Raw genomic sequence first — 56,779 nt, 5'->3', positions numbered from 1 at the left:
ACTTCGGTTCGTTCCTCGCCCGCATGCACCGCCACGCGAACCACATCGCCTGCCGCGGTGTCGGGACCGAACGATTGCACCGAGATCCGTGTCTGCTCGGTACCGGCGGGGGTACGGGTGAATTCGATGCCGAGCTCCTGGTCGATCTGTTTCTGGACGACCCGGCTCGATGGTGCTCCGTCCCGGGAGGAGGCGGCCAGCGGCCTCACCGTCCACCCGGGCACCCGCATCACGGCGCGTCGGGCGGCCAAGGAAGGTGGTTCCGGTGTCGCGTTGTCTGCCGCCAAGAGGCGGTCCGCGATGCGGGTGCCCGCGGCGGCTGCCTCGGCATCGGGTTCGGAGTCGTCGGCGAGCGCGAGCAGCATGTCGATGTCGACGGGCAGGTCCAGCCGTGCGGGTCGATGATCGCGCGTCGTCACGATGCCTCCTCGGAGTCCTGGTCGCGGGCGTCGAGCTGGGCGCGCAGGGCTTCGCGCAGCATCTTCGTTCCCGCCGCGCGCAGCCGTTTGACCTTCTCCTGGCTGAAGTTCAGGTCCTCGGCGACCTCTTTGGTCGTCTGCACGTCGGTGTAGGTGCCGTCGGGTGCGAGTACGAAGGTCGCGCGCAGCACGGCGGCGGTCTCGGAGTGCGGGATCGCGTCGAGCGCGTCGCGCAGGACGGCGCGGTCGGCCAGCCGGTCCTCACCGCCGACGAGTGTGTGGTCTTCGACGACGAGCGCGGTGGATTCGTAGTCGACCCGGCGTCCCGGATGACGTTTCTCCGCTGTGCGGCGCCTTCTGTTCTGCAGCACCTGCCACTGGAGTTGCTGCAGGACATGGGTCTTCCAGTGCCGGATACGCTCGGTGGGCAAGGTCGCCGTCAACGCGACCATGGTGTCCTGGGCGACGTCCTCGAAGTCCGAACGCATGTCGGGGTCGACCCGCTCGACGACATACCGCGCCTTGGCCGCCGCATAGGTCGACATGGTGACCAGATCGGCGCCGAAGATGTGTTCCACCACCGTGAGGCGCAGCGGTGCGGGGACCGCGCTCCAGGTGGCGCCGAGCCAGGTGTCCAAGGAGTCAGAAGTCAACCCGTGCCCCCACTTCGTCGGCGACAGTGCCGAATGCCGCAGTGCCCGACGAGAATTCGCGTAGCGGACGGTCTGGACCGGGCAGCTCGATGCCGAACCGGACTGGTGTCGTATCCGCGCGCCGGTCGGCGGACCAGGAAACGACCGGACGACACGGGTCACAGCGGGAGCCTCCTGCTGAGGGGAAACGGGCTCCTACACAGATGCCGTTGCCCGCCCGACCGGTTCGCACGACGAATGTGAGCTAGGACGAGCAGGTGGGGGAGGACACCATCATCGAGAAGGCGATCTGGCAATACCAGGCCTTCTCGATCTTCCACTTCCCGTCCTCGGCGACGAACGGCACGATCAACGGGCTGGTCGCGGTATTCATCGTCCCGGTGCCCTCGGCCAGCATGCCCGGCGCACCTAGTCTGGTTCCGGCGATGGTGACGGTGACGGTCGCGTTGTTCCGGCCCGGTGCTTCGGCGATGCGGTTGGGCAGACCCGGATCGTCGGCGATGCCCTGTACGTGACCGAGCTTCTCGGAGTTCGGGACCCGTGGGTCGAGCATGCGCGCGAACAGCTGCTCGACGTCGTCGGCCGACAGCAGTGGTGGCGGCGGTGTCGATGTGGGAGTGTTGGCACCGGCCACGGGCATGGCCGAACTGTCCCCGGTGGAGCAACCGGTGCCGAGCAGGGCGGTGATCGCCGCACCGGACAGCGCAGCACCGACAAGGAGTGTTCTCGACAAGATGGTTCCCCCGGGAAGGTCGTTGATGCGCATCGCTGTCGAGCTTATCCGGCCGTGGTGAACGCGACCCGCCCCGCTGCGGTCGAGGGCCGACGATGACCGGACAGTCGGAGTTCCAGCGCGACGACGCGCTGTTGTCCGAGCTCACCGGAGCGCCGCAGCGGTGGTTGGCACTGTGCAGGGAAGCGGTCGCCGAGGGCCCCGAGGCGGCTTTGGCGCTGCTCGACCTGCGCCGCGAAACCGGTGTGCTGGCACGGCATTCGCTGGCGCGGTGGAAACACCTCGAGGCAGGCGACGACCCGCTGGAAGAGGAATCGGAGAACTCCGATCTCGAGGGTGATCGGGTCACCGCCGATGTGTCGGCGGCCCACGCGGTCGCCGCCCTCGCCCAGGCCCTGACCGGCGCACGCGACATCGCCGAGGCGTGTGCGGTCTTCCTGCGGCACACCGAACGGGCCGGATTGCATTCGGCCGGTACCCAATTGCTCCCCGCCGGCCCGATCACCGGTGGCGACGACCCGCTGGCCGAGGTGGTGCTGCACCTGCTCGGCCAGGGTGGCAGGCCCTCACGCGGCTACGGCATCGTCACCGCGCTGGAACTGGCCGGTCGGCGCCCACCGACGGTGCGGACCACACGGGTCAGTGTGCTGTTCGTCGACATCGGGGGAGCCGGACGAGTCGGCGTGCTGCGATTGGAGCAGGTGCGCGAAGGGCCGAGCGGGTTGCACCCGGATCCGGCCGCCATGTCGTTCCTGCAGGCGGATCGCGAGTTCACCGACAGTCTCACGCGGGCGTGGGAGGTGAGCCGACCGGCCGCGACCGGCGCCTGCGTGCTGTGGTCGGTGACCGGGGCGGGCCGCGCGCCCGAGAACGACATCAACGGTGCGTCGATGGCCGCGGCGATGGCTGTCGCGCTCGACGACCTGGCCCCACGTCACCAGCTGGTCCGGTGGCTGCGGGTGCGCCGGCTCGACCCGGCCTGCGCGGTGACGGCGGGCCTGTCGGAAACGGAACTGACCCCGGTCGGCGGATATACGGGCAAACTCGCTGCCGCGCAGCGCGCTTCGCTTCGGGTGGTGGTCGCCGCCACCGGGTACGAAGAGGCGCGGCGGCAGGCGCCGGAGAATTTCCTCGACCGGATCGCGGCGGCCGCGACGGTCACCGAAGCTGTGTCGCGCACGCGCAGCAGACCGAATATGGCGCTGTGGCTGGTCTCTGTCGCCGGTGTGCTCGCCGTCCTGCTCGCGGTGCTCTCGGTGACCGGTCTGGCCCGGGCCCGGGCCGAGAATGCCGCTGCCAGAGCCGAATCGAATTCCCGGCTGTTCGCGGGCGTGGCCCGGGGTGGTGCCGAGTTCGACCCCGCGCTGTCGCAACTCGTCGCCCTCGCGGCGGTGCGTACGAGCGCCACGACAGATGCCCGATCGGCCCTGCTGGAGTTCTCGGCTCTCGGCACGCCGATCCGGATCCTGCCCGGGGTAACCGGTGACGGAGCCTCGGCCGGTATCGACCCGCCACGGCTGGCGACCAGCATCGGTGGCGACATGATCGCGATCGGCAACGGCGACGGCACCGTGCAGCTCGTACGGGTCGATCATTCCGGGGTGACCCGAATGCCGCCGTTCGCGGCGGTGGCCGGCCCGGTGCGGGCACTGGCCATCAGCGCGGACCAGCGTTGGCTTGCGGTGGCTGGTGAACGCTCGGCGGTCTTGTGGAGCATTGCGGAGAATCCCCGGCGGACAACCGAATTCGCGTTGGCGGACCATCTGCCCTGGTCGCTGGCCTTCGGCCCCGGCAACGATCTGCTGGCGATCGGCACCCACGGTGGAACGGTGCTGTCCTGGCGATTCGGTGCCGATCCCGCGCACCCTGTGCCGCAACCCGCGCTGACTGTTCCCGGTAACCACGCGTTCGTCGCGGCCGACGACCGGGTCCTCGTCGCGGCCGGTTCCCGGATCGTCAACACAACGTGGACAACGACCGTACGGGGCTGGGACGCAACAGCTCTGGATCCAACCCGTCCCGCTTTCGAGATGTCGGCCGACCGACCGCACGGCGCCGAGATCAGGTCGGTCGATGTCGACGGTGACGTGCTCGCGGTGGGGCTCAACCCCGGCGAGATCGCCAGGTGGCGTCTGGGCGCCGACATCACCCGGCCCGAACCGCTGCGCGCGATGTCGCGAGGCGCCAACGAGTACTTCGACGTGGCGCCGACCGGGGACGGCCGCACGGCAGTGGTGGTCGGCGGTGATTCCCGTGCTCGCCTCCTCGATCTCGACACCGGTGCGGTGCTCGCCCGGTTCCCCGGAGGATCCGTGGCGCGGGCTGAGGTGTTCCGCGGCGGGCGCGCACTGGTGACCTCCGGATTCGACCGCGCCGTCCACGTTTTCGACCTCGCGGGCCAGGCCGCCGAACTCGGACCGCGGACGCTGTTCAGGCTTCCCCAAGACGTATCCGCGCCGTCTCCCGGTGTGCTGCCAAACGCGTTGCTGCCGCGCTTGCGCGCACTGTCGAGAACCCCCGCGGCCACGGGGCGAGACTCCGTGGACGGCGACCCCTCGGGCCTTTTCGACACCGTGGTGCTCAGCCCCGATGGGACACGAGCCGCCACCCTGAACGAACGCGCCATCCAGGTCTGGGACATCACCGAGCCCACCCCGAAGCCGTTCGGACGGCCGATCGACAACGGCCTGGTCGACACGCGAGGTGTCGTCTTCGGCCCGGACGGCACCCTGGCCGTCGGGCGGGGTCTGACGTCATCGGTGGAACAGTGGGACCTGACCCGGCCCGGCGGTCCCGAGCTCCGGTCCACACTGCGATTCGGGCACGGCTATCCGACCGCACTCACCGTGAGTCCCGACGGATCGAGGCTGGCCGTCGGCAGTCACCGCACCGGGCATGTCACGGTCTACGACCTGAGCGGCGGGCCCGACGCCCGACCCGTGGCGGAACTGTCCGGCCTGCCAACGGCTGGTCAGGACATGTCGCTGGCCGTCACAACAGACAACATCCTCGCCGTCGGCACCCGCGCCGGAGCCTTCGTCTACCGCCTCGGCGAACCAGGCGGCCCCCGGCCCCTGCCGATTCCCGTCGCCGCACGTGGCTCCGTCGGTTCGGTCGCCTTCGACCACACCGGTACCCGCCTCGCCGTCGACGATCTCGCCCGGGACCGCATCGAAATCTGGGACTACACCGACCCCGCCGCGCCCACCGTCTACGCCGCCCTGCACCACGACGAAAGGCACTGGCAGAAAACAATGCTCGCGTTCGCGGCCGGTGGAACCGTCCTGGTCGAATCCGCCACCGACGGCACCCTGCGCCGTTGGCGCACCGACGCCACCACCGAAGCGGCCCGCATCTGCGCCACCGGCACCGCACCCATCACCCCACAGGAGTGGTCGAACACCCTCCCCGGCCGCGTTTTCGTAAACCCCTGTCCCACAGGGTGACAACGGGTTGGCACTCCATGTCAGGGCCTTGGCACCGACTGACTGTGGACAGGTCCTGTTGCGGCGCGACACTGAGTTCTCCCGCTCGTGCGATTCTCCGCCCGGCTCGGTAAGGAGCGCACCCATGCTCGGACTTTCGACAGATGCCGTCGGTCCCCCAGGCCCGTCGCACATCACGCCCGGATCCACCGGCGCGGCGGACGACCTGAGCCACCTCCCCGACCATGTCGTGCTCGACATGCTGGTCGGAGCGCAACAGCGCTGGTTGCGATGCTGTCGAGCCGCCGTCCTCGCGGGTGGTACGACCGCCCGGGAGCTGCTGGCACCCCGGCGGGAAACCGAGGTGCTGGCGCGTGCATCGCTGGCACGCTGGAAAGGCCTCGACGAGGACGAGTTGCTTGCCGAGGAAGCGGAGTCGCTCGGCGACCACGGCAGGCGCGACACCGCCGAACTCTCGGCCGCGCGGGCACTAGGTGCGCTGGCACGCGCACTGGCCGGTGTATCCGACACCGGTAGCGCCGTCGAGTGTCTTCTCACGCATGCCGAACGCGCGAACTTGTGCTCGACACCTTCCTCCACCACTGCTGACGTCCCGATCGGCGCCGGGCAGAACGAGCTCGCGTCGGTGCTCGGTCATCTCACCGAACACCGTGACCATCCCGCGCACGGATTCGCGACGCTCGCCGCCCTCGAACTGGCAGGCCGCAGGCCGGTCACCCTGCACACCAGCGCGATACGCGTCCTGTTCGTCGACGCCTACGGTCAGGGACACGTCGCCGTCCTGGAATTGGCGCAGGTCGACGGTGGTCCGAGCGGTTTGCATCCGGACCCGGCCCGCATGAGCTTCCTGCAGGCCGACGCGGAGTTCCACGACGCGCTGGTCGACGCCTGGCAGGTCAGCAGGATCGCGGGCACCGAGGCGAGCGTGTTGTGGTCGCTCACGCTCGAAGGTGGCGCCCCGGTCAACGACATCAGCGGTGCGTCCTCGGGTGCGGCGTTCGCCGTCGCCCTCGACTATCTGATGTCACGAGGGCGTGTGGTGCGCCGCCGGATCGACCCGTCCTGCGCGATCACCGCCGGGTTGGCGGGTGACCAATTGACCGAGGTCGGCGGCTATCGCGGCAAACTACTTGCCGCGCAGAGGCGTTCGCTGCGCGTGATCGTCGCCGCCGACGGCTTCGACGAGGCGCTCGAGGTGGCACCACTGGGTTTCACCGGCCGACTCACAGCAGCCCACACCATCGACGATGCCATCCGGAACTCACGGACCCACCTCGGCTACCTCCTCTGGACAGCCGTCGCAGCATTCCTGATCGCCTGCCTCTTCGTCTGACGGAACTGTGGGGCGGATTCCGGAAAGTGTTGTGGCCGCGAACCTGCGCTACATCATCCAGGAACTGGGCCGCCGATCGGTAGCGGGACCATCACGTTTCGGGGATGCCGAGGAGGGTGGCGCGGCATTCGCGGACGGTGGTGCGCAGGGCGTCGACGACGGCGGCGACTTCGGGGCGGCGCAGGGTCTCGGGTCGGGTGACCAGCCAATAGGTGAGCTGGACCCGGACTTCGTCGGCCAGGACCCGGACGAGGTCGGGGTGGCGGTCGGCCATGAAGCAGGGGAGCAGGCCGATGCCGGCGGCCGCGCGGGTGGCTTCCACGTGAACGAAAACGTTGGTGGAGGAGACGGATTGGCGCATGGTCGGCGCGAAGCTGGTGGCCACGTCGAGGTCGTCGACCTGCAGGATCGACTCGATGAAATAGACCAGCGGATAGCCGGCGAGGTCGTCGATGGTCGTGGGGGCGCCATGGGCGTCGAGGTAGTCCCGGGCGGCGTAGAGGCCGAGACAGTAGTCGCCGAGTTCGATGGCCTCGGCCCGGTGTACCTGGGGTCTGCCGACGACCACCTCGAGATCGAGGCCGGTTCGCTGGGTGGATGCGCGCCGGGTGGCGGCGACGATCTCCACCGCGATACCGGGGTGGCGGCGCTGCACCCGCGCCGCCGAGGGCGCGGCCAGATAGGCGCTGAACCCGTCGGTCGCCGAGAGCCGCACCACGCCTTCGAGAGTGCGTTCCCCGCCCGGGGAACCGAGTGAGCGCACCGCGGCTTCGACCGTCTCGGCAGCTACGAGAGCTTCGCGACCGAGATCGGTGAGTTCCCAACCACCTGCCACTTTCGTGAGTACCCGCCCGCCCATCGCCGCCTCGAGTGCGGCGATGCGCCGGGAAATGGTGGTGTGGTTGATTCCGAGTTCGGCTGCGGCCGTGACGAACCGCCCCGACCGGCCGACGGCGAGCAGTACGAGCAAATCATCGGCACTCGGCCTGCGCCCGGACGACGCGACGGAACGGCTCATACCTGCATATTCGCAGATAGCCGCTGCGAAACTGGGCATTGCGACCGAAAGACTTCTGCACGAATACTCCTCGCATGGAATGTGAGTCAGCTCACAGCGCGTGAAGGAGTAGTGCGATGAGCGTCAGCAGCGCGACCCGGCCCACCGGTGACACACCGGAGGAGACACCGTCCGGGCTACGGCGGGTGGTGACCGCCTCGATGGCGGGCACCGTCGTCGAGTGGTATGAATTCTTCCTCTACGGCACCGCCGCAACCCTGGTGTTCAGCAAGGTGTTCTTCGCGAAGGGGACCAGCGACCTGGACGCGATCCTCGCCGCGTTCGTCACCTATGCCGTCGGTTTCGCGGCGCGCCCGCTCGGCGGCATCGTCTTCGGCTATTTCGGTGACCGCTACGGGCGCAAGAAGCTGCTGCAGACGAGTCTCGTGCTCGTCGGCGCGGCGACGTTCCTGATGGGTTGTCTGCCCACCTTCGCCCAGATCGGTTACTGGGCACCGGCGCTGCTCGTGACACTGCGCTTCGTTCAGGGCTTCGCGGTCGGTGGTGAATGGGGTGGTGCGGTGCTGCTGGTCGCCGAGCACAGCCCCAGCCGCAGCCGCGCCTTCTGGTCGAGCTGGCCGCAGGCGGGAGTGCCCGCGGGCAATCTGCTCGCCACCATCGTGCTGCTGGTGCTCACCTCGACGCTGTCGGACGCGGCGTTCCTGAGCTGGGGCTGGCGGGTCGCGTTCTGGTTGTCGGCGGTGGTGGTGCTCGTCGGCTACTACGTGCGGACGAAGGTGACCGACGCGCCGATCTTCCTGGCCGCCCAGCAGGCGCTCGAGCACACCAAGGCCACCTCGTTCAGCCCGTTCGAGGTGTTGCGCCGTTACCCGCGTGGGGTTTTCACCGCCATGGGGCTGCGCTTCGGCGAGAACATCATGTACTACCTGGTGGTCACTTTCTCGATCACCTACCTGAAGGTGCAGGTAAACGCCGATACGACCACGATCCTGTGGTGGTTGCTCATCGCCCACGCCGTGCACATCGCGGTGATCCCGCTCGCCGGATACCTCGGTGACCGGGTCGGGCGTCGGCCGGTGTACCTGGCCGGTGCCGTCGCAGGCGGAACCTGGGGGTTCTTCGCGTTCCCGATGATGGACAGCGGGCACAGCGTGGTGATTCTGTCCGCGATCATCGTCGGCCTCGTCTTCCACGGGTTCATGTACGCCGGCCAGCCCGCCATGATGGCCGAGATGTTCCCCACCAGAATGCGGTATTCCGGTGTGTCGCTGGGATATCAGGTGACCTCGATCGTGGCCGGTTCGCTGGCGCCGATCATCGCGGTGCGCCTGCTCGACTCCTATGGTTCGTCGGTGCCGATCGCGGTCTACCTCGCGGTGGCGGCGTCGGTCACGGTGATCGCGGTGCTGTGTGCGCGGGAGACGCGCGGGATCGACCTCGAGACCGTCGATCTGGCGGACACCAACGCGCCGAAACGGCTTGCGGCATGAGTGACCTCACCGGCCGCACCGCGCTGGTCACCGGTGCCGCGAGCGGGATCGGCGCCGCGTGCGCGCGGGTACTCGCCGCGCGCGGCGCCGAGGTCACCGTAGCCGATCTCGACGGTGACGGCGCGAAGGCCGTCGCCCACGAGATCGGCGGCCACGCCTGGTGTGTCGACCTGCGTGATGTCGACGCACTCGCCGAGCTGCGCCTGGACACCGACATCCTCGTCAACAACGCGGGTATCCAAACCGTCAGCCCGATCGAGGATTTCGAGCCCGAACGGTTCCGGACCATGCAAACGCTGATGGTGGAGGCACCGTTCCTGCTGATCCGCGCAGCACTGCCGCACATGTACTGCAACGGGTTCGGCCGCATCGTCAACATCTCCTCGGTGCACGGGCTGCGTGCCTCCCGGTTCAAGGTCGCCTACGTCACGGCCAAGCACGGGCTGGAGGGCCTGTCGAAGGTGACGGCGCTCGAGGCCGGCCCGCACGGCGTCACCTGCAACTGCGTGAATCCCGGATATGTGCGAACACCGTTGGTGGACAAGCAGATCGCCGATCAGGCCCTCGTCCACGGCATCCCCGAACAACAGGTGGTCGAACAGGTGCTGCTCACCGAGAGCGCGATCAAACGCCTGATCGAGCCCGAGGAGGTGGCCCAGCTGGTGGCCTGGCTGTCCTCGGACGCGGCGGGCATGGTGACCGGGTCGTCGTATGTGATGGACGGCGGGTGGAGTGCCCGCTAGACCCGCCGCCCCCACGATCAGCCGGAAAAGCGCTCGGCGACCATGTCCTCGGTGAGCCCGTAGTCGGCGAGCGAGTAGTGGTGGGTGGGTTTGCGTGCGCCCGTGCGGCTTTCGGCGTCCAGGTCGAGGACGGCCGCGCGGGCCTGCGGGGTGAGGTCGGTGCCGATGGACCGGTAGATCGTCTCGACGGTGCCGACCGGGTCGGAGCGCAGGTCGGCGAAGTCGATATCGATGAAGTGGGCCTCGGGGTGGCGGGCGCGCGCGGCGGTGAACTCGCGCAACCCGCGCGACCACAGGTCGAGTTGCGTGCGGCCGATGACCTCCGGGGTGAAGACGGTCGACCAGCCACGGGTGGCGTGCTCGTTGAGGCTGCAGACCGAGGGGATCACGGTCGCGGGGTCGCGATGGGTCTGGATGACGACGGCGTCGGGGTAGACGGCGAGCAGGGCGTCCAGACAGAACAGGTGACTGGGATTCTTGAGCACCCAGCGGCGGGCGTCGTTCATCCCGATGAGCTGCAGGTTGCGCCGGTGCCGGGCGTAGGCGGGCGTCCAGTCCTGGGTGGTGAGCCATTGCGAATAGCTCGGCAGGTATGCCAGACACTCGTAGGAGTGCGACATCACCGACTGGCGGAGCAATTGCCAGCACTCCTCGACATCGGCAGCACTCATGTAGTGCAGGCCCATGAACTCCGGGTTCTGCACTTGATGCTGGCGCAGCCCGGCGTCTATCTGCTGATAGGCGGGATTGTCCGCCCAGCTCTCCCGCGGCGGCCGGGGCTGCGGGAAGTCCGTCAGCCACATCTCCAGTCCCTGGTTGGCGGGGTCGGCCGCGAGCAGGCGATGCAGTGCGGTGGTGCCGGTGCGTGGCAGCCCGGTGACGAAAATCGGCCGGGTGACCGGTGTTTCGGCAAACCCCGGGTTTGCTGCCCACGCGGCCTCGCTCAGGGCGCGAGCGATCAAGGTGCCGCGCAGGAAGAACCGCGACATCTTGGACCCGAGTTCGGTGAGCCCGGCCTCGTCGCGATAGGAACAGAGCAGCACGCCGAGGGCTTCGGTGTAGTCGTCGGAGCCGAAATCGGTGAGGCCGGTGAGTTTGGTTGCCGAGGCGTGCAGGTCGGCTACGGTGCCGACATCGGTGCGCACAGTCATCGAGGGAAACTCCTGATCAGTTGTGGTATTCGCCGCAGTTGACGTCGAGGGTCTGGCCGGTGATCGCGTTCGCCCAGTCCGAGGCGAGGAACACCACGGCACGGGCGATCTCGGCCGGCTCGGGCAGCCGCTTCAGATCGGACCGGGCAGCCGTCTGTTCGTAGACCTGCTCGACGGTGATGCCGTACTTCTCGGCGATCTGGCCGAAGTACCACTTCAACTGGTCGCTCCAGATGTAGCCGGGCAGCACACTGTTCACGCGGATGCCCTTGCCACCCAGCTCGGTGGCGAGGGTCTGCGACATCGCCAGCAGCGCGGCTTTGGTGAGCTTGTAGCTGCCGTAGCGGGGTTCGCTGTGGCGCACCACCGCCGAATTGATCATCACCACGGCGCCGTTGGACTCCGACAGGGCGGGCGTGAACGCCTGCGTCATCCGCAGACCGCCCAGCACGGTGAGATCGAGGCTGTCGCGGATCTGGTCGTAATCGGTGCGTTCGAGCGGTTTCATCGATGGCACGGAGAACGCGTTGTTCACCAGCGCGTCGACGCGGCCGAACTTCTCGACCGTGCGCGACACGAGGTGCTGCACCGCGGCGTCGTCGGTGATATCGGTAGGCACACAGAGCGTTTCGCCGTCGATCTCGGCGGCCACCTCCTGCAGCCGCGATTCGGTGCGAGCCGCGAGGACTACCTTCGCACCCGCCGCCGCGGCTTCCGTGCAGATCGACCGGCCGAGCCCCGGCCCCACACCGGAGACGACGACAACCTTCCCGTCCAGCAGGCTCATCCCAGCATCCTCTCGGCGAAAGCCCGCTGCCGGGCGGCGATCCGGTCACGCCACGCGGCAGCGTCGATCCGGTTGTTGTTGTAGTACGGCAGGTGCGCGGCGACATCGGCGACGTCGACGAGTTCCACACCCGGGCCGTCGGCTTCGGTCATCGGCCGGTCGGTGCGCTGCCACCGGAACTGCAGGATGCCTCGCGTGCGGCCGGTGGTCTCGATCCAGTTCGTGATGCCGGGATCGCGGTTGCTCACCACCATGCGGATCATGCCGTCCGGATCCACCTGTGCCTGGGCATGATTGAGGCTCGTCTGATGGTTCACGGAGTCCAGTGAGATGTACCAGAGGCTGCCCAGCTGGAACCCCTGATAGGGCGCGTCGGATTTCGGCACCGTGATCACCAGGGCCTGATCGTCGGCGAGGTCGAAATGTCCCACCGAGGAGTACTGGGTGCTGAGACCGCCCGGGGTGAGCCGCGGTGCGGTGAGGGTGTTCACCGGCAGGTCGAGATAGAACCACTTGGGGAAGTTGAACCAGGTGTGCACCCTGGTGAGCAGCATGTTCCCGGCGGCCCGGTAGCGCTTGCGCAACCGGGCCAGATCCGGTTCGTCCGGTGCGGTGCCGACGGTGTCGACCCGTTCGATGCGGATGGAGCCCTTGCGTTCGGTCCAGTCGCTGTAGACCTCGCGGACCGCGAGCATCGAGGCGCCCTCGCCGAGCGGGAAATAGTCCTCGCCCGCATCGGCTTTCGCCGGACCGAAGCGGATCGAGAAGCTGCCGTCCGCGGCGATCGGGATCCGCCGGTCGTCGAAGGCATCGGCCCCGCCGGGCACCTCGGTGGCCGTGTAGTCACCTTTGAGGACCTGGAAACTCAGGTCGACGGTGCTTCCACGCACCCCGCTCACCACATACTCGGCGGTCGGCTCGATATTCGCGTGGTAGTAGAGGGTGTCCGGGTTGTCCAGGCCCATCTTGGCGTACGGGCCGGTGGAAGACACGAAGTAGGGGTGCGAGGTGCCGTGGGCACCCGAGAGCCGCAGGCAGGCGGCGATACTGGCGGCGAGGTAGTCGTAGCCTTCGGCGCGGTCGGTGTCGCTGCGCACGAATTCCGCACCGGCGATGAGTGTTTCGGCCTGGGCGACGGCGGCGAGAAACGGGGCGGTGAGCGAATCAGGCGGTGCGCCCGCGTCGGCAGTGGTGGTACTCGGTTGGTTCAACGGATTGTGATCCCTAGCTCTCGGAGGATATGGGCGGCGCTCTCGGCGGGGGAGCCGAGGTCGGGGGTGATGACCAGGTCGGGTTGTGCGGGCCGCTCGTAGGGGGAGCCGATGCCGGTGAAACCGGGCAGTTCACCCGCACGGGCCTTGGCGTAGAGGCCCTTCGGGTCGCGGCGTTCGCATTCAGCCAGCGGGGTGTCGACGAACACCTCGTGGAAGGGCAGATCCCGGTCGGAGTGCACGGTGCGGGCGTGGTCGCGTTGCGCGGCGAACGGGCTGATGACCGACACGACGGCGACGGTTCCGGCGTCGGCGAACAGGGCAGCGACCTCGGCGACCCGGCGCACGTTCTCGTCCCGGTCGGCGGGGGAGAAGCCGAGTCCTGCGTTGAGGCCGTGGCGCAGATTGTCGCCGTCGAGCAGGTAGGCGGGGCGACCGGCCTCGACGAGCAGGCGCTCGAGTTCCACGGCGACGGTCGACTTCCCCGAACCCGACAGGCCGGTCAGCCAGATTGTCGCCCCGAGGTGTGTGCGCTCGGCACGCGTCACCGCCGAGCGATGCCACGTCACCGGACCGGTGCGTGTGCTCGACACCTCGACCGTTTCGCGACCGGTGACCATCCCCGCCGCGACCGTCTCGTCGGTACGCGGATCGATGAGGATGAAGCTGCCGGTGCGCCGGTTCTCCCGGTAGGGATCCGACAGCAGCGGCCGACGGGCGCGCAGCCGGACCCTGGCGATGTCGTTGAGCGACAACGCCTCCACCTCCGAGACCCGATGCAGGGTGTTCACGTCGAGCCGGTAGTCGATGGCGACGACCTCGGCCTGTGTGGTCTGCGCGGCCGTGCGGACGAGCAGGCTGTCGCCGGCGCGTAGCCGGGCGGTCTCGGAGAACCAGCACAGCATGGCGTCGAGTTCGGTGCTCTGGTGTGGGGAGTTGCCCGGGCGAGCCAGCAGGTCGCCCCGGCCGATATCGATGTCGTCGTCGAGGGTCAGTGAGATCGCCATCCCCGTGAACGCCTCCTCGACTTTCGTGCCGCCCGGACCCCAGATCTCCCGCACATGCGAGGCGTGACCGGCGGGCAGAACCACCACCTCGTCGCCCGGTTTGAAGATGCCGCCCGCCACGGTGCCTGCGTAACTGCGCTGCGCCGACCCCTGTTCGGCGCGGATCACGTACTGGATCGGGAGCCGTGCGTCGATGAGGTTGCGGTCCGAGGCGATGTGCACGTCCTCGAGGTGGCGCAACAGCGGCGGACCCGGATACCAGGCCAGCTGCGGTGAGCTGTCGACCACGTTGTCGCCGTGCAGGGCCGAGACGGGCACGAAACTGAGGTCCCCGACGGTCAATTTCGCGGCGAACGCGGAGAATTCCTCCCTGATCTCGGTGAAACGCTCCTCCGACCAGTCGACCAGGTCCATCTTGTTCACGCACACCACCAGGTGCGGGACGCCGAGCAGAGTGGCGAGGAAGGCATGACGGCGGGTCTGCTCGCTGACGCCGGTGCGGGCGTCGACCAGGATCAGGGCGAGATCGGCGGTGGACGCGCCGGTCACCATATTGCGGGTGTACTGCACATGACCCGGCGTGTCGGCGATGACGAACTTGCGGCGCGGGGTGGTCACATAGCGGTAGGCGACATCGATGGTGATGCCCTGCTCGCGTTCGGCCCGCAAACCGTCGGTGAGCAGCGCGAGATCGGTAGTGGCACTGCCCCTTTCGGTGCTGAGGCGCTCGATGTTGGCGAGCTGGTCGTCGAAGAGGGATTTCGAGTCGTAGAGGAGGCGACCGATGAGGGTGGACTTCCCGTCGTCCACGCTGCCGGCGGTGGCCAGGCGTAACAGATTGCGGCGCATCAGAAATAGCCCTCTCGCTTGCGGTCTTCCATCCCGGTCTCGGAGATCCGGTCGTCGGCGCGGGTGGCGCCGCGCTCGGTGAGCCGGGTGGCCGCGATCTCGGCGATCACCTGTGCCGGGGTGGCGGCGGTGCTCTCGACGCATCCGGTACAAGTGGCATCGCCGACGGTGCGGAAACGCACAGTGGCCTCGAAGGCGCGCTCGCCGGGTGCCTCGGTGACGAAACGGGTCGCGGACAGCAGCATTCCGTCGCGCTCGATCACCCGCCTGCGGTGCGCGTAGTACAGCGAGGGCAACTCGACGGCCGCCTGGTCGATGTATTCCCACACGTCGAGCTCGGTCCAGTTCGACAGCGGGAACACCCGGATGTGCTCGCCCGGCTGATGCCTGCCGTTGTAGAGGTTCCACACCTCGGGACGCTGGGCGCGCGGCTCCCATTCGCCGAAACGATTGCGGAAGCTGAACACCCGTTCCTTGGCGCGTGCCTTCTCCTCGTCGCGGCGTGCGCCACCGAACACGGCGTCGAAACGGTGCTCACCGATCGCGCGCAGCAGGGTGGTGGTCTGCAAGGGGTTGCGGGTGCCGCTGGGGCGTTCGACCGCGCGGCCCGCGTCGATGTCGTCCTGGACCTTCGCGACGAGGAGGCGGGCGCCGGTGCGGTCGGCGGTGCGGTCGCGGAAGGCGAGCACCTCGTCGAAATTGTGGCCGGTGTCCACGTGCAGCAGCGGGAACGGCAGTGGCGCGGGCCAGAACGCGCGCCGCGCCAGATGTAGCAGCACCGCCGAATCCTTCCCGCCGGAGAACAGCAGCACCGGTCGTTCGAAGGTGGCCGCCACCTCGCGCAGGATGTGCACCGCCTCGGCCTCCAGGGCCGCCAGGTGCGTCAACTCGTATCCCGTCTGCACTGTCCACCTTCCCGGCGGGCTCACGCCCGGGGTTGCGTTGTCGAATAATCGACGCTATTGTTCGGTATTGTGACACCGACGATAAGCCGGGCCGAGAGCGCCGGTCAAGAGGTGACGTCGGATCCGGCGTCGGCCGAGCCGGATCCGAGCGTCGTCTCGGCCCCGACCCAGCGGGTGGTTAAGGTGCTCGAGCTGCTCTCGCGCCACGCCACCGAGCGGCTCACGCTGGCCCGCATCGTGCGCGAAGCCGGGATCTCCCGCGCCACCGCCCACGCCGTGCTCACCCAGCTCACCGCCGACGGGTGGACCGTGCGCGACGGCGACGGCTGTTACGGCATCGGTCTGCGGCTGCTCACCGTCGCCCGTCGCGCCGAAGCCGCGTTCCCGCTGCGCCGCACCGCCGCCCCTGTCCTGCGCGCGCTGTCGGACCAGGTGTCGGCACCTGTTTTCCTCGCCGAACGCGACGGGGCGAACATCGTGGTCACCGAGCTCGTCGGCGACCCGTCGGCGACCTGGATCCGACCCGGTCGGCGGCTGCCGCTCGCCCCACCTGTCTGCCGCGAATTCGTCGCCTGGGCACCGGAATCCGAACAACGCGCCTGGCTCACCGGCGCCGACCCCACACACCGTGAGCGCCTCGCGCACGTCCTCACCGAGATCCGCGCCCGCGGCTACTCCGTCGAGCGACTGGTCGACGATTCGACGCCGATGCTGGAAGCCCTTGCGGCCCTGCGTGACACGCCGATCACCGCCGCTCTGCGCGCCCAACTCGGCTCTGTCATCACCGAACTCATCACCATCGACTACCTGCCCGGCGAACTCGGCCCCGACAACGCCGTCCTCACCGTCGCCGCCCCCATCCGCGACACCACCGGCGCCGTCGTCGCCTCGGTGGTAACCTGCCCCGACTCCCGCCTCACCGCCGCCCAGGTCACCGCCCTCGGAGCCGCCACCGCCGCCGCGGCCGACCAGATCACGTCGTCCACGCGCTAGTCGCCCGATCGGCCCCACCTGCCTCCCGCACGGCGGGACGGGCATGCGCCTAGACCAAGATCACCACGCTCTCATGGCGGGATTTCGGCCGATTTAGCGCCATAGGAGCGTGGTGATCGGCTGTCCAGGAATGGGATGGCTGGTGCCTGCAGAGGCACGCGCGGCTCTCGTTTGCGGGGTTGCGCCGTTACGCTGAGCGGGACGCCTGCTCGAGGGAGATCGGCGAGGCGGGTGTGAGGAAGGACTGGGACGTGGCAGACAACGTCGATCGCTGGTGGGAGTCGGCAGGGGCGCCGGGCGAGGATCCGGCGTCGTCCGGGTCTACTTCTCAGCCCGCGATTCCGCAACCACCGCACGGGGATCCGACGATCCTCGCTCCACAGGGGCCTGTGCCGTTTCAGCAACCGCATGGCCTGGGTGTCTTCCCTCAATCGAGTGTGCCGCAGGGGTCGGGTGCGTTTCCACAGCCCGGTACGCCGCAGGGATCGGAGGCCTCCCCGCAGGCATCCGGACAGCAGGGGTCCGGGGCATTCCAGCAGCCTGTGCTCTACCGGGCAATGCCGGGCCCGCAGCCGGGAATGCTGCCGGGGTCGGAGGGGTACCCTGGGGCGCCGCAGGGTTATGGGCAGCCGGGTGGGTACGGAATACCCAACTCGCAGCAAGGAATTCCGCAGCAGGGGCTCGGGCCCAGCATGTCCTTGCCGTTTCCGCAGCACGGGCAGACGTATGGGTACGCGCAGCCGCCGCGAAAGGGTAATGCCGGTCTGCTGATCGGGATCGGGGCGGTTGTCGTGGTGCTCGCGGTGGTGCTCGTGACCGCCGTGGTCATCGGAACCGGCGGCAACGACGAGCAGGCGGTTGCCGCACCGACGACGACCACGCAGACGGTCCCGCCCACCGGTACCAGCACCGCACCGGTGACGCCGGGTTGGAAGGGTGTGCTGCTCGCTGACGAGCGCATCGCTTACGACGTCCCGCCGAGTTGGCAGATCGCCTCGGAGTCGGACTCGGTGGTGATCCTCGGTCTGAGCGGAATGTTCGCGGGTACCGGAAAGGCCTACGAAGGCGAGAACTACTGCCCCGGTTCGGCCTATCGAGGACTCGCGGGGATCGCCCTCAGTACGGAGAACACACTGCCTGAGGCCGCGACCACCGCGGCCAGGATCGCGGCCGAGGGCGGCTACTCCGATTCGACAGGTGGCAAGATCACCGCCCCCACTTCGCTCACCACCAAGAGCGGCTTGGCCGGACAGTTCGTCGAGAGCTCGGGTTCGTGGACACCGGCGCGACCGGGCTGCACCACGACCACGTACTCGGTGTACACCTTTGCCTTCGAGAAGGCGGCGGGTCTGCCGATGGTCATGGCGATCCTGGTCGACCGGGGCACCACCGGCGAACTGTCCGCCGACGACGCCAAGAAGATGATCGCGAGCATCCGCCTGATCTGACGGCCCTCCAACACGTGGGCTGCCGCAGCTAACCCGCCACCGAACGGCCTGCTGTTCAGCCGGTTCCGCTCGGATCTCCTTGGCACCTGCCCGCCTCGGCGGGCCTGTCGATCCGGGTGCGTCGCACAGCGGATCGGGGCGGGAGGTGGTGGAATCGCAGGATGCGTATCGGGAGTGGAATAGTCGCGGCTGTCGCGGTCGGGATCATGGCTCTGCCCGGGTTGGTCGCGGGACCGGCCGGCGCGGTGACCGACACCGCGTGCGGATCAACCCTCTCGCCGGCCGATATCGGCGAGATCGCCCGGCTCTCGGACACTTCCGAGATCGCAGGCGGCGATACCCTGGCCCGGCTGGAGGACGCCGTCGACCGGCACCACCGAATCACCGAGATCCTTGTCGAGCACCGGGATCTGCGTGGGCTGTTCGCGATCGGCCTCGACGGCGTGGAATCCACCGCCGTGATGCCGATGCAACGTGATCCGGCGGCCTTCCTCGACCGCGAATACGCGCACTCGATCAGTCTCGAGCTGCTGCGTCGTTTCCTCGACAATCTGCACGCCGAATTCTCCGGCGGCGTCGTCGAACCGCAGTGGGCCCACTATTTCGCCCTCGCCAAGGACTGCGGCGCCTCGCGGGCACGCACGGCGATGGCCGGATACAACGCGCACCTGACCGTCGACCTGACGTATTCGGTGGCCGCCGTCGGGAGTCGTCCCGAGCACGCACCGGACTATTTCAAGATCGTCGCAGGCATCGCCTCGGTCGGCGACGTGATCGTCGACCGGACCAAAGCCGTCTACGGTGCCGACCTCGGGCCGCTGTGGCGGTTCTATTTCGTGGGGGAGGGCCTCGATCAGCTGTTCGGCGCGGGCGTGGCCACCGAGCAGATGCTGATCGCCGCCGACCTCGGCGCGAACGTGGTGATCTTCAGCAACGGACTCGCACTCCAGGACCCCGCGCTGGCGCCCACGATCCGGGCCGAGGTCGCCGCGCTGTGGCAGGCGGCCGATCTGGCGTTCGAGGCGCTGGCGCGCATCAACGCCCTCTGAAACGAACAAAGGCCCCGGACCTTCGGTGCGAACCGATTGTCCGGGGCTTTGTTTCGGTCGTCAGCCCGCAGTCTTCTCCGGGTTGCGGATCTCGACGATCGGCAAGATCAGCGCGGCGGGCGCACCTGCGGGGACCACCGGCTGCTTCGGTGCGACCGGTTCGATCCGCCGGTATCCCGCGTCCTGCTCGGGCCGGGTGTCGACCTCACCCTTGTTGGGCCAGTAGGCGGCCGCGCGCTCGGCCTGCGCGGTAATCGTCAGCGACGGGTTCACCCCGAGATTGGCCGAGACGGCCGCACCGTCGACAACGCTGAGCGTCGGGTAGCCGAATACGCGGTGGTAGGCGTCGATCACGCCGTGCTGCGGGTCGGCGCCGATCGCCGCACCACCCAGGAAGTGCGCCGTCATCGGCACATTGAACACATCGCCCCAGGTGCCGCCGGCGACGCCGCCGATCTTGTCCGCCACGCGGCGGGTCACCTCGTTGCCCGCCGGGATCCACGTCGGATTCGGTTGCCCGTGGCCCTGTTTGGACGTGAGCTTGCGCCCGAACAGCCCGCGCTTGGTGTAGGTGGTGATGGAGTTGTCCAGGTGCTGCATGACCAGCGAGATGATGGTGCGCTCGCTCCAGTTCCGCACGCTCATGAACCCGAAGAAGGTGAGCGGATGGGTGATCACCAGCCACAGGAACCGCAGCCACCTCGGCACGCGCCCGCCGCCGTCGACCATCAGCGTCTGCAGCATGCCCATCGAGTTGGAGCCCTTGCCGTAGCGGACCGGTTCGACATGGGTGTCAGGGGTGGGGTGGATCGAGGACGTGATCGCGACACCCTTGGTGAAGTCCTGGCCGGGCGCGAGCGTCTTGGTCGCCGCGCCGACGATGGACTCGGAGTTGGTGCGGGTGAGCAGGCCGAGCCGATCGGAGATCTTGGGCAGCGCGCCCTCGTCGCGCATCGCGTGCAGCAGCTTCTGGGTGCCGAGCGTGCCCGCGGCGAGCACCACCTGCTTGGCGGTGTAGGTCTTGGGGTTCTTGCGTACCCAGGCGCCGGTGCGCTCGGTGGCCACGTCCCACGTGCCGTCGGGCAGCGGACGCAGTGCCGACACGGTGGTCATCGGGATGACCTGCGCGCCCGCCTTTTCCGCGAGATAGAGGTAGTTCTTCACCAGCGTGTTCTTGGCGCCGAACTTGCAGCCGACCATGCAGTCACCGCATTCGATGCAGCCGGTGCGCTCGGGGCCTGCCCCGCCGAAGTACGGATCGGCGACGGTCTTGCCCGGCTCACCGAAGAAGACACCGACCGGCGTCTGGACGAAGGTGTCACCCACGCCCATGTCCTCGGCGACGGCCTTGAAGATCTCGTCGGCGGGCGTCATGTGCGGGTTCTGCACCACGCCGAGCATCTTCTTGGCGCGCTCGTAGTACGGAGTGAGCTCGGCTCGCCAGTCGGTGATGTCGCGCCACTGCGCGTCCTGGAAGAACGGCTCCGGCGGAACGTAGAGGGTGTTGGCGTAGTTCAGCGAACCCCCGCCGACACCGGCGCCGCCGAGGATGAGCACGTCGCGCAGCGGGTGGATGCGCTGGATGCCGTAGCAGCCGAGCTTGGGTGCCCACACGAATTTACGCAGGTCCCAGCTGGTTTTCGGCAGTTCGTCGTCGGCGAAGCGGCGGCCCGCCTCCAGCACGCCGACCTTGTAGCCCTTCTCCACCAGTCGCAGCGCGGTGACACTGCCGCCGAATCCGGAACCGACGATCAAGACGTCGAAGTCGGTGGTTCGCTCGGACATAGAAGAGCTCCTCGATGGTGTCGACAGTGACGCCGGTAACGCTAACGCCGACAGCCAGCACTGTCAAAGTCCGCCCGAGGCTCGGCCCCTATGCTGGTCGCGTGCCTCGATACACCCGCGCGGAACTCGCCGACGCCAGCGGCGTCGCGGCGCGCACGATCCGCTATTACCACTCGCTAGGCGTCCTACCCAAGCCCGGGCGCGCAGGCAAGGAAGTGGTGTATTCCGACGAGCATCTGGACCGATTGCGCGACATCGTCGCCATGCAGGGCCGCGGATTGCGGCTCGACGCCATCCGTGAGGTCTTCGACGCCGAACCGACCAGCGGCGACTGGCGCACGCTGTTCGACCCGCGTTCGGCCCAGGCCGCGCAACGCAGCGCGGAGATCGACGACGCCGAACTCGCCGCCCTCCTCGGCGACCGCGGCTCGGACGTGCTGACCGAACTGATCGCCGTCGGTTATCTGGAGCGCCGCGGCGAACGGTGGTACGTACCGGATCGCCCGATGCTCAAGGGCGCCCTCGTGCTCTACGACGTCGGTATCGACATTCCGCTCAGCGGCGAACTGCGCACCATGATCCGCTCGCGGATGGGCGCGCTGGCCGACGAGGTGGTCCGCGCGGTCCGCGACGCGTCGGGCGGCTACGCCGGCGAAGACCTCGGCGTCGACCTGACCCGCTTCCGGGAACGCCTGCTCGCCATGGCCTGGGAGGTCGGTGGCGCCACGCTGGCCGCCGAGGTGAACCGGGCCGCCGAGGAGGCGGCCGAGGCGCGCCGCGAGACGGCGGGCTCACCCCCGGTCGGCTGATCGGCATGACTTTCCCCACGTGGCGCCGTCGCTACTCCAGAGGGACCGGTCGGTACGGTAGCGAAGGAGGTGATTCCTGCGGTATGTGGGGTGAGAGATGTGTGAACGGCGGGCCCACCGGTACCGCCGCCGAACGGGGAGTGCCCGAGTGAATTCTCGCGAGGAGATCTTGCGCCGCGTCCGCGACGGGCTGCTGGACCTACCCGACGACGCGCGACGGGTGACGGTTCGTCGCTCGGCGGGTCGCCCGGCCGACGACGACCCGGCCGAACGCGCCGCCGTACTCGCCCGCTTCGTCGAACGGCTGCGCGAGCAGGGTTCGCTGGTGCGGCTGGTCGACACCACGGGCCTGCCCGCCGCCGTGGCCGATGTGCTCTACGGAATGAGTGTGCGCACCGTACTCGCCGCCGTCGAGCCAGGTCCGGCGTGGCTCGACCATTGGGCCGGTGCGCCGGGTCATGCCGTGGTGCACGGCTCCGGCGCGGCGAGCAGCGGCGACGCGGTGGTCCGCGATGCTGTCGCCGGAGATGCCTCGACCGGTTCGATCGCCTTGGAGGTGGACGGCGGACCCGCCGTGTCGGAGGACATGCCCCAGGTGTGCGTCGTCCGCGCCGAGCGCGTGTTCAGCTCCCTGCCCGATGCGCTGGACCGCCTCGATCCCCGTCGCCCGCTGATCTGGCGCGGCGGCCCCGCAGATGCGGAACTGGCCCGTCAACTGGTTGTTCTGCTGGTCGAATAGATCATCGCTCTCGATTCGGACGCGCCGCACACGGGGGACCTGACGCTGGTGGACGCGCCGCACGAACGACGTACTCAGACACGTCGCGGGTGATGCCCGATTTGAGCAGCGCACGTTCCTTCGCCAGCTGCTCGAGGCCCTTGTCGTCCGGACCCCACCGGCCATGTACTCGGTAGCGGCGATGACAACTTCGCGCCCTGCCTGGTCCACATCTTTCGCGCTGTCGTGCTGTCGGTCACGATGCCCGGGGACCTGTTGCCGGTACTCCTGCCGCCATCCCTGTTCCGGCGTGCGGCTGTGGATGCGTGGTGACCGTCGGCCAGCATGTCGGGCGACATCTTCGCATCGCCCCACAACTCGACTGCACGCTCCCACGACTCGGGGGAGCGGATATGCGCGAGCTGCTGCGCGGTGAGTGATACCTGAGTGGCCGCTCCCGCGATCTTGGCCATCACGTACGCCTGGTGTCCGCGGTCGCCGGCTTCGGTGAGTCCCCGGTCGGTGCGGGGACGACGTCGCGGGGCGGCTCGGGGATGGGATTAGTCATCGCCCACCCCGATAGGGCTACTGATAGGCGGGTGTATTCCAGGTGAGGAGAGTGTCCAGCTGTCGCGCGAGACTGTGGGGTTCCCGGTCGAAGATGACGTGGCGGATCGACCCTTCAGGATCGATGTACACGCCGATGCCGGGAAACTCGAGCGCGGCGCCGATCGGATTGCCTTGCAGGATCTGTACCCATACCCATTTCCCGACGCCCATGGCGCGCAGGTAGGTGTGGCCGATGCCGCGGGCGCACAGCGACAGGTACGCCATCTCGTCGTCGGTGGCCTTCTCACCGGGGTTCGGGAACTTGGCCAAGGCCGCATCCTCGATCCTTGCCAATCCTTCGACGGTCCAGGGGTCGTCCAGTTCGGCCAGGGCCGGGACCAAGGTGATGAGCTGGGCGAGGTCTTCCGGCTCGCGGTCCAGCCACGCCCGGAATTCGGGCGAGCGCTGTTGTTTCGCCAGGCGGCGCAGTTCGATCTCTGACCAGGGCCGGTCTTCGCCCATGGTGTGAACCTTTCGCGAGTGGTGGCGAGGTCGGTTCGTGCTTGGATCATCGTATCCACTGGGATTGTGTTTGGGGGATAGAGGCAGCAACCCCGAGACCCGGGGGTGGGAAGGGTCTCGGGGGGTCACCATCACCTCGGCATTCGTGTGACGGAAGCACCGGGGGAGTCGAGGTGGGCTCCTGGGCGCAGCCCGAGCTGTGCAGGGAATGCGTACCGCTCTCTCGGGGGCTTGTGCCGTACAAACCCTCGAAACCCTGGAACTGGGCAACGCCACTGGCATCCGAGTTGCCGCGCTGTGCGAGGGACTTCGTCACTTCGTCTCCTTGTTTGGTGGGTTTACGCTTTGGGCGCCGAACGGCAACGGGATTTGTCGCGCGAACGTTTGTTTGTCCGCGACCGTGACGACGTCACAGATCGCGATCAAGTCAGCGGGGACGGTGCAACCGTCGAAATGGCGGGCCGACAGGGTGAACACGGCATCCGCCTTGGAGATGCGGGCGATGGCTTTCAGGTACTCGATGGGTTCACGGGTTCGCTCGTCGGCGAGGACAATTTCCTTCACGTCGTAACCCCACCGTTTGGCCAGGTGCTCGATCGCCGCCTGATGCAGCTCGAAAGAATCACCGGACACATCGGTGCGGAGGTATCCGATCGCGATCCCCTCGAGCACGATCCCCTCGGTCACAGCACAGTCCCGACCAACAGCCCGTCACTGGACGGGCGCCAACCGACCTCACCTGAAACCTGGTGCGGCCGAACCAGACCCATGTCCTCGAGCTGCCGCAGATAGGTTTCCGTGGTCTGGGACCGGTGATGCAACTGCCCGGCGAGGTCGGCGGCCGTGACAGGGGACTGCCGCACCACAGCGCACAGGCTCTGCAGAATCCAGTCCTGGCAACGGGTCAACGTCATCGCCGCGACTCCACACGATCAGCGCGCTCGTCGAGCACCATCCGTTTCAGCTCGACCAACGTTGTGCGGGCACGGCGGCGGCAACGGCACGTGGCGACATCACATTCGAGATGGACCTGCATCGCGCGGTGCGCTTGCTGTGCGGTCATCACGCCTGGGTCGACGGTGCATATCAGCAGCATTGGATCACTAGTTGTTCGAAATATGGTGCGGCCAGTCAGCATTGGACCACCTAGAGTGAGAGGTAGCAGATCGGAAAGCGGGTGACGTCAGTGATGAAGGTCGAACTGACGTCCTCCGCATTTCCAACCCTGGCGTGACACGAGTTCCCCCGGAAGACCACGCAAGTACACGCGAACCGCGTTCCGGTACACGCTCGGTACACGCTGGTACACCAGCACTTACAACGTGGCCAGGAGACCGCTATGAATGTCTGGACAGGAGCAGACGCAGCAGACCTGCGTGACGCGCTCAAACTGTCGCACGAACGCTTCTCCGTCCGCGCTGGCATCCACATCAACACCATCAAGAAGTGGTGCACGCGTGGAGAAACGATCACGCTCCGTCCCGAGTACGCCGAACGAATGAATGATGTCCTCGCCGCGGCGACCCCGTCGCAGCGAGCGGAATTCCGCAAACTGCAAATTAAGCGGGCCGTCACGCCCGGCACCCTCGAAGTCGATGACGACCCCGCCATCTGGAAACTGCCCTGCGAGGACGTCGCCGACGACCTCGCACGGAAGGACCTTCTCGTGGATCGCCGCGAAGCAGCGTCAACCCTGTTTGGGGTGGTCGTCGGCACCTACCTGCTCGAACCACTGGAACGCTGGCTGCGGCGGCAGCGCGGCACCAACACGCCCGCGCCGATCATCACTGGCAGCGGCGCGCAGGAACTCGATGAACTCGAAAACGCCGCCCGCCTGTTCCGGGAATGGGACGAAAAGTTCGGTGGCGGGCTGCGTCGCAAAGCTGTTGTCGGACAGCTCTCCGAAGTGAACGACATGATCGCCGTAGCTAACAACCAAGCCGTGCGGCAACGCCTCGGCCACATCCGGGCACTGCTCGCCGAAACCGCGGCCACCATGTCCTGGGACTCCGGCGACCAGCACACCGCGCAGGGTTACTACATGCTGTCGATCCGGTCCGCACGAGAAGCCGGCGATGCCGCACTGTTCGCCAACGGGCTGGCAGGGCTGGCCCGCCAAATGCTCACTCTTGAACCCGAAGGCCTCGGCGTCGACCGAATCGCCTACACCTACGCCCGAGCCAACGATGCTCTCGAACTTGTCCGCCTCGCCCAGGACATTGTCGGCCGCTCCATCACACCAATTACACGCGCGCTGCTGCACACCCGGGAAGCGTGGGCGTACGCGAAGCTCGGCCGCCCGACCGCGTTCCACCGTGCCGCCGACAACGCCCGCGCCGCATTCACCGAAGCACGCCCCGCCGACGACCCGTACTGGTTGGCGTACTTCGATGCCGCCGAACTGTCCGGCACCCTCGGTGGACGCCTCCTCGAACTTGCCAGAACAGAACCCGCATACGCGGACGAAGCTGCCGAATCAATCACCACCGCCATCGCCCAACGACGCCCTGAACGCTGGCGCTCGAGCGCACTAGACCGGCTCGGCATCGCCGAAGCACGTCTCATCCAAGGCGAATACGCGGAAGCGAAACGCCTCGGGGAAGCCGCCCTCAACGACGTCGGCAAAACCAGTTCGCACCGCGTGCAAGCGAAGGTCGCCGAGGTCTATCAGCGGGCAGGGGAATGCGGCACCAACCGCCCCGCCCGAGAACTCCTCGACATGCTGCATCCCCTCTTGCCATCCCCGGCATGATGAGGGAATGAGGATCAGCGTCACCGGACACATGAACATCACACCTGCCACCACAGAACTGGTGAGGGACGCAATCACCAACCTGATCACCGGCGCACCGGATTTGGTTGGGGTTTCATGCATTGCACGCGGCGCCGACTCGGTATTTGCCGAAGTGGTCTTGGCAGCAGGTGGCCAACTGGAAGTGGTGCTGCCCTCACGGGACTACCGGGAGGCGAAGGTGAAGCCCGACCACTTGCCGCAGTTTGATGCGCTGATCGCTCGCGCTGCGACCGTTCGGGTCATGGACTTCGACACCGCTGGAAGAGAAGCCTACGAGGCAGCCAACGCGGTACTGTTGGAGGTCGACCGGATGATCGCGGTGTGGGACGGGCTGGACGGGCAGCGTGCTGGAACTGGAACGGTGGTCGCGCTTGCACGCGAGCACGGTGTCCCCGTCGATGTCGTGTGGCCGGTCGGCGCCGAACGGGATTAGCCCCGCGCTGTCCGTGGGTGATCGCATGCGTCGGTGACCGGGGGCCAGTAGATGACAGCGTCGCGTCGTCGGCATGCCCAGGTGCGGTGTAGCCGGTCGGGACGGCGACGCAGGCGACGGTGCCGACGAGGACTTGGCCTGGCACGAGGGGGTGCCAGCGGGGTGGGCGACGGGGGAGGGGTGCGCTCCCAAGCGCCGCGGACGCGCTGCGCCATCTGTATGCGAGCCAGCAGTTAGCTGGTCGTGTTTCGGTGCGGGAGTCGGCGGACTACTTGGGCCACGAGGACGCGGCAGTGACGCTGCGTACTTACATCCATTTGATGCCGACAAGTGCACCGCGATCGCGGAGTGCAACGGATGCGTCGTAGGAGACTCCGGCTGTGACGGCCTGGGGAGGTTTTGGAGGACGATGGGTCGCTGTTCCCGGAGGGCGACGGGGGTTGTGTGGGACCTTAAGTCTCAGTTACTCTGAGTTCGACGATGTGACGGTTGACACTGCCGTGCGCATCGACGCGAACCGAGGAGGCACCGATGACGCTGACCGAATCGAGCCGTGGCGGACTCATCAGCGAGGAATACCGCGATGCCCTGGCGACCCTGTCTCAAGGGTCCGTCGACCGGCATTTCGATCCCTACCTCGATATCGACTGGGATTCGCCTGAGCTGGCTCTCGACCCGAACGACCCGCGCTGGGTGTTGTCGTCCGAATACGATCCGCTCGGTGCCACGCAGTGGTATCGCGAGCAGCCGCTGGAGCGGCAGATCGAGATCGGCAAGTGGCGCACCGCGAACGCGATCAGGGTCGGCGCCGCATTCGAGAGCATCCTGATCCGCGGGATGATGCAGTACATCATGAAGCTGCCGAACGGCTCTCCCGAGTTCCGGTACTGCTTGCACGAGATGACCGAAGAGTGCAACCACATCCAGATGTTCCAGGAACTGGTGAACCGCATCGGTGTGGATGTACCGGGCATGCGGCCCTTGTTCAAGGCACTCTCGCCGTTCATCGGCGTGGCGGGCGGCTACGCGCACACGATCCTGTTCATCGGCATCCTCGGCGGCGAGGAACCGATCGACCACTATCAGAAGGCCATGCTGCGGGCGGGCGCGAACCTGCCGCCGATGGTGGTGCGCACCATGGAGATCCACATCGCCGAGGAAGCGCGCCACATCTCCTTCGCCCATGACTTCCTCGCCGCGCACATCGGGCGGATGGGCAAGTTCAACCGTGGCGTGTGTTCGGTGGCGTTCCCGATCGCGATGCGCTGGCTGGCCGGGGAGATCATGGCCCCGCCCCGTTCGTTCGCCACGCAGTTCGACATCCCGCGTGAGGTCATCCGGGAGGCCTTCTGGAAGTCCGAGCACTCGCAGCACGTCCTGGCGGGCTACTTCGCCGACGTCCGGAAGCTGGCCGACGATCTGGGCATGATGAACCCGATCGCCAAGCAGGTGTGGAAGGCGCTCGGCATCGACGGGCCGCTGTCGCGCTACCGCAGCGAGCCGGAGCGGAGTGCCCGCAGGGCTGCGTGAGCAGCCCTCAGTCGCCGTTGGTCATCAGCTGGGTGATGACCGTGGTGAGGGGTTGTTCGGCGTCGAGGGTGAGCCCGTGGCGCCGGGCGACGCCGTCGACCACGTGCCAGGCATAGGAGGCGACCTCCTCGATCAGCTGCTGTCTCGACAGGACCGGGGCGGGGTCGTTGGCCCAGCGGGTGACCGTCGCCTCGGTCATCGAGACGATCGCGAAGGTCATCGCATCGGCCGAGCCGTCGTCGGCCACGCCGACCACTCCGGCCAGTCCGGTGACCAGCGCGCGGGTCGACGCGGCGAGTGTCGCGATGAGCGAACTCATGGCGTCGACGTCCGGATCGGCCTCCGACGGCCCGGTGCGCAGGAATTCGTGCAGTCGTGGATGCTCGGTGACCCACGTGACGACGGCATCGACCGTGCGAACGAGGATCTGGTGGATGGAACCGTCGCCGATGTCGAGCGCGTCCTCGATATCGCCGACGAACCGGTCGGTGATATCGCTGCGGATGCGCCGGTCGAGTTCGTCGCGGCCCGCGAACTGCCGGTACACAACGGATTTCGCGAGCCCGGCGTGTTCGGCGATCTGGACGATCGGCACCTCGACACCCGGCGGCGCCTGCTCGATCAATTCGATCGCAGCCTGCACGATCCGTTCCCGGCGGCTGTCGTTGTGCGGCTGCCACCGGGCTTGTCTGCCGCTCACGGCGCGGGCTGGTCGTGACGTTGCGCTCGACACCGCCTGAGTGTAAAGCACACGATCCGGTATCGAACTGTTACCGAGGGACTGTCACCGGATCGGTGCAACTCGCCACCCCGTTCACCACCGAACAGGGCGCAGGCGCTTGCGTCGGGTGGTAGTCATCGCCGACACCGCCCGCGGCGGTGATCTGCCGGTAGGCCGCGACAGCGTCGGTGGGTTTGCGGGTGAGTGTGGGGTCGGTCAGTACGTCGACGGTGTAGAGACCGAATCGTGGTGTGTAGGAACCCCATTCGTAATTGTCGGTGAGGCTCCAGTAGTTGTAGCCGAGCAGTGGGATGCCGTCGGCCACGGCGCGCTGCAGCCAGTACACGGTGTCGCGCAGCGAATCGGCGCGGGTGTAGCCGTCGGGGCGTGGCAGCCCATTCTCGGTGGGCATCCCGTTCTCGACGATGTAGAGCGGGCGGCCGGGGAACTTGCGGGCGTAGTGCTCGAGAACGTAGTAGATGCCCTCGGGGTGCAGGGGCATGGTCCAGAGTTTGCCGGGGTCGGGGATGCGCGGTTCGGCGGGGGAGAAGCTGTAGTAGTAGTCGATTCCGATGTAGTCCAGGCGCGCCGAGATGCGATCCAGCAGCGGGCCGTTGACCGCGTCGTCGACGGCCGGCAGGTGGGCGACATTGCTGGTGACCATGGCACCCGGCTGCACAGCGTGGATGTACTCGTGGATGCTGTTGTGGGCCTGTGCGATTCGGTCGACCATAGTCGGTGCGTCAGTGGGGGAGAGCCCGCCGTGGCGTAGTTCGTTGGCCAGATACACCATCGGCTCGTTGAACGTCACCCACAGCGGGTCCGTGTGGGCGAAGCGGTCGACGATGCTTCGCGCGTTGGTCAGCCAGTCGGCCACGATGCGCGGATCGCGCCAGCCGCCGCGATCCGCCACCCAGCCGGGATAGACCCAGTGATCGAGGGTGAGCATCGGTCGCATGCCCGCCGCGACGATCGCGCCGACGACCTCGTCGTAGAACCCTAGACCTGCCTCGTCCCAGATGCCGGGGCGAGGCTGCACCCGCGCCCACTCGATGCCGATGCGGTACACGCGCACGCCGAGGTCGGCCGCGAGTGCGATATCCGATCGGAACCGCTGGCGGAAGTCGACCGAGTTCAGGTACGGATGCTCGGTGCTGCCGGACTCCGCGTAGCGGCGCCAGTTGCTGTCCGGTGCGTCGCCTTCGGCCTGGAACCCGGAAGCGGCTACACCCCAGAGGAAGTCGGGGCTCATCGGTGCCAACTGGGTGGATGCCGGTGGTCGGGCGGTAGTGGGGGAGGTGCTTCCCGCGAGCGCGGCGAAGACAACGGCGATCGTGGCGAGGATCCTGCGGCGACTGGGGGAGGGCATGGCACTCCTGGCGGCTGGAATGGGAGGGGGAGGAGAGTCCAGTGTGCGGCATCGACGAGCGGTAGTCCGGAATTGCGGCAGTAAGGCGAACGTCCATTTATTACATTCGGTTACGCAGATATGCGCATCTAATTATATCAGCCCAGTCTTTCCAACCCACAACTCACCTCCGATACATGTGCCCACGACCAAACCACTAGCAAGGACGGGGAGTGAAATGCCTCTCAAGCACACCTTGTGGGTTCGTTAATCCAGCGCGCTCGAGCCAGGATTCGGGGATGGTGTGGAATCCCTTGCCCCGTGTGGCGCGCGTGTTCGGAGCACAAGCCTGGGTGATGCGGGGGGCGAGTATCGTGTTGCCCGCCGAGCGGTTGCTTCGCCGGTTCTCCGGTGGGCGTTGGGGTGTCCTCGACCTGGCCGGCTTGCCGTCGATCGAGGTGACCGTGGTCGGCCGCAAGTCCGGTGTGCCGCGCACGACCTCGCTGCTGTGTGTGCCCGACGGCGACGGCTTCTTCCTCGTCGGTTCCAACTGGGGCAAGCCCGAGCATCCGGCCTGGTCGGCGAATCTGCGTGCCGCGCGCACGGCATCGGTGCGGTTCAACGGCAGTACGGCGTTCCCTGTGTCGGTCGCGGAGATCACCGGGGTGGAACGTAAGCAGGTGTGGGATCAGGTCGTGGAGTTCTGGCCTGGTTACGAGATGGAGTATCAGCTCGCCGGCGGGCGTGAGTTCCGGATCTTCCGGCTCGACCGGATCGTCTGACGACTGTGCCCCGGCGACAGTCGTTGTCGCCGGGGCACAGTCGCGGGTTCAGACTTGCGCGGGTTTGCGGCTCAGGCCGTACATGACGGCCGCACCGAGTGCCGCGCCGACGGGCCATGACAGCGCCGTGACCGAGGCGGAATCGGGGACAAGAGCTACGACGACGCTGACCGCACCCGCGATGAGCAGTGCGATGAGCGCTCGCGGGTTGAATCCGCGGGTGTAGAAGTAGGTGCCGTCGGTCGCGCCGGAATAGAGCTCGGGCACGTCGGTGCGCTGTTTGCGAACCAGGTAGTAGTCGACGACCAGGATGCCGAACACCGGCCCCATCAGGGCACCGACACCGCCGAGGAAGTAGACGATGAAGTCCTGGTTGGCCCACAGCTTCCAGGGCAGTACGACGATCGACAGGACGGCGGTGATGATGCCGCCGGTGCGGAACGAGATGTACTTCGGTGCGGCGTTGGAGATGTCGTAGGCGGGGGAGACGAAGTTGAGCACCACGTTGATGCCGACGGTCGCGATGGCGAACAGCACGGCCGAGACGATGACGATCGCGTCGTTGTCGATGTGGGCGACGAGCTCGACCGGGTCGGACAGAACTTCCCCGTACACCTTCAGGGTCGCGAGGGAAATGATGATCGAGATGACGACGAACGCGGTCTCGTTGAAGGGTATGCCCCAGGCGTTGCCGCGCCGGATGGCCTTCTGACTGGGTGAGAATCGGGCGAAGTCGGCGTAGTTCACGAGTGGTCCGGCCATGAACGCGACCATCAGGAACGCGACCCCGATGAACGCCGACACCGTCTGTCCGCTCGAGAGTGCTTCACCCGCACGGGCATTGAGGTCGATGCTCCAGTCGGCTTCGCTCATGATCCACACGGCGAGGGCGATCATGCCGATCCACACGACCGGTCCGGCGAAGTCGGAGGCCTTGCGCACGATCTCCATGCCGTAGCTGATGATCATGAGCTGCACGGTCCACAGTACGAGGAACGCGATCCAGCCGAGCGCGGACAGTCCGAGGAAGCTGGGTTTCGTCCACGACTCGAGACCTGGCGACACCCGCAGGATCAGCACGATCACCGCGGTGGAGGCCAGATAGGTCTGGATGCCGTACCAGAAGATCGCGACGAGCGCGCGGAGCAGGGCGGGGATGTTGGCGCCGAACACGCCGAAGGTGGCGCGGGCGAAGACCGGAAACGGGACCCCGACCTTCTGACCCGCGACACCGACGAGGTTGCTCCCGAGCCACAGCATCAGCACACCGGCGAACAGGGCGAGCATGGTCTGCCAGCCGGTCATGCCGAGGGCGAGCATGCCGACGGCGAAGCCGTAGCTGGCGATGCTGTGGGCCGAGGTCATCCAGAGACAGAACAGGTCCCAGGTGCGCCAGGTCGCCGTCTCCTTGGTAGTGGGCGCCAAGTCGTCGTTGACCAGCTGCGAGTGTCGTCCCGCGCCCTCGGGCGCGTGGACCTGTGTTTCTGTCATCGCACTATCTCTCTACTTCTACTGCTAACTGTGCTGGGGGAACCCGAGGTTGATGCCGCCGTGGCTCGGATCGAGCCAGCGCGACGTGATCGCCTTCTCCTGGGTGAAGAACGAGAAGCCCTGCGGTCCATAGGCTTTCGCGTCACCGAAGATCGACGCTTTGTGGCCGCCGAAGCTGTGGTAGGCGACGGGCACCGGGATGGGGACGTTGATGCCGATCATGCCGACGGTGACCCGGCGCTGGAATTGCCGTGCGGCCCCACCGTCGTTGGTGAAGATCGCGACCCCGTTGCCGTAGGGGGAGCTGTTGATGAGTTCGATGCCCTCCTCGAAGCCGTTCACCCGGACGACGGAGAGGACCGGGCCGAAGATCTCGTCCTGGTACACGGCGGAGCTGGTCGGGACGTTGTCGATCAGGGTCGGGCCGAGCCAGAACCCTTCGGCCGCACCGTCGATGCTGGTTTCGCGGCCGTCGACGACGATGGTGGCGCCGTCGGTGGCGGCCACGTCGAGGTAGCCGGCCACCTTGTCGCGGTGTTCGCGGGTGATGAGCGGTCCCATGTCGCAGCCTCGGCGGCCGTCGCCGGTGCGCAGTTTGCCCATGCGTTCGGCGATCTTGGCGACGAGTTCGTCGGCGATGCTGTCGACGGCGAGCAGCGCGCTCACCGCCATGCAGCGTTCGCCCGCCGAGCCGAAGCCGGCGTTGACGGCGGCGTCGGCGGCGAGGTCGAGGTCGGCGTCGGGCAGCACGAGCATGTGGTTCTTGGCCCCGCCGAGTGCCTGGACTCGTTTGTCGTTGGCGGCGGCGGTCTGATAGACGTAGCGCGCGATCGGGGTGGAGCCGACGAAGGAGATCGCGGCGACGTCCGGGTGGACGAGCAGGGCGTCGACGGCTTCCTTGTCACCATGGACCACATTGAGGACGCCCGCGGGCAGGCCCGCTTCGGCGGCGAGTTCGGCGAGCCAGTTGGCGGCCGAGGGGTCCTTCTCGCTGGGCTTGAGGACGACGGTGTTGCCCGCGGCGATGGCGATCGGGAAGAACCAGAGCGGAACCATGGCGGGGAAGTTGAACGGGCTGATGATCCCGACCACCCCGAGCGGTTCGCGCACCGAGTACACGTCGACGTCGGTGGAGACGTTCTGGCTGAACTCGCCTTTGAGCAGTTGTGGCATGGCGAGGGCGAATTCGACTACTTCGAGTCCCCGGGCGATCTCCCCGCCCGCGTCGCTGAGGACTTTGCCGTGTTCGGCGGTGAGGATCTGGGCGAGGTCGTCTTTGCGGGCGTTGAGCAGTTCCCGGAAGGTGAGCAGGAACCTGCTGCGGGTGGCGATCGAACTGTCGCGCCACTGGGGCAGGGCGGCGGCGGCCGCGGCGACGGCGGTGCCGACGTCGGTGGCGGTCGCCATGCGCACCTCACGTTGGGGTGTGCCGAGGGCGGGGTCGAAAACCGGTGCGGTGCGGGTGGATTCGCCCGGCCAGGCCTTGCCGTCGATCCAGTGCTCGAGAATCTGTGTCATGGTCGTTTCCTTGTCTTCAGAGTCCGGCGAGTACGTCACGAATCGCGGCGACGCCCGCCGTGGCCTCGGCGTCGGTGATGACGCAGGGCGGCACCACGTGCAGGCGGTTGTCGGCGATGAACGGGAGCACGCCGCGCTCGAGCAGACTGGTTTTGAGCTTGCCCATGGTCGCGGCGGGGACGGGAGTTCGGGTGTGCGGGTCGGTGACGAGTTCGAGGGCCCAGAACACGCCTTCGCCGCGTACTTCGCCGATGACGGGGAAGTCGTCGGCGAGGGCTCGTAGTGCGGGGCCGAGGGTTTCGCGGCCGACGCGCTCGGCGTTGGCGACGATGCCTTCGGATTCCATGGCGTCGAGTGCGGCGACGATGGAGGCGGCGGCCAGAGGGTGGCCGCTGTAGGTGAGGCCGCCGGGGAACACGGTGTCGTCGAAGGTGTGTGCCACGGGGTCGGAAATGATGACGCCGCCGACCGGGACGTAACCGGAGTTCACGCCCTTGGCGAAGGTGATGAGATCGGGGACGACATCGTGGCGGGAGAACGCGAACCAGGCGCCGGTGCGGCCGAAGCCTGCCATCACTTCGTCGAGGATGAGCAGGATGCCGTAGCGGTCGGCGAGCTCACGCACACCAGCGAGGTAGCCCGGTGGTGGGATGAGCACACCGGCGGTACCGGGGACGCTTTCGAGCAGGATGGCCGCGATGGAGGCGGGGCCTTCGCACTGGATCACCCGTTCCAGGTGGTGCAGTGCGCGTTCGCATTCCTGTTCGGCTGTCGCGGACCAGAATTCGCTGCGGTACAGGTAGGGGCCGAAGAAGTGGACGTGCCCGCGGGCGAATTCGTTGGGTACGCGCCGCCAGTCGCCGGTGGCGACGACGGCGGCGCCGGTGTTGCCGTGGTAGGAGCGGTAGGTGGAGAGCACCTTGTCGCGGCCGGTGTGCAGGCGGGCCATCCGGATGGCGTTCTCGATGGCGTCGGCGCCGCCGTTGGTGAAGAACACCTTGTCGAAGCCGTCCGGTGCGAGCGCTGAGATGCGCTGTGCCGCTCGTCCTCTGGCGAGGTTGGCGGTGGCGGGGGAGATGGTGGCGAGTTGGGCTGCCTGCTCGGCGATCGCTCGGGTGACGGCCGGGTGCTGGTGGCCGATATTGACATTGACGAGCTGGCTGGACAAGTCGAGGTATTCGCGGCCGGCGTGGTCCCAGAGCGTGCAGCCGCGTCCGCCCGCGATGACGAGTGGTTGCAGCGCGGCCTGCGCGGACCAGGAGTGGAAGACGTGGTCGCGGTCGAGCCGGTAGGCCAGGGCGTCGAGGTCGGTCGCGGTGTCGGCGGCGGTCATGATGCCGCCTTCATCGCGGTGATGTGTTTGGTCATGCCGGGGATGACGGTTTCGCCGTAGACGCGCATGGTCTCCTCCTTGTTGTCGTGTTGGAGATAGCCCGCGAACTGGTCGACACCGAGTTCGGCGAGGCGCTGCAGCTTCTTCAGGTGGTCCTCGGCGGTGCCCAGGACACAGAACCTGTCGACGATGTCGTCGGTGACGAAGGCGGCGTGGGTGTTGCCCGCTCGGCCGTGCTGGTTGTAGTCGTAGCCTTCGCGACCGGCGATGTAGTCGGTCAATGCCGGTGGGACGGAACCGGTTTCGCCGTAGCGGGTGACGATGTCGGCGACGTGGTTGCCGACCATGCCGCCGAACCAGCGGCACTGGTCGCGCATGTGTGCCCAGTCGGTGCCGATGTACATGGGTGCGGCCACGCAGATCTTGACCGCGTCGGGGTCGCGCCCGGCTGCGGCGGCCGCGTCCTTGACGGTACGGATCATCCACTCGGCGATGTCGAGATCGGCGAGCTGGAGGATGAACCCGTCGGCGACCTCACCGGTGAGCTGGAGAGCTTTGGGCCCGTAGGCCGCGACCCACACGTCGAGCGTCGAGCCCGTGCTCCACGGGAATTGCAGAACGCGTCCGTCGACCTCGACCGGGCGGGAGTTGGCGAGTTCCTTGACGACGCGGACGGATTCGCGCAGGGTCGCCAGGGTGGTCGGTTTGCCGCCGCCGACCCGGACCGCCGAGTCGCCGCGGCCGATCCCGCAGATGGTGCGGTTGCCGTAGGCCTCGTTGAGGGTGGCGTAGGTGGAGGCGGTGACCGTCCAATCGCGGGTGGCGGGGTTGGTGACCATCGGGCCGACGGTGATGCGTTTGGTCTCGTTGAGGATCTGGCTGTAGAGCACGTACGGTTCCTGCCAAAGGATGTGGGAGTCGAAGGTCCACAGGTGGCTGAAGCCGTGTGCTTCGGCGAGTTTGGCCAGGTGCACCGTGCGCGCCGCAGGCGGGTCGCACTGCAGGACCGCTCCGAATTGCATGGTGGCTCCCTAGATGAGGTATTGACAGGGGTCGCGGCGGACGAAACGTCCGTCGCCTTTGCGGCCGAGGTAGGTGTTGTCGTCGACGACGACCTTGCCTCGGGAGAGCACGGTGTCGACGTGGCCGTCGATCTCGTAGCCCTCCCAGGCGGAGTGGTCCATGTTCATGTGGTGGGTGGCGTCGACGCCGATGGAGGTGTGGCCGTTGGGGTCGTAGATCACCACGTCGGCCTCGGCGCCGGGGGCCAGGACGCCCTTACGGCCGTAGAGACCGAACATCCGCGCGGGGGTGGTCGCGGTGATCTCCACCCAGCGTTCGAGGCTGATCTTGCCGTCGACCACACCCTGGTACATGAGATCCATGCGGTGTTCGACAGAGCCGATGCCGTTGGGAATCTTGGAGAAGTCGCCGATGCCCATATCCTTCTGGCCCTTCATGCAGAAGGGGCAGTGGTCGGTGGACACCATCTGCAGGTCGTTGGTGCGCAACGCCTGCCACGCTTCGTCCTGGTGGTGGTCGTGCTTGGAACGCAGCGGCGTGGAGCACACCCATTTGGCGCCCTCGAAACCCGGCGCGCCCAGCTGGTCCTCCAGCGACAGGTACAGGTACTGCGGGCAGGTCTCGCCGAAGACGTTCTGGCCGCGATCGCGGGCGGTCGCGAGCTGGGCGACGGCCTGCTTGGCCGACACGTGCACCACATACAGCGGCGCGCCGGTGAGTTTGGCGAGCATGATCGCCCGGTGAGTGGCCTCTTCCTCGAGTTCCCAGGCGCGGGCGATGCCGTGGTAATAGGGGTCGGTCTTGCCCTGGGCGAGCAGCTGGCCGACGAGCACGTCGATCGCCGGCCCGTTCTCGGCGTGCATCATGGTGAGCAGGCCGGTATCGGCGCCGGTCTGCATGGCGCGCAGGATCTGGGCGTCGTCGCTGTAGAACACGCCGGGGTAGGCCATGAACAGTTTGAAGCTGCTGATGCCCTCGCCGGGCAGTTCGCGCATGGCTCGCAGGGATTCGTCGTTGACGTCGCCGATGATCTGGTGGAACGAGTAGTCGATCGCGCATTCGCCCGCGGCCATGTCGTGCCAGGTCTGCAGGCTGTCCTGGACTCGCTCCCCGAATTTCTGGACGGCGAAGTCGATGATGGTGGTCGTCCCGCCCCAGGCGGCGGCGCGGGTGCCGGTTTCGAAGGTGTCGGCGGCGGTGGTACCGCCGAAGGGCATCGACATGTGGGTGTGGGCGTCGATGCCGCCGGGGATGACGTACTTGCCGGTCGCGTCGATCACGCGGTCGACCGTTTCCGTCAGATTCGCGCCGAGGACGGTGCTGCCGGGTTCGAGAAGGGCGACGATGCGTTCACCGTCGATGAGCACATCGGCCGCGCCGCGCCCGGTCGCCGAGACGACGGTGCCGCCGGTAATCAATGTTGTTGCCACGGTGATCCTTTCCGGCTCAGGGCGCCACGATCGAGGAGTAGGAGTCGGGGCGGCGGTCGCGGTAGAACTGCCAGTCGCCACGCACCTCGCGCACCACGGCGAGGTCGATCTCGCGGATCACCAGTTCCTCGGTGCCGGTGGAAGCGACCTCGCCGACGAAATTGCCGCGCGGGTCGACGAAGTAGGAGCTGCCGTAGAAGGTCACCGCGTCGTCGCCGAATTCGTCGCTCTCGGTGCCGATCCGGTTGTTGGCGGCGATGAAGTACTGATTGGCGGCCGCCGCGGCCGGCTGTTCGAGTTCCCAGAGCCGGTTGGACAGGCCGGGTTTGGTCGCCGAGGGGTTGAAGACGAGTTCGGCGCCTGCCAGGCCGAGGGCGCGCCAGCCTTCGGGGAAGTGGCGGTCGTAGCAGATGTAGACGCCGATCTTGCCGACGGCGGTGTCGAACACCGGGTAGCCGAGGTTGCCGGGGCGGAAGTAGAACTTCTCCCAGAAACTGGGCAGGTGGGGGATGTGGTGCTTGCGGTATTTGCCCAGGTAGGTGCCGTCGGCGTCGATCACGGCGGCGGTGTTGTAGAGGACACCTGGCTGGTCTTCCTCGTACACCGGCAGCACGATCACGATGTTGTGTTCGCGCGCCAGGGCGGCGAACCGTTCGGTGGTGGGGCCCGGCACCGATTCGGCGTATTCGTAGTACTTCTTGTCCTGCACATTGCCGAAATACGGCCCGTAGAACAGTTCCTGGAAGCAGATCACCTGAACGCCTTCGGCGGCTGCCTGCTCGACGAACTTCTCATGTTTGGCGAGCATCGATTCTTTGTCGCCGGTCCAGGTGGCCTGTGTGATGGCTGCTTTGATGATCGTCACCGGTCGATCTCCTGCCTAGGATTTGGGTTATGTTATCGTCAGCACTAAACATTTCTTGAATGTTTCACCCAATGCCGGGAAGTGTAAATCTCGAGGGGCCGACGGCGAGGGAAAAGTGGACAAGAAGATCCGGATCGATGATCCGACGCCCGCCGGGATCGCCGGGGCGATCGCCCGGCTCATCACCAGTGGCGAGCTGCGCCCGGGTGATCGGCTCCCCACGGTGCGCGAACTGTCCGCACAGCTAGGAGTGAGTCCGGCGACCGTGAGCCACGGGTGGCGGGCGCTGGCTCAGGCCGGGCTGGTTGTTTCCAAGGGGCGCAGCGGAACCTTCGTCACCGGGGTGCCGCGCGCTGCCCCGACGCGTGCGGGTGGGATGACCGGTGGGGCCGAGTCCGCGCGCCTGGATCTGTCGCTCGGCACGCCGGATCCCGCCCTGCTCCCCGAGATCGGATCGCTTCTCGCGCAGGTGGCCTCGCGCGCCGAGAGCACCGACTACCACCAGCCACCGGTGGTTCCCGAGCTCGGTCGGCTGCTGCAGGCCGACTGGCCGACGGGGTCGGGTGGGTTGACCGTCGTCGACGGGGCGATGGACGCGGTGGCGCGCAGCCTGGCCGCGGTGGTGCGCTTCGGTGATCGGGTGATCGTCGAGAACCCGACCTTCCCGCATTTCCTCGACTACCTCGACACCATCGGTGTGCAGGCCGTCCCGGTGGCGATGGACGAAAACGGTGTGCTGCCGGACGAATTGGCACGTGCCCTCGCCCTCGCACCCGCCGCCGCCGTCCTGCAGCCACGCGCCCAGAATCCGACCGGTGCGTCCATGACCGCCGAGCGGGCAGAGACACTCGCCAAGATCCTCGGTCGCAGCGAGCATCGGTGCATGGTCGTCGAGGACGACCATTCCGGTGCGATCGTCGCCGCCCCCGACATCAGCCTCGGCCGCTGGTTGCCCGACCAGGTGCTGCATGTGCGAAGTTTCTCCAAATCCCACGGCCCCGACCTGCGCATCGCCGCCCTCTCGGGCCCCGAGGAGGTGATCGACCGCATCGTCGCCACCCGCATGCTCGGCCCCGGCTGGACACCGCGCATCCTGCAACGTCTGCTGTACGAACTCCTGCGTGACGACACCGCGAATCGCACTGTGTCGCAAGCGCGGACGGATTACGCCGATCGGCGCCGCGCGCTCACGGATGCTTTGAGCAAGCACGGAGTGGTGGTCGCCGAGGGGGACGGGCTCAATGCCTGGGTGCCGGTGGCAGATGAACGCTCCGCGCTGGTTCACCTGGCGGCCAACGGTATTCGGGTGGCGCCGGGTGGTCCGTTCATGGTGGGTGAGGAGGCGGGTCAGCCGCAGGCGGTGCGCGTGACCGTGGCGCCACTGCGCGACGGCATCGACGACGTGGCACGAATCCTGGCCACCGCCGCCCAGCCACCGCGGCAGTCGGAGTACTTCTCGTTGCATACCGGGCGTTGAGGGGTTTGCCCATCGTTCTGGGTGAGTCGGGGCAGGGCGGCTGCTCGCCCCGGACCTGATCGGCATGGGCGAGTCGGGGAAGCCGACGATCGACTACAGCTTCGACGACCATGCGCGATACCTGGACGCCTGGCTCGAGGCGATGGGGTTGGACAGGGTGGTGCTCGTCGGCCACGACTGGGGCACACTGGGACTACCGGTGGGGCGGCATTGCGATACTTCGACCATGCAGTCTTCGACGCACCGCGCGGTCGGTGGCCCAGCCCGGCGGGCCGCTCCCGGGCAGAACACGTGACCGGCGCGACCGGTTGGACCGGGACAATGCTGCTGCGGCCCGGGCTGATGGTACTGACGGGCGAGTTCGGAACCACGGCGCTTCATGCGCACCACACAATCCAGATCATGAAGAGCGACTCCGCGTTCTGTATCGGTGACGCACAGGGAGCTACCGCGAGCTGCCGGGCGGCGGTGATTCCCCCGAACACCAGCCACCGAGTGGTCGAGGGCACTGCCTCGGCCACCTTGATCCATCTGGCGCCCGAAGCGGCGGTGGCGACCATGCTGTGCCCTGAACCCGGGGATACGGTCGATGTCTGGGTGCGTCACGGGGCGATGTTCAGCTCCGGCCCGATGGGTATGGCGGCCCTTGTCGCCGGCGCGGTCGAGCCCGACCGGAGCGCCTGGCACCCGGCAGTTCGCCGTTCCTTGGCCGACTTGCCCGCGCTGCTCGCCGACGGCCCCGTTCGGCTCGGTGATCTCGCCCAGCGGGTGGGGTTGTCGGAGAGCCGACTGGCACACCTGTTCTCGGCGGAGGTGGGCCTTCCGTTCCGGGCGTACGTGCGTTGGCTTCGGATGCAGCACGCGATGCGGCTCTTCGCCGCGGGACGGACCCTCACCGAGGCGGCACACGGTGCAGGCTTCGCCGACAGCGCCCATCTGAACCGCGTCTGCCACAGCATGTTCGGCGCGGCCCCGACGCAATACGGGCAGCTGCGGTTGGTCGACGAGCTCGGTTGCCCGTAGCAGCTTTGTTCAAGCGGGCGCCCGGCATCCCCTGCAACGCTGTGGGGAGACACGACAACCCAGGAGGTCCCATGTCCCCCATGCCCGCCGGCGTCCGATCCGCGTTCGAAGCCGAACTGGACCGCGCACGCGTGACCACTGATGTCGACGAGATGTGGCACGCGCTCGAACGGGCACACATCCTTTCGCAGGAGTGGGCATGGCCGCACACTCGCGCACATTGGGAGATGCTCCGACTCGCTATCCGCTGCCGCGACCGTCATGAAGTCGTCGGCCAGGTGCTCCGACTCGCGTTCGGCGGCATCGCGTCCGCGACCGGCCGTGCGCCGCTCGGCAACAACGGTAGGTCCGATGTCGGCCCCTTCACGCCCATGCCGATCCCTGACGATCTCCTTGCCATACTGGCCGCGGGTGCCACCGCCGCACGATGACGAAGACCCCGCCGTTGTCGTGAGCGGCGCCGACGCGAACCTCCTGCCGCATTCGGTCCCGAACCGAAGCATCCGACGGCGGGCACCACGGCACGATCGAGGAGAACGCGACCCCGCGAACCGCCGCGTGTCAGAGGCCGAGTTTGGTGACGGCGTTGTCTTCGAGGGGGTTGGCGGTGCGGATGTAGCCGTGGACGGTGCGGGGGTTGGACCAGCGGCCCTGGCGCATGATTTCGCGATCGCTGGCGCCGCCGAGGGCTGCTTGGGTGGCGAAACCGGCGCGTAGGGAGTGGCCGGAGAACAGGTCGGGGTCGAGGCCTGCGCGGGCGGCGTAGCGTTTGACCAGTTCGGCGACGGCTCGGCCGGACAGGGCGGTGGGGGAGATGGTGCCGTGTCGGTTGACAGTGGGGAACAAGGGGCGGTGGGGGTCGCTGCTCAGGGTGGTTCCGGTGAAGCCGTGGCAGCGGTGGATGGTGGTGTCGGTGATCGGGTTCGCGGTGACCCAAGCGCGAAGATCCGCTGTGTTGGAATGGTTTTCGAGGAGCTGAACCCAGTCGGCGAAGGCGCAGACGGGGCAGGTGTGCGGGTGTTTGCCGCGTGGCAGGGCGACACGCTGTTCGCTCGCGCCGGTCGGGTCGGTTTTGGTGGTCGGCAGGTGCACGATCAGCAGTGGTTCACCGGTGTGGTGATCGGTGCGTACCTGGACATCGCCGATGCGCAGGGCGGCCAGTTCGCTGCGCCGCAGGGCACCGGCGAAACCCACCAGCAGGGCGAGGGCGTCGCGGCGGCGGGCCGGTTCGGTCGGCCAGCCGGGGGCGGGGAGTTCGGCGAGGAGCTGTTCGAGGGTGTGCAGCAGGACCGGGCGTTTGCGGGTCGGTGGGGTGCGGCGGGTGCGCCGGATGCCACGCAGGGTGAGGCGCACGACGTCGGACCTCGTCGGGGACGGCAAACCGTTGGCCGCGTGCACGGCGGCGATAGCGGCGGATTTGCGGTCGAGGGTGGCGGGGCTGAACGCCCACGTGCCGTTGTCGCGGCGGGCGTCGGCGGCCGCGGCCAGATACACCGCCACGTCCAGGGGGTCGGCGGGCAGCGCCTGGCGGTGTTCGCCCGCGCACCAGCCCGCCCACGCGATCCAGTCGGTGCGGTAGGCGCGCAGCGTGTTGGCCGACTGCGACGCCTCGAGATAGCGGCGCAGCGCGCCCGCTTGGTCGTCGTCGAAACGTTCACCGACGAGCCGTAGTGCGGCGGTGTCGATCAGGACGCTACGGACCCCGCGGCGTAGTTCGGTGCGGACCCGTTCGGGTAGCACGACCGCCTCGCTCACCGCAGCCCTCCTCGCCCGCGTCGTCGCCGCTGATCTACGGCGCGCCCAGCTTAATCCGGGTCAGGGCAGTTCCTCGAGTTCGGCGAGCTTGGTGTGGATGAACGCGGCGAGGCGGTGCTTGGCCGCGCCGGTGAGGAAGCTGGTGTCGCCGAGGCGAGGGAACCCGTCGTCCGCCGATGCCGCGGGTTCGGGGGTGTCGGTATCGCCGACTAGTTCGAGACGTGCCGGATGCTGCTGGGGGAGAGGAACATTCGGTTCGTCCGGTTCTGTCTGCTCTGCTCCGGTACGTACCATGACTCGAACAATAACGTTGTGGTCACGGCCGTTGCCAACACGATGGGCCACGGAGTGATAACAGACACGTTTTGTTCGGTTTTGCGTAATAAGTCCGGTTTCAGGAGGCTCGGGCCTGCTGGGCGGTCGCGCGCACGTACCCGGCGACCGGGCTCAATCGCAGTACATCGGGCATCCGGCGAGTTACCGCGAGCGGGCCGAGGAACCGCACCCGTCCGGTGTGCTGGGCATGTGCCAGCGGCAACCGACCGAGCCACACCTCGTACAAACCCGCCACGTCGGCGCTGATCGTGACATCGACCGGATACCCCGGATCCGTCTCGCACACCGACGCCGCACCGCCCTCGACCACGATCCAGAACCGGCGCGGATCGTCGGTGAACCGGACCGCGAGCACCTGACGGCGACCCGGCAGCTGCGTGGTGTCGAGACGGTTGTGCATCCACCACACGAGCAGGGCCGCGTCGCGCTCGCCGTGGCGCGGTTCGCCGAAGGTCCAGCGCGCACCCCACTCGCCGAGGCCGAACAGGATCGGTTCCAGATCCCGACCCGCCTCGGTGAGCACGTACTCGGTGCCGAGCTTGTCGACCAGACCCGCGCGTTCGAACTGGCGCAGCCGTTTGGCCAGCAGGCTGCGCGACAGGCCGGGCAAGCCGCGGGCCAGATCGTTGAATCGGGTGGTGCCGAGGAACAGGTCGCGGGCGATGAGCAGCGACCAACGTTCACCGAGCACGTCGAGGGCACGCGAAATGGGACAGTACTGGGCGTAGCTGGGGGTTGTGCTCGTCATCATCACCTCGCCGACAGGGTCCAGATACTGGACCGGGGGAGTCCACTTTCTGGACTATCCGGTTATCGCGCCCGTCCCTACCTTTCGAAACATGACTTCCACGATTACTTCCACAACCGACCGGGTCGCCCTGGCCCGCACGATCGGTGAAACCCTGCGCACCGAGGTCGCCGAGCGCGACCGCACCGGCGAGATCTCCGTCGCCGCCTTCGACCTGCTGCGCTCCTCCGGGCTCTCGGCCGCGCTCGTGCCGGCCGAATTCGGGGGCGGCGGGGCCACACATACCGAAATGGGGGCCGTGCTGCGTGAGCTCGGCGCCCACGATCCGTCGACGGCGGTGGCGTTCGCGATGCATTCGCATCTGGTCGCCGCCCAGGTGTGGCGGCACAAGCACGGTATCGACGCCTCCGGGGTGTTCGCGAAGGTTGTCGGTGGGGCGATTCTCGTCAGCACCGGCGCCTCGGACTGGGTGGATTCCAACGGAATGGCCGTGCCGGTGGACGGCGGGTACCGGGTGAGTGCGCGCAAAGCACCCGCGAGCGGATGTGAAGTGGGTGACGTGCTGGTCACCAGCGTCCGTCTCGAAGGGAACCAGGTGCTGCACTGTGCGATCCCGATGTCGGCGGCCGGTGTTCGGATCGAGAAGACCTGGGACACACTGGGTTTGCGGGCCAGCGGATCGCACACCGTGGTGCTCGACGACGTGTTCGTGCCCGAGGCTGCGGTGTCGTTGATCCGGCCCGCCGGTGCGTGGCCCACCGTACTGAATGTCGTGATGGGGGCTGCTCTTCCCCTGATCCTGGCCGCCTACCTCGGTATCGCCGACGCGGCGGTCGCCCTCACCGCCCACCTACTGCGCGGGCGCGCCGACGACCACACCCTGCAAACAGCGGGCGAGATGCTCAACGCCCACACCACCGCCGACGACCTCGTCACCGCCATGTTCACCGACGCCGCCGACCTCACCTTCCCCAACACCGACGCCTACGCCGCCCGAGCCCTCAGCCGCAAAACAGTCGCCGCCGAAGCCCTCATCGCCACCGTCCGCCTGGCCATCGAAACCACCGGCGGCGCAGGCTACTCCCGCACCTGCGACCTCGAACGCCTCTACCGCGACATCCTCGGCTGCCAATTCCATCCCCTGCCCCGCCCCAAACAGACCCGCTTCACGGGGCGAGTCCTGCTGGGGCACAACCCGATCGGGTAATACGATCCCGCTCGCTGCGCAGCGAGCTGGGCAGTTCCTCGGTGCCTGCTCCGCATCGGCCTGTTCGCGTCAGTGAAATTGCAGCCGCGGGCGCGATACGGCCCATCCGGTCCGCAATGCCCCCGCCCTGCGGTGCGCTCCTCACCTTCCGGCGGGCAGCCCGCACAATGAGCGGGCTCCCGGTGCTGGGAGAGATCGCGTGGGCGGGGCGCCGAATGTGGTTGCGGGAGGAAGGAGCGGCTGGTGTACTCGGGCCGTGATGATGTTTGCGCAGCAGTGGTGGTCGGTCCGGTAGCGGTCGGCGTTGTTGTTGCGTGGCCGCCTCGCGGGCGGTCGGGTGCTTGTCGTGACGACATCTGGACGGGTCCGGGCGGCGGTCCTGGATAGAGAGGTCGACAGATGAGCGACAGCACTTCAGGTTCAGGAACCGGTGGGTTCGGGGAGATTCTGGTCAGTTCTCGTTCGCTGGACGAGTATCGGGCGATGTTCGCGCTCAGTGAGGAGGACTTGCGGCGCCGGATTCTCGATTGTCCCGGTGGTGCTGCGGGTTTCACCGCCGAGGTGTGTGCTCGGGGTGGGGACGTGACCGCATGCGATGTCGCCTATTTCGGTGACGGATTGGCGAAGGTGGCGGCGACCGCTGTTGCCGAGGCCGAACGCGGCAACGACTTCGTTCGCGCACACGCGCAGGACTATCGGTGGGAGTTCTTCGCCGATCCCGACGCGCATCGCCGGGCACGCTCCGAGTCGGCCCGGCAGTTCGCCGCCCACAGCAGTTCGTATCCGCAACGCTACGTTCCGGGACGGTTGCCGCAGCTGCCGTTCGCGGACAACAGTGTCGACCTCGTGCTGAGTTCGCACCTTCTCTTCTGCTACGCCGACGATCTCGATCCCGAATTCCATCGTCGAGCGATCGTCGAACTGCTGCGGATCGGTACCGAGCTCAGGGTGTTCCCGCTTGTCCCGATCGGTTCGTGCACCCCGTATCCACGACTGCGTGCGTTGATTTCCGAACTGGCCGATGACGGTGTCGACTGCCGGGTGGTCGACGTCGACTACGAATTCCAGGTCGGGGCCGGTCAGATGCTGATGTGTCGTCGAGCGAGAGATGGCGCGACCCGCTGTTAGAGGCAAATTCCACGACGCTAACTGGGCGATCGTCCATGTTGTTCTATTGTTCATCGAAACGCGCTGGGTGCGGTGCGGTAGCGGCCAGGGTGTTGTGCTTCGATCGAGCGGTCGACGGGTGAACTCGGAAAGGTGAGCATGGACGAGCAGCTCAACGTGCGGTCGAACGGCCTGGGCCGGCGCGAGGTTCTCGCGGGCGCGGCCGGTGTCGTCGCGGGTCTGACGTTGGTCGGGCTCACCCCGGCCGGTGCGGTGCCCGCCGCGGTGGCGAAATTCCCGCCGACGGCGGGGCACGGTGTGCGGGTGCTGGTCACCGGTGATGCCGGGACCGGGACGCGCACGCAGTGGGCGGTGGCCGACGCGGCAAGGGAATTCCATGCGCGCGAACCGTTTTCACTTGCCGTCGGGCTCGGCGACAATATCTACGACTCCGGTCCGAACGGGCCCGACGACATCCAGTTCGCCACGAAATTCGAAGACCCCAACACCGGCCTGGACTTCCCCTGGGCGATGGTGCTCGGCAATCACGACACCAGCTCGGTGTTTCCCGGTGACGGCGGTTGGTTGCCGCGCGGCAACCACGAGGTGGCCTATCACGCGAATTCGCCGCGCTGGTGGATGCCCAGCCGCTACTACTCGCTGCGCGTACCCGAGGAAAACCCCGTCGTGGAGTTCTTCGTTCTCGACGTGAACCCGCTGGCTGCCTACATCCCGCCGGTGTTCGACCCGTACTGGGCGGTCGACGGCCCCTACATGAACGAACAACGGGCCTGGCTCGACCGCGCCCTGGCCGAGTCGACCGCGCAGTGGAAGATTGCCTGCACCCACCACCCCTACCTGAGCAACGGCTCCCACGGCGACGCGGGCAACTACGAGGGCCTGCCGATCGAACCGCTCAACGGCATCCACGCCAAACGCTTCTTCGAAGACCACGTTCTTGGCAAGGTATCGCTGCTGCTGTCCGGCCACGACCACACCATGCAGATCCTCGAACCCACCGCCGCCACCAAAGGCACCCGCCAGATCATTTCCGGCGCCTCGGCCAAAACCTCCACCGGCCAGCCCGGCGAACCGACCGGCCGCCACAACGCCCTCTACCAAACCCATCACGAACTGGGCTTCATGGTCTTGGACCTGCACCCGGACTCGATGCGCGCCCGCGTCGTCACCGTCGACCCGGCCACCGGCTCGGGCACCCAGGTCTTCGACCGCCGCCTCGCCTGAACCGACTCGGCCTGAGCTTCGCGCTGACGCAGTACCAGGGTCTTTCCCGGCGGCTGGTCGGCGAGGATGATCGGGGGATGGGCTTCTACACCGATCGGGTTCTTCCACATCTCACCGACAAGGTGTGTGGGGCACGGGTGAACGACTCGCTGCGACAGCGGGTGTGCTCCGGGTTGCGGGGGAATGTGGTGGAGGTGGGGTTCGGGTCGGGGAACAATGTGGGGTTCTATCCCGAGGCGGTGGCGCGGGTCAGTGGGGTGGAGCCAGCTGATGTGGGGTGGAAGATCGCGGCGAAAAGGGTTGCGGCCAGCCGGGTTCCGATCGAACGGGCGGGCCTGGACGGGCAGGCGCTGCCGTTCGGGGACGACAGTTTCGACACCGCGTTGTCGACGTTCACCTTGTGCACGATTCCCGATGTCGCGGCGGCGCTCGCCGAGATCCGGCGGGTGCTCGAGCCCGGTGGCACCTTGCATTTCGTCGAGCACGGGTTGGCGCCGGACGAATCGGTTCGGGTGTGGCAGCACCGGCTCGACCCGATCCAGCAGCGGATCGCCGGTGGATGCCATCTGGCGCGCGACATCCCCGCGCTGATCGCCGGCGCCGGATTCGAAACATTGGAACTCGACCGGTTCTACCAACCCGGTGCCCCGAAAGCCTTCGCCGCATTGTCGCTGGGTGTCGCCCGTTGAGCAGGGGTTGAAATCACGCGGAAATCATCGGTTGGCCGCGGATATCCGCGTCGATAGCGTGCGGGCATGACCAGTCACCTCGCGGCCTTGAACAGCATTTCCGAAGCGACAGCGAAAGCGGTGGCCCTCGATGCCGCCAACGCGCACGTGGTGTTCCGTGCGGCGGCGACGCCCGAGGGCACGGTGGGCAGCGTGGTCACCGCACGCACCCACACCGTGCGCGTCGACGAACCGCCCGCGCTCGGCGGCGCCGACACCGCCGCCAATCCGGTGGAGGTGTATCTGGCGGCACTCGTTTCCTGCCAGGTGGTGACCTACCGATTCTGGGCCGAGCGACTCGGGATCAGCATCGACGACCTCGAGATCACCGCGGAAGGCGACCTGGATGTGCGCGGGTTCTTCGGCATCGACGACACGGTGCGTGCGGGGTTCCAGGCGGTGCGGGTCGCCGTGCGGATCAACGGCCCCGAGACACCGCAGCGCTACGCCGAACTGCAGGAAGCCGTCGACGCACACTGCCCCGTGCTCGACTCGACCACCCGAGCCACACCGGTGAACACCACCCTCGAGGTCGGCTGATTCACTTTTCCGTCGGGCGAACCGCCGTGCTGGTGAGGAACTCGGTGACTGCGGCGGCGACCGCGTTCGGCTGGTCGAGCATCGACAACACATAGGCATCGTCGATCTCGACCAGGCGAGCGCGGGGGATCAGGTCGGCCAGGCGACGACCGTGCTCGCGGGGCATCACCTTGCCCGCCGACGACCACAGGATCAATGCCTCACCCTGGAAGTGTCGCAGCGCTTCGGTTGCGGCGATCAGTTCGGCCTTGTCGAAACCGGAACGGGTGTAGGCGAGCAGGTCGCGGCGGATACCGGCATCGCGCAGCCCGGGATCGGTCCAGGCGCGCACGAGCTCGTCGGACAGCGGGAATTTCGCCATCCAGCCGAACAGCGGTGGAGTCTCGCGCAACCAGCGCACGCGCAACTGACGCAGGGCAAGGGTGATACCGCCGGGCAGGTAGGAGGCGAGGGTCGCGGATTTGCCGGGCAAGCCGGGCGGGAAATTGTCGAACGCCTCGCTGGGGAAGACGATCAGCCGACCCACCCGCTCATCGAGACCGTAGGCGGTCAAGAACAGTCCACCACCCCAGTCCGAGTGCACCATGGTGACGTCGTGCAGGTCCAGAGCGGTGAGGAAGTCCGCGATCAGCTGATTGAGTCCGCGCATGCTCAGGTCGGTGCCCGGTCGCAACGGCTCGGGGTGCGCGCCCAACGGTAGATCCGGCAGCACATAGCGGAACCCGGCGGGCAGTAGATCGATGACCGAATCCCAGACCCGGTGGTTCATCAGCAGGCCGTGCAACAGCACGACCGGCGGTCCCTCCCCACGCTCTGTGTAGTGGACGCGGCCGGCGGGCAGTTCGACGGACGGCATGAGAACCTCCAGTTAGAGCGAACACTCTAGTGCGTTTGCTCTAGTCTGGAGTCGTGAGGGAGAAGATGTCAACGCCTACCCGTGAACGCCTGGTCACCGCCGTCGCCGAACTGATGCGCACGCACGGGTACAGCGCGATCACGGTCAAGCAGATCACCGCCGCCGCCGACGCGCCGATGGGCTCGCTCTACCACCACTTCCCGCAAGGAAAACCGCAGATCGCCGCCGTGGCCCTGCGCGATTCCGGTGCCGCCTACATCCAGTTGCTGCCGCTGCTGATGGACCCGCACGAGGACCTTGCCGTCGCGATGTCGTCCGCGTTCGCCGATGCCGCCCGCACGCTCGAGGAATCCGGGTGGATCAATATGTGTCCCGTCGGCACCGTGGCGGGCGAGATCGCCGACTCCGAACCGGAACTGCGCCAGGTGGTGGCCGAGGTCGTCACCGACTGGATCACCCAGGGCACCACATACTTCGTGCGTCGCGGACTGGTCGAGGACGAGGCACGCGATCTTGTGCTGGCGGTTCTGTCCGCATTGGAAGGGGCGTTCGTGCTCGGGCGGACATTGCGCTCGGCCGAACCGCTGCTGGCGGCCGGGAATGCGATGCGGGCACGGGTCGAGGCGGTGCTGGCTCGGGCCGAGTCGTAGTTCTTACCGCAACGGAAAAACGATGCGCGCCACCAGGGCTCGATGGTCGGCGCCGGGCAGATCGACGGTTTCCACCTTCGTTGCGTGTGCGTCGGCGAGCAGGAAATGGTCGATGCCGACCAACGGGGGTATCGATTTGTCCGTCGGATAGGTGACCAGATGGCCCGCGCCCGCCTGGGCGCCCGCATCGGCGTAACGACCCGAGGCCATAGCGCGGAACCGGGCATGGTCGTGGGTGGCATTGAAATCGCCGCCGACGAGCACCGGACGATCGGCGGGCGCGTCGTCCAGCACCTGCCGGAGCCGGGACAGCTCATCGGCCCAGACACGCGTGTCGTAGATCGGGGGCACCGGGTGGAAGGCATATACCGAGACCGGACCGACCTCGGGAACGGTGACAGTCGCCGAGATCTGGTTGAGGACGTACCCGTCGTATTCGACGGTGTCGGACAACGGGTATCGGCTCCAGATCCCGGTTCCGCTCGCCGTCTGGCCGGGGGCCAGGTAGCGGTACGGAAGAAGGGCATCCAGACCCGCACGACCCAGGTCATCGACCGCAGGGCGGGTGAGCTCGTTGACGGTAAGCACGGCGATATCCCGCGCACGCACCTCGTTCACCAGCACCACCGGATCGGCACCGTCGAACAGCAGGTTGGCCTGCATCGCCATGATCGCCGGCCCCTCGCCACCACCATCGGCGAAGTAGAGCGGTGCCTGGGTCGCCAGGCCGGCGGCGACCACGATCCCTGCCACCCCGGCCGCCACCCACTGCTTGATGCCTACGAAACCAGCGGCCCCCACCACCGCACCGCACATCAGATACGGTGCCGCCGACGCCGCCAACACGACCGGTTCCACATCCCACCGCGAAAAATGCAACGCCACACCGGCGATTCCGGCCAGCGTCGCCACCCCGGCAACCACCCCGACCCCGATCCGAACAATCCGCGCGCTCACCACGCCAGCCAAACACGTGCAACGAGACTTTCCGAACTCCGGGGTGCGCTCGGCGGGGGCCTCACATTCGTTGTCGCTGTCTCGTCGGACTACCGAAAAGGTCCGAAGGTTGCGGAAGGAGACGCGGGATGTCAGGTGAGAGTGAGATCAGGGAGTTCTTGGAAAGTCGTACCCGGGCGCACGAATCGAAGGATATCGACGCGGCGATGTCGTTCTACGCGGAGGACATCGTCTACTACGATGCTGTCGCGCCGCTGCGGTTTTCGGGAACCGAGGAGGTGCGGGCAAACTTTCTGCGGTGGTTCGACGGGTACGACGGCCCGATCGATCTGGAAACACATGAGCAGACGATCGCCGTCGACGGGGACGTGGCCTTCGCCAACATGCTCCATCTGGATTCCGGGAAGCACAAGGGCGGCATCGAATTGTCGATCTGGGTGCGCGAGACCGTCTGCCTTCGGCGAGTGGAAGGCCGATGGGTGATCACGCACGAGCACATTTCGATTCCGATGAGTCCCAAGACCTTTCAGGTCTGGTGCGCGTCACACAAGGACGCGCCCGCCGACGGGGGCCGGACCGTCTTCGGTCTGGCGGCGCGGGCGCTGGTGGCCCGGTTCGTTCCGTGGGGGCGCAAAATGGCTGACAGGTCGGTGTGATCGAGACGATCACACCGACCTGCTCCGGTTGCCGTCAGGGGCGCGCAGGTCGCTCGGTGAGCAGCAGGGCGGCCGTCAGCACGACGAACAGCATGGCCGAAATGTGCACGGTCAGCGCTGTCGTCACCGTTCCGCCGTGTGTCACCACGGCGAGTGCGTCGCCGAACGGGATCACCGCATTGATCAGCACGATCCAGCCGAGGACGCGACGGTGGCCGAGGGCGAGCACGAGGAACGCCACCGCGGCGGTCGAGATGTCGCGCACGCCCTTGACGACGAAATAGCCGTCGGCATTGCCGGTGGGCCACGGCGTGATACCGAAACCGGCGGGTGAACTCTCGGGAGCGAGCAGGAAACTCAGCCCGAAATACAACGGCGCCGCCGCGCAGATCACGGCCATCACGGTGGTGACCCGATACCTCGTGACCACCTTTCGTCCCACTGTGCCGATCCGCGTGCCCTGGGTGGTGATGCTCATACTGTCCTGCCTTTCAACGGGTTTCGATGTGAACGAGACTGCTCGCCGAGGTTTGGAAGGCAGTTGGAGCCGACTTGGAACCGTGCGGGCCTGCGCGCGTACGATGTGGCTGGTCATGGTCTTGATCCGGGTGTTGGGCTCGTTCGCGGCCGAGGTCGGCGGCGAATCGCTTCCCCTCGGTGGGCCGCGTCAACGCGGTGTGCTCGCGCTGCTGGTGGCCGCGCGCGGGCAGGTGGTGCCGGTGGACCGCCTGGTCGAAGACCTCTGGCGTGGGGAAGCACCGTCGCGGGCGTTGGCGTCGTTGCAGGCCTATGTGTCGAACCTGCGCCGCCTGCTGGAACCGGACCGGCCACCCCGGGCACCGGCCCGTCTGCTGGTGAGCGCCGCACCCGGTTACGCGCTGCACCTGCCCAAACACGCGGTGGACGCCTGGCGTTTCGAGGAACTGCTCGAGCAAGTCCGCACACTCACCGATCCCGAGGACACACGCGCCCGGCTCGACGAGGCATTGGCGCTGTGGCGTGGCCCCGCCTTCGCCGAGGTCGCCGACGAGCCGTGGGTGGTCGCCGAAACAGCACGGCTGCACGAGTTGCGTGTGGTCGCGCGCGAACTGCATATCGGGGCAGGTCTGCGCCTCGGCCGGGCCGCGACAGTCGTTCCCGACACCGAGACCCTCACCCGCGACGAACCCTTGCGCGAGGAAGGATGGCGCCTGCACGCGCTCGCGCTGTGGAGCAGCGGTCGTCAGGCCGACGCATTGACCGCGCTTCGGCGCGCCCGCACGCTGTTCGCCGACGAACTCGGCCTCGATCCGGGCCCGGACCTGGTGGAACTGGAAGAGGCGATCCTGGCTCAGCGCACGGACTTCCTGCGTGCTGCGGTTCCGGTGGCGTCCTCGCAGCGGACTGTGCTGCCCAGGAGCCGGAATGCGCGCGAAGATCCTGCGGGCGGCGGCCGTGAGGTAGAGGTGGGCAAAGTCGGCCCCGGCACGGTTGACTCCGGCGAAGTCGGCCCCGGCGCGGCCGGATCAGGTGCGGTCGGCCCGGGGGAGAATTACTCCGGGAGCGTCGGATCACACTCAGCGGCAACGGCATTCGACAACGGCCGGTCGCCTACCCCGTTTGTCGGACGCGACCACGAACTCGCAGCCCTGACCAGAGCCGCCGAGCAAGCGATCACCGACGGCGCGAGAACCGCCCTGATCACCGGCGAAGCGGGACAGGGCAAGTCGACCCTGCTCGAGCACCTCGGCACGACACTCACCCGCGACGGGTGGCTCGTAGCCGTCGGGCGCTGCCCCGACGTCGACAGCGCGCCACCGGCCTGGGCCTGGGTCGAAGTGCTGCGATCGTTCGCCGAAAGCGCTGCGCCACAACCGTTCTCCGACGATCTGGCTCCACTGCTGGGCGACGCCGCGCCCGCACACGGCGACGCGGCAGCCGGACGATTCCGGCTCCGTCGAGCCGTGTGGGCCCGGCTCGCCGCGGCCGCCACCGACCGTCCGGTCGCCGTCGTCCTGGACGACCTGCACTGGGCCGACGCCGCCACCCTGGAACTGCTCACCGGCGGCATCGACACCAAGGCCCCGATTCTGATCGTGGCCGCCTACCGTTCGGACGAAAGCGAGCGCCTCACCGAAACACTCGCCACCCTGGCCCGCACCGCCCCGCTGCGCCTCGATCTGCCCGGACTCGACCGCGACGCCGTCGCCGAACTCGTGCGTACCGAATGCGACACCGACGACTCGACCGTGGCCGGAATCGCCGAAAGAACCGGCGGCAACCCCTTCTACGTGCGCGAGACCGCGCGCCTGCTCAACGGTGAAGGTGCACTGGTCGCGCTCTCCGAGGTTCCCGAGGGTGTCCGCGACGTGCTGCGGCGACGGCTCGCACGGTTGCCCGACAGCGGTGTGTCCGTGCTGCGATTGGCGGCGGTGGCCGGGCGGGAATGCGCGGTCGACGTGCTCGTGCGCGCCGCCGACACCGACGAGGACGGCGTGCTCGACGCCGTGGACGCGGGCGTCATCGCCGGGCTGCTCGACGAACCGGGGCCCGGTCGTGTCCGGTTCGTGCACGCCCTGGTCAGAGACACCCTGGTCACCGGTGTCAGCCGGGCACGCACAACGAGGATGCATGCGCGGATCGCCGCGGCCCTCGAAGGCTCCGGCGACATCGTCGCCCTGGCACACCACTGGGCGCGGGCCGGGTCACCGAAAGCCGTCGGGTACTGCGTGCAAGCCGCGGAACTGGCCGAGGCGCGCTACGCCCACGATGTGGCGGTCGTGCTCCTCACCGATGCCGTCGCCGCTGCCCGTGAACCGGACGAACGGGTGGAGCTGCTCGGCAGACTGCTGCGAGCACAGGTCAGGGCCGGGTCCATCGCGGGGGCCAGGCGCACCCGCGAGGAGGCCGTGGAGTTCGCCGAGTCGCTGGGACGTGAGGATCTGATGATCGCCGCGTTCACCGCCTGGACCGAACCGACACCGTGGCAGTCCCGGATGTACGGCACGGTCGACCGCCCGATCGTCGAACGGCTCGCCCGGTTGCTCACCCGCACCGATCTCGACCGCGAGGTGCGCGCCCATCTGCTCATCGCCTACACCCACGAACTGGTCGGCGAAGACGATCCGACGGTCATGCCCGCGGCCCTGGAGGCACTCGAGTCGGCGACCTCCCCGGGCCTGCGCGCCGCTGCCCTGCTGATTCTGGCGCGCGCCTCGGGCCGCCAGGAGTACTCGCGGGAACTCCTGGCGATCGGCACCGAACACGACCTGCCCGTGTACCGCATCACCGCCCTGCTCAACCTGGCCGCCGGTGCCGCGGCCGCCAACGATCCGACGACCATGCGTCGCGTCAGCGAACAAGCGCGCGACCTGGCCCGCGCCTACCGGATGCCCGAAGCGGTCGGCGCAGCCGAGATCGCCCTGGCGACACTGGTACTGATCGAGGGACGGTTCGCCGACGCCGAACGCCGCTACATCACAGCCACCCAGCGCATGGAACGCGCCGGGTCGGTGCACGCGGCCGGGTTCCTGCGCATCGCACGCGCGGCGATCTGGATCAACGACGGTACCCTCGGCGCCCACCTGGACGAGGTCCGCGCCTTCCACGACGCGCTCGGCCCGATGGTCGCCGACCTGCTGACACTGGCCCTGCACGCGGCGGGTCGTGGCAACGAAGTGGAACCCACACCACCGGCCCCGATCCGGGCCGATTTCTTCTTCACCTTCCTGACGAGCCTACGGGCGCTGGCCCTGATCGCCGTGAACGACCGCGACGGTGCCGAGCGGGTCTACACGGACCTGCTGCCGCACCGCGACGGTCCTCCCGCGGGCGCGGAGAGTGTGTCGCTCGCCGTGCGTCCGGTCGCGCACGTACTGGGCGAACTCGCCGTGTTCCTCGGTCGTGGCGAGGAGGCGGCCGCGCATTTCGCTCAGGCGGCCGACATCGCCGACCGGTGGAGCGCCCCGCACTGGTCCACCGAAGCCAGGGCGCGCGCCGCTGCGGCGATCCGCGGCTGACCGAACAGGGCACGACGACGTCCAATTCGGCTCCAACTCCCCTCCAAGTCGCGTGAGCAGGCTGGAACCCATCAGCACTGATGGAGGAGCGAATCATGAACACAGCCGGCACTTTCCGGGCCGCCGTCGTCCGCACACCCGCAGGACCCGACTCGATCGAGATCATCGACGTCCCCGTCGTCGAGCCCGGACCGGGTGAGGTTCGGGTGGCCGTCGCGGCCGCACCCGTCAACCCCACCGACCTCGGTGTCGTCAGCGGCTTCTTCCATGATCTCGGGATGATCGACCAACCCGAACACACCGGACTGGGCTGGGACTTCGCCGGCACCGTCCTGGCCACCGGACCCGGCGTCGACCTGGCCGTCGGGACCCGAGTCGCCGGTGTCGTGCTCGGCTTCGACCGCGACTTCGGCACCTACGCCGAACAACTCGTCGTGCCCGCCACCGACCTCGCGGTCGTACCCGACGGGCTCGACCTGGTCCCGGCAGCCACGGTGCCACTCAGCGGTCTGAGCGCCGCACAGATCGTCGACATGCTCGGCGACGCACCCGCCGACGGTGACCGGCTGCTGGTGATCGGCGCCGCCGGTGCCGTCGGGGCCGGTGTCGC

52 protein-coding genes and 1 pseudogene (2 of these 53 cut by a window edge) are annotated in these 56,779 nt (G+C 67.6%); 26 read left to right on the top strand and 27 right to left on the bottom strand.

Annotated elements, in window-relative coordinates:
- The 3 genes from LDL21_RS11575 to LDL21_RS11565 all read right to left on the bottom strand — a co-directional run.
- Nucleotides 1–419, bottom strand: partial view of a hypothetical protein gene (locus LDL21_RS11575; protein ID WP_225279998.1) — the 5' portion only. The gene continues 250 nt to the left of window position 1, outside the view; only the first 419 of its 669 coding nucleotides appear in the window; its start codon is at nt 417–419; its stop codon lies off the left edge, out of view.
- Nucleotides 416–1,072, bottom strand: coding sequence for a sigma-70 RNA polymerase sigma factor region 4 domain-containing protein (locus LDL21_RS11570; protein WP_225279997.1), 657 nt, complete (start codon nt 1,070–1,072; stop codon nt 416–418). The genes LDL21_RS11575 and LDL21_RS11570 overlap by 4 nt, the downstream gene beginning before the upstream one ends.
- Nucleotides 1,073–1,316: 244 nt before the next feature.
- Entirely contained in the window at nt 1,317–1,838 is a 522-nt protein-coding gene (locus LDL21_RS11565) for an MTB12 C-terminal domain-containing protein (RefSeq protein WP_225279996.1), read from the bottom strand.
- A 62-nt stretch (nt 1,839–1,900) separates the two neighbouring features.
- On the opposite strand from LDL21_RS11565, the gene LDL21_RS11560 reads away from it, so the two are divergent.
- Both LDL21_RS11560 and LDL21_RS11555 read left to right on the top strand, forming a co-directional pair.
- The gene (locus LDL21_RS11560; RefSeq protein ID WP_225279995.1) at nt 1,901–5,251 is read left to right on the top strand and encodes a WD40 repeat domain-containing protein; all 3,351 of its coding nucleotides are present in this window, start codon (nt 1,901–1,903) and stop codon (nt 5,249–5,251) included.
- 124 nt (nt 5,252–5,375) lie between these two features.
- Nucleotides 5,376–6,584, top strand: coding sequence for a hypothetical protein (locus tag LDL21_RS11555; protein WP_225279994.1), 1,209 nt, complete (start codon nt 5,376–5,378; stop codon nt 6,582–6,584).
- A 91-nt stretch (nt 6,585–6,675) separates the two neighbouring features.
- Here LDL21_RS11555 and LDL21_RS11550 read toward each other — a convergent pair whose 3' ends face one another.
- Nucleotides 6,676–7,602, bottom strand: a complete 927-nt coding sequence (locus tag LDL21_RS11550; protein WP_225279993.1) for a LysR family transcriptional regulator — start codon at nt 7,600–7,602, stop codon at nt 6,676–6,678.
- Nucleotides 7,603–7,718: 116 nt separating this feature from the next.
- Between LDL21_RS11550 and LDL21_RS11545 the strand changes: the two genes are divergently transcribed.
- Together LDL21_RS11545 and LDL21_RS11540 are read left to right on the top strand one after the other, a co-directional pair.
- Nucleotides 7,719–9,092: an MFS transporter gene (locus LDL21_RS11545; protein ID WP_225279992.1), complete on the top strand. Its 1,374-nt coding sequence runs from the start codon at nt 7,719–7,721 to the stop codon at nt 9,090–9,092.
- On the top strand, nt 9,089–9,835 hold the full coding sequence (locus tag LDL21_RS11540; RefSeq protein ID WP_225279991.1) for a 3-hydroxybutyrate dehydrogenase: 747 nt from the start codon (nt 9,089–9,091) through the stop codon (nt 9,833–9,835). Before LDL21_RS11545 ends, LDL21_RS11540 begins: the two co-directional genes overlap by 4 nt.
- Before the next feature lie 17 nt (nt 9,836–9,852).
- On the opposite strand, the gene LDL21_RS11535 is transcribed toward LDL21_RS11540, so the two are convergent.
- From LDL21_RS11535 to cysD, 5 genes are read right to left on the bottom strand one after another with little or no spacing between them, the layout of a single operon-like run.
- On the bottom strand, nt 9,853–10,986 hold the full coding sequence (locus tag LDL21_RS11535; protein WP_225279990.1) for a sulfotransferase family protein: 1,134 nt from the start codon (nt 10,984–10,986) through the stop codon (nt 9,853–9,855).
- A 16-nt stretch (nt 10,987–11,002) separates the two neighbouring features.
- Entirely contained in the window at nt 11,003–11,773 is a 771-nt protein-coding gene (locus LDL21_RS11530; protein ID WP_225279989.1) for an SDR family oxidoreductase, read from the bottom strand.
- On the bottom strand, nt 11,770–12,984 hold the full coding sequence (locus tag LDL21_RS11525; protein WP_225279988.1) for a hypothetical protein: 1,215 nt from the start codon (nt 12,982–12,984) through the stop codon (nt 11,770–11,772). Before LDL21_RS11525 ends, LDL21_RS11530 begins: the two co-directional genes overlap by 4 nt.
- Nucleotides 12,981–14,840, bottom strand: coding sequence for an adenylyl-sulfate kinase (cysC, locus tag LDL21_RS11520; RefSeq protein ID WP_225279987.1), 1,860 nt, complete (start codon nt 14,838–14,840; stop codon nt 12,981–12,983). The genes LDL21_RS11525 and cysC overlap by 4 nt, the downstream gene beginning before the upstream one ends.
- Nucleotides 14,840–15,745 (bottom strand): sulfate adenylyltransferase subunit CysD, encoded by a 906-nt coding sequence (gene cysD / locus LDL21_RS11515; RefSeq protein WP_225279986.1) that lies wholly within the window; start codon nt 15,743–15,745, stop codon nt 14,840–14,842. Before cysD ends, cysC begins: the two co-directional genes overlap by 1 nt.
- Before the next feature lie 69 nt (nt 15,746–15,814).
- Between cysD and LDL21_RS29950 the strand changes: the two genes are divergently transcribed.
- The 3 genes from LDL21_RS29950 (at nt 15,815) to LDL21_RS11500 (ending at nt 19,235) form a co-directional block, all read left to right on the top strand.
- Entirely contained in the window at nt 15,815–16,738 is a 924-nt protein-coding gene (locus tag LDL21_RS29950; RefSeq protein WP_225279985.1) for an IclR family transcriptional regulator, read from the top strand.
- 692 nt (nt 16,739–17,430) lie between these two features.
- Complete coding sequence (locus tag LDL21_RS11505; protein ID WP_225279984.1) at nt 17,431–18,186, top strand: DUF8017 domain-containing protein; 756 nt, start codon at nt 17,431–17,433, stop codon at nt 18,184–18,186.
- A 161-nt stretch (nt 18,187–18,347) separates the two neighbouring features.
- A complete protein-coding gene (locus LDL21_RS11500; protein WP_225279983.1) occupies nt 18,348–19,235 on the top strand; it encodes a DUF5995 family protein in 888 nt (295 codons plus the stop codon).
- Between the two features lie 60 nt (nt 19,236–19,295).
- Here the strand turns inward: LDL21_RS11500 and LDL21_RS11495 are convergent, their stop codons facing one another.
- On the bottom strand, nt 19,296–21,020 hold the full coding sequence (locus LDL21_RS11495; protein ID WP_225279982.1) for a GMC oxidoreductase: 1,725 nt from the start codon (nt 21,018–21,020) through the stop codon (nt 19,296–19,298).
- A gap of 101 nt (nt 21,021–21,121) precedes the next feature.
- Here LDL21_RS11495 and LDL21_RS11490 point away from each other — a divergent pair, with 101 nt between their 5' ends.
- Complete coding sequence (locus tag LDL21_RS11490) at nt 21,122–21,829, top strand: MerR family transcriptional regulator (protein ID WP_225279981.1); 708 nt, start codon at nt 21,122–21,124, stop codon at nt 21,827–21,829.
- 148 nt (nt 21,830–21,977) lie between these two features.
- Nucleotides 21,978–22,568: a hypothetical protein gene (locus LDL21_RS11485; RefSeq protein ID WP_225279980.1), complete on the top strand. Its 591-nt coding sequence runs from the start codon at nt 21,978–21,980 to the stop codon at nt 22,566–22,568.
- Nucleotides 22,569–23,132: 564 nt separating this feature from the next.
- Here LDL21_RS11485 and LDL21_RS11480 read toward each other — a convergent pair.
- The 3 genes from LDL21_RS11480 to LDL21_RS11470 form a co-directional block, all read right to left on the bottom strand.
- The gene (locus tag LDL21_RS11480; RefSeq protein ID WP_225279979.1) at nt 23,133–23,618 is read right to left on the bottom strand and encodes a hypothetical protein; all 486 of its coding nucleotides are present in this window, start codon (nt 23,616–23,618) and stop codon (nt 23,133–23,135) included.
- 312 nt (nt 23,619–23,930) lie between these two features.
- Nucleotides 23,931–24,305 carry a hypothetical protein gene (locus LDL21_RS11475; protein WP_225279978.1) on the bottom strand — a complete coding sequence of 125 codons (375 nt, stop codon included), beginning with the start codon at nt 24,303–24,305 and terminating at the stop codon, nt 23,931–23,933.
- Nucleotides 24,302–24,532 (bottom strand): helix-turn-helix domain-containing protein, encoded by a 231-nt coding sequence (locus LDL21_RS11470; RefSeq protein ID WP_225279977.1) that lies wholly within the window; start codon nt 24,530–24,532, stop codon nt 24,302–24,304. Before LDL21_RS11470 ends, LDL21_RS11475 begins: the two co-directional genes overlap by 4 nt.
- Nucleotides 24,533–24,957: 425 nt before the next feature.
- Between LDL21_RS11470 and LDL21_RS11465 the strand changes: the two genes are divergently transcribed.
- The 3 genes from LDL21_RS11465 (at nt 24,958) to LDL21_RS11455 (ending at nt 28,375) form a co-directional block, all read left to right on the top strand.
- Nucleotides 24,958–26,370, top strand: a complete 1,413-nt coding sequence (locus tag LDL21_RS11465) for an NsdA family TPR-like regulatory protein (protein WP_225279976.1) — start codon at nt 24,958–24,960, stop codon at nt 26,368–26,370.
- Between the two features lie 7 nt (nt 26,371–26,377).
- The gene (locus LDL21_RS11460; RefSeq protein WP_225279975.1) at nt 26,378–26,845 is read left to right on the top strand and encodes a hypothetical protein; all 468 of its coding nucleotides are present in this window, start codon (nt 26,378–26,380) and stop codon (nt 26,843–26,845) included.
- Between the two features lie 531 nt (nt 26,846–27,376).
- Nucleotides 27,377–28,375 carry an AurF N-oxygenase family protein gene (locus LDL21_RS11455; protein WP_181696011.1) on the top strand — a complete coding sequence of 333 codons (999 nt, stop codon included), beginning with the start codon at nt 27,377–27,379 and terminating at the stop codon, nt 28,373–28,375.
- Between the two features lie 7 nt (nt 28,376–28,382).
- Here LDL21_RS11455 and LDL21_RS11450 read toward each other — a convergent pair whose 3' ends face one another.
- Both LDL21_RS11450 and LDL21_RS11445 read right to left on the bottom strand, forming a co-directional pair.
- The gene (locus LDL21_RS11450; RefSeq protein ID WP_067638282.1) at nt 28,383–29,108 is read right to left on the bottom strand and encodes a TetR/AcrR family transcriptional regulator; all 726 of its coding nucleotides are present in this window, start codon (nt 29,106–29,108) and stop codon (nt 28,383–28,385) included.
- Between the two features lie 37 nt (nt 29,109–29,145).
- A complete protein-coding gene (locus LDL21_RS11445) occupies nt 29,146–30,465 on the bottom strand; it encodes a family 1 glycosylhydrolase (RefSeq protein WP_225279974.1) in 1,320 nt (439 codons plus the stop codon).
- A 278-nt stretch (nt 30,466–30,743) separates the two neighbouring features.
- Between LDL21_RS11445 and LDL21_RS11440 the strand changes: the two genes are divergently transcribed.
- Entirely contained in the window at nt 30,744–31,226 is a 483-nt protein-coding gene (locus LDL21_RS11440; RefSeq protein ID WP_225279973.1) for a nitroreductase family deazaflavin-dependent oxidoreductase, read from the top strand.
- A gap of 48 nt (nt 31,227–31,274) precedes the next feature.
- Here the strand turns inward: LDL21_RS11440 and LDL21_RS11435 are convergent, their stop codons facing one another.
- From LDL21_RS11435 to LDL21_RS11410, 6 genes are read right to left on the bottom strand one after another with little or no spacing between them, the layout of a single operon-like run.
- Nucleotides 31,275–32,717, bottom strand: a complete 1,443-nt coding sequence (locus LDL21_RS11435) for an NCS1 family nucleobase:cation symporter-1 (RefSeq protein ID WP_225279972.1) — start codon at nt 32,715–32,717, stop codon at nt 31,275–31,277.
- A gap of 24 nt (nt 32,718–32,741) precedes the next feature.
- The gene (locus LDL21_RS11430) at nt 32,742–34,235 is read right to left on the bottom strand and encodes a CoA-acylating methylmalonate-semialdehyde dehydrogenase (protein WP_225279971.1); all 1,494 of its coding nucleotides are present in this window, start codon (nt 34,233–34,235) and stop codon (nt 32,742–32,744) included.
- Between the two features lie 16 nt (nt 34,236–34,251).
- The gene (locus LDL21_RS11425; RefSeq protein WP_225279970.1) at nt 34,252–35,568 is read right to left on the bottom strand and encodes an aspartate aminotransferase family protein; all 1,317 of its coding nucleotides are present in this window, start codon (nt 35,566–35,568) and stop codon (nt 34,252–34,254) included.
- Nucleotides 35,565–36,590, bottom strand: a complete 1,026-nt coding sequence (locus tag LDL21_RS11420) for a TIGR03842 family LLM class F420-dependent oxidoreductase (protein WP_225279969.1) — start codon at nt 36,588–36,590, stop codon at nt 35,565–35,567. The genes LDL21_RS11425 and LDL21_RS11420 overlap by 4 nt, the downstream gene beginning before the upstream one ends.
- Nucleotides 36,591–36,599: 9 nt before the next feature.
- Nucleotides 36,600–38,021, bottom strand: coding sequence for a dihydropyrimidinase (hydA, locus tag LDL21_RS11415; protein ID WP_225279968.1), 1,422 nt, complete (start codon nt 38,019–38,021; stop codon nt 36,600–36,602).
- A 16-nt stretch (nt 38,022–38,037) separates the two neighbouring features.
- Nucleotides 38,038–38,880, bottom strand: a complete 843-nt coding sequence (locus LDL21_RS11410; RefSeq protein ID WP_225280338.1) for a nitrilase-related carbon-nitrogen hydrolase — start codon at nt 38,878–38,880, stop codon at nt 38,038–38,040.
- Nucleotides 38,881–39,001: 121 nt separating this feature from the next.
- Between LDL21_RS11410 and LDL21_RS11405 the strand changes: the two genes are divergently transcribed.
- From LDL21_RS11405 to LDL21_RS11390, 4 genes and pseudogenes are all read left to right on the top strand, one after another.
- Nucleotides 39,002–40,363 (top strand): aminotransferase-like domain-containing protein, encoded by a 1,362-nt coding sequence (locus LDL21_RS11405; protein ID WP_225279967.1) that lies wholly within the window; start codon nt 39,002–39,004, stop codon nt 40,361–40,363.
- A 34-nt stretch (nt 40,364–40,397) separates the two neighbouring features.
- Nucleotides 40,398–40,550: pseudogene (locus tag LDL21_RS30160) on the top strand (alpha/beta fold hydrolase); the annotation flags it as partial.
- 215 nt (nt 40,551–40,765) lie between these two features.
- Nucleotides 40,766–41,386 carry a helix-turn-helix transcriptional regulator gene (locus LDL21_RS11395; RefSeq protein WP_225279966.1) on the top strand — a complete coding sequence of 207 codons (621 nt, stop codon included), beginning with the start codon at nt 40,766–40,768 and terminating at the stop codon, nt 41,384–41,386.
- 71 nt (nt 41,387–41,457) lie between these two features.
- A complete protein-coding gene (locus tag LDL21_RS11390) occupies nt 41,458–41,817 on the top strand; it encodes a DUF3703 domain-containing protein (protein WP_225279965.1) in 360 nt (119 codons plus the stop codon).
- Nucleotides 41,818–41,947: 130 nt separating this feature from the next.
- Here the strand turns inward: LDL21_RS11390 and LDL21_RS11385 are convergent, their stop codons facing one another.
- From LDL21_RS11385 to LDL21_RS11375, 3 genes are all read right to left on the bottom strand, one after another.
- A complete protein-coding gene (locus LDL21_RS11385) occupies nt 41,948–43,141 on the bottom strand; it encodes a site-specific integrase (RefSeq protein WP_225279964.1) in 1,194 nt (397 codons plus the stop codon).
- Nucleotides 43,142–43,201: 60 nt separating this feature from the next.
- Nucleotides 43,202–43,435 carry a hypothetical protein gene (locus tag LDL21_RS11380; protein ID WP_067638311.1) on the bottom strand — a complete coding sequence of 78 codons (234 nt, stop codon included), beginning with the start codon at nt 43,433–43,435 and terminating at the stop codon, nt 43,202–43,204.
- A gap of 100 nt (nt 43,436–43,535) precedes the next feature.
- Nucleotides 43,536–44,225 (bottom strand): winged helix-turn-helix transcriptional regulator, encoded by a 690-nt coding sequence (locus tag LDL21_RS11375; protein ID WP_225279963.1) that lies wholly within the window; start codon nt 44,223–44,225, stop codon nt 43,536–43,538.
- 91 nt (nt 44,226–44,316) lie between these two features.
- Here LDL21_RS11375 and LDL21_RS11370 point away from each other — a divergent pair, with 91 nt between their 5' ends.
- From LDL21_RS11370 to LDL21_RS11350, 5 genes are all read left to right on the top strand, one after another.
- The gene (locus tag LDL21_RS11370) at nt 44,317–45,432 is read left to right on the top strand and encodes an acyl-CoA dehydrogenase family protein (RefSeq protein ID WP_225279962.1); all 1,116 of its coding nucleotides are present in this window, start codon (nt 44,317–44,319) and stop codon (nt 45,430–45,432) included.
- 483 nt (nt 45,433–45,915) lie between these two features.
- A complete protein-coding gene (locus LDL21_RS11365) occupies nt 45,916–46,560 on the top strand; it encodes a methyltransferase domain-containing protein (RefSeq protein ID WP_225279961.1) in 645 nt (214 codons plus the stop codon).
- A 138-nt stretch (nt 46,561–46,698) separates the two neighbouring features.
- Complete coding sequence (locus LDL21_RS11360) at nt 46,699–47,784, top strand: metallophosphoesterase (RefSeq protein WP_225279960.1); 1,086 nt, start codon at nt 46,699–46,701, stop codon at nt 47,782–47,784.
- 77 nt (nt 47,785–47,861) lie between these two features.
- The gene (locus tag LDL21_RS11355; protein ID WP_225279959.1) at nt 47,862–48,473 is read left to right on the top strand and encodes a class I SAM-dependent methyltransferase; all 612 of its coding nucleotides are present in this window, start codon (nt 47,862–47,864) and stop codon (nt 48,471–48,473) included.
- 66 nt (nt 48,474–48,539) lie between these two features.
- Entirely contained in the window at nt 48,540–49,052 is a 513-nt protein-coding gene (locus LDL21_RS11350) for an OsmC family protein (protein WP_225279958.1), read from the top strand.
- 1 nt (nt 49,053) lies between these two features.
- Here the strand turns inward: LDL21_RS11350 and LDL21_RS11345 are convergent, their stop codons facing one another.
- Nucleotides 49,054–49,908, bottom strand: coding sequence for an alpha/beta fold hydrolase (locus LDL21_RS11345; protein ID WP_225279957.1), 855 nt, complete (start codon nt 49,906–49,908; stop codon nt 49,054–49,056).
- Nucleotides 49,909–49,973: 65 nt separating this feature from the next.
- On the opposite strand from LDL21_RS11345, the gene LDL21_RS11340 reads away from it, so the two are divergent.
- Nucleotides 49,974–50,558 (top strand): TetR/AcrR family transcriptional regulator, encoded by a 585-nt coding sequence (locus tag LDL21_RS11340; protein ID WP_225279956.1) that lies wholly within the window; start codon nt 49,974–49,976, stop codon nt 50,556–50,558.
- A gap of 3 nt (nt 50,559–50,561) precedes the next feature.
- On the opposite strand, the gene LDL21_RS11335 is transcribed toward LDL21_RS11340, so the two are convergent.
- Nucleotides 50,562–51,515: an endonuclease/exonuclease/phosphatase family protein gene (locus LDL21_RS11335; protein ID WP_308017122.1), complete on the bottom strand. Its 954-nt coding sequence runs from the start codon at nt 51,513–51,515 to the stop codon at nt 50,562–50,564.
- A 128-nt stretch (nt 51,516–51,643) separates the two neighbouring features.
- Between LDL21_RS11335 and LDL21_RS11330 the strand changes: the two genes are divergently transcribed.
- Complete coding sequence (locus LDL21_RS11330; protein WP_225279954.1) at nt 51,644–52,171, top strand: YybH family protein; 528 nt, start codon at nt 51,644–51,646, stop codon at nt 52,169–52,171.
- Between the two features lie 34 nt (nt 52,172–52,205).
- Here the strand turns inward: LDL21_RS11330 and LDL21_RS11325 are convergent, their stop codons facing one another.
- Nucleotides 52,206–52,649: a DUF4267 domain-containing protein gene (locus tag LDL21_RS11325; RefSeq protein ID WP_225279953.1), complete on the bottom strand. Its 444-nt coding sequence runs from the start codon at nt 52,647–52,649 to the stop codon at nt 52,206–52,208.
- 115 nt (nt 52,650–52,764) lie between these two features.
- Between LDL21_RS11325 and LDL21_RS11320 the strand changes: the two genes are divergently transcribed.
- Together LDL21_RS11320 and LDL21_RS11315 are read left to right on the top strand one after the other, a co-directional pair.
- Entirely contained in the window at nt 52,765–56,169 is a 3,405-nt protein-coding gene (locus tag LDL21_RS11320; RefSeq protein WP_225279952.1) for an ATP-binding protein, read from the top strand.
- 95 nt (nt 56,170–56,264) lie between these two features.
- Nucleotides 56,265–56,779 carry the 5' portion of a zinc-binding dehydrogenase gene (locus LDL21_RS11315; protein WP_225279951.1) on the top strand. It continues 406 nt past the right edge of the window, so only the first 515 of its 921 coding nucleotides appear in the window; the start codon lies at nt 56,265–56,267; its stop codon lies beyond the right edge, outside the window.

The sequence above is a fragment of the Nocardia rosealba genome, assembly GCF_020216065.1.
Taxonomy (GTDB): Bacteria; Actinomycetota; Actinomycetes; order Mycobacteriales; family Mycobacteriaceae; genus Nocardia; species Nocardia rosealba.
Note: the sequence above shows the minus strand (reverse complement) of the source record. Positions and strands in the feature narration are given on the sequence as shown.

What these genes read in the sequence shown, in the direction of transcription:
- LDL21_RS11535 (WP_225279990.1), bottom strand. Translation starts at nt 10,986, where the DNA reads ATGACTGTGCGCACCGATGTCGGCACCGTAGCCGACCTGCACGCCTCG.
- LDL21_RS11470 (WP_225279977.1), bottom strand. Translation starts at nt 24,532, where the DNA reads ATGACGTTGACCCGTTGCCAGGACTGGATTCTGCAGAGCCTGTGCGCT.
- LDL21_RS11370 (WP_225279962.1), top strand. Translation starts at nt 44,317, where the DNA reads ATGACTTCCACGATTACTTCCACAACCGACCGGGTCGCCCTGGCCCGC.
- LDL21_RS11495 (WP_225279982.1), bottom strand. Translation starts at nt 21,020, where the DNA reads ATGTCCGAGCGAACCACCGACTTCGACGTCTTGATCGTCGGTTCCGGA.
- LDL21_RS11375 (WP_225279963.1), bottom strand. Translation starts at nt 44,225, where the DNA reads ATGACGAGCACAACCCCCAGCTACGCCCAGTACTGTCCCATTTCGCGT.
- LDL21_RS11350 (WP_225279958.1), top strand. Translation starts at nt 48,540, where the DNA reads ATGACCAGTCACCTCGCGGCCTTGAACAGCATTTCCGAAGCGACAGCG.
- LDL21_RS11500 (WP_225279983.1), top strand. Translation starts at nt 18,348, where the DNA reads ATGCGTATCGGGAGTGGAATAGTCGCGGCTGTCGCGGTCGGGATCATG.
- LDL21_RS11395 (WP_225279966.1), top strand. Translation starts at nt 40,766, where the DNA reads ATGAAGAGCGACTCCGCGTTCTGTATCGGTGACGCACAGGGAGCTACC.
- LDL21_RS11390 (WP_225279965.1), top strand. Translation starts at nt 41,458, where the DNA reads ATGTCCCCCATGCCCGCCGGCGTCCGATCCGCGTTCGAAGCCGAACTG.
- LDL21_RS11505 (WP_225279984.1), top strand. Translation starts at nt 17,431, where the DNA reads ATGTCCTTGCCGTTTCCGCAGCACGGGCAGACGTATGGGTACGCGCAG.
- LDL21_RS11460 (WP_225279975.1), top strand. Translation starts at nt 26,378, where the DNA reads ATGAGGATCAGCGTCACCGGACACATGAACATCACACCTGCCACCACA.
- LDL21_RS11355 (WP_225279959.1), top strand. Translation starts at nt 47,862, where the DNA reads ATGGGCTTCTACACCGATCGGGTTCTTCCACATCTCACCGACAAGGTG.
- LDL21_RS11445 (WP_225279974.1), bottom strand. Translation starts at nt 30,465, where the DNA reads ATGCCCTCCCCCAGTCGCCGCAGGATCCTCGCCACGATCGCCGTTGTC.
- LDL21_RS11420 (WP_225279969.1), bottom strand. Translation starts at nt 36,590, where the DNA reads ATGCAATTCGGAGCGGTCCTGCAGTGCGACCCGCCTGCGGCGCGCACG.
- LDL21_RS11530 (WP_225279989.1), bottom strand. Translation starts at nt 11,773, where the DNA reads ATGAGCCTGCTGGACGGGAAGGTTGTCGTCGTCTCCGGTGTGGGGCCG.
- LDL21_RS11365 (WP_225279961.1), top strand. Translation starts at nt 45,916, where the DNA reads ATGTTCGCGCTCAGTGAGGAGGACTTGCGGCGCCGGATTCTCGATTGT.
- cysC (WP_225279987.1), bottom strand. Translation starts at nt 14,840, where the DNA reads ATGCGCCGCAATCTGTTACGCCTGGCCACCGCCGGCAGCGTGGACGAC.
- LDL21_RS11340 (WP_225279956.1), top strand. Translation starts at nt 49,974, where the DNA reads ATGTCAACGCCTACCCGTGAACGCCTGGTCACCGCCGTCGCCGAACTG.
- LDL21_RS11540 (WP_225279991.1), top strand. Translation starts at nt 9,089, where the DNA reads ATGAGTGACCTCACCGGCCGCACCGCGCTGGTCACCGGTGCCGCGAGC.
- LDL21_RS11345 (WP_225279957.1), bottom strand. Translation starts at nt 49,908, where the DNA reads ATGCCGTCCGTCGAACTGCCCGCCGGCCGCGTCCACTACACAGAGCGT.
- LDL21_RS11545 (WP_225279992.1), top strand. Translation starts at nt 7,719, where the DNA reads ATGAGCGTCAGCAGCGCGACCCGGCCCACCGGTGACACACCGGAGGAG.
- LDL21_RS11425 (WP_225279970.1), bottom strand. Translation starts at nt 35,568, where the DNA reads ATGACCGCCGCCGACACCGCGACCGACCTCGACGCCCTGGCCTACCGG.
- LDL21_RS11430 (WP_225279971.1), bottom strand. Translation starts at nt 34,235, where the DNA reads ATGACACAGATTCTCGAGCACTGGATCGACGGCAAGGCCTGGCCGGGC.
- LDL21_RS11380 (WP_067638311.1), bottom strand. Translation starts at nt 43,435, where the DNA reads ATGGTACGTACCGGAGCAGAGCAGACAGAACCGGACGAACCGAATGTT.
- LDL21_RS11455 (WP_181696011.1), top strand. Translation starts at nt 27,377, where the DNA reads ATGACGCTGACCGAATCGAGCCGTGGCGGACTCATCAGCGAGGAATAC.
- LDL21_RS11330 (WP_225279954.1), top strand. Translation starts at nt 51,644, where the DNA reads ATGTCAGGTGAGAGTGAGATCAGGGAGTTCTTGGAAAGTCGTACCCGG.
- LDL21_RS11465 (WP_225279976.1), top strand. Translation starts at nt 24,958, where the DNA reads ATGAATGTCTGGACAGGAGCAGACGCAGCAGACCTGCGTGACGCGCTC.
- LDL21_RS11550 (WP_225279993.1), bottom strand. Translation starts at nt 7,602, where the DNA reads ATGAGCCGTTCCGTCGCGTCGTCCGGGCGCAGGCCGAGTGCCGATGAT.
- LDL21_RS11440 (WP_225279973.1), top strand. Translation starts at nt 30,744, where the DNA reads ATGGTGTGGAATCCCTTGCCCCGTGTGGCGCGCGTGTTCGGAGCACAA.
- LDL21_RS11555 (WP_225279994.1), top strand. Translation starts at nt 5,376, where the DNA reads ATGCTCGGACTTTCGACAGATGCCGTCGGTCCCCCAGGCCCGTCGCAC.
- LDL21_RS11325 (WP_225279953.1), bottom strand. Translation starts at nt 52,649, where the DNA reads ATGAGCATCACCACCCAGGGCACGCGGATCGGCACAGTGGGACGAAAG.
- LDL21_RS11435 (WP_225279972.1), bottom strand. Translation starts at nt 32,717, where the DNA reads ATGACAGAAACACAGGTCCACGCGCCCGAGGGCGCGGGACGACACTCG.
- LDL21_RS11565 (WP_225279996.1), bottom strand. Translation starts at nt 1,838, where the DNA reads ATGCGCATCAACGACCTTCCCGGGGGAACCATCTTGTCGAGAACACTC.
- LDL21_RS11480 (WP_225279979.1), bottom strand. Translation starts at nt 23,618, where the DNA reads ATGGGCGAAGACCGGCCCTGGTCAGAGATCGAACTGCGCCGCCTGGCG.
- LDL21_RS11320 (WP_225279952.1), top strand. Translation starts at nt 52,765, where the DNA reads ATGGTCTTGATCCGGGTGTTGGGCTCGTTCGCGGCCGAGGTCGGCGGC.
- LDL21_RS11560 (WP_225279995.1), top strand. Translation starts at nt 1,901, where the DNA reads ATGACCGGACAGTCGGAGTTCCAGCGCGACGACGCGCTGTTGTCCGAG.
- LDL21_RS11360 (WP_225279960.1), top strand. Translation starts at nt 46,699, where the DNA reads ATGGACGAGCAGCTCAACGTGCGGTCGAACGGCCTGGGCCGGCGCGAG.